Origin of the sequence: Enterovibrio coralii, from assembly GCF_001559595.1 — a bacterium.
Classification (GTDB): Bacteria; Pseudomonadota; Gammaproteobacteria; order Enterobacterales; family Vibrionaceae; genus Enterovibrio; species Enterovibrio coralii.
In genome coordinates this window covers 1-57,671 of the sequence record NZ_LNTY01000017.1, presented here as the reverse complement: position 1 = coordinate 57,671, position 57,671 = coordinate 1, and the positions used below count along the sequence as shown (strand labels likewise).

The window sequence follows — 57,671 nt, the reverse complement described above, 5'->3', positions numbered from 1 at the left end:
GCTTCCGCTGCTAGACGGGTTTTTTCCGCCTGCTGCTCATCTTCTTTCTTGCGGCCGAAACCCAGCCAGGACATAAATCCGCGTTTCTTTTTTTCTGCCATTGGCAAATCCTAAAGCATGATTGGTACAATCGGCGCGATAACAGCGAGCTGATCTAAAACTGTGGCCACTGCGCCTTATAAATGCAGTGTGGTAACGATGCTATTTCTGCGTTGCTTGCGGCGCAGCGATATTGGCGAAAGAGCATAAATGCCCTTACGTCACTACCCTTAATTAACTTGGGGAAAATGCAGTCCAGTTACCGAACTCGCATAGTCTAACACCTTCTTGGCGGTCAAAAAATCTATGGTACGACGTAACCCAAAAAACCCTGTGAAGCAAAGTGGCGGTCGGGGTCATCAATCTTCCGCAAATACCGGAGGCGGTTCTGGCTTTGTTCGCATCATTTCCGGCAAATGGCGTGGCCGTAAATTGCCAGTGAAAAACGTAGAAGGGCTACGCCCAACCACCGACCGCGTGAAAGAAACCGTGTTTAACTGGTTAGCGGCCGATCTCTACGATGCCAAGTGCCTCGACGTTTTCGCAGGAAGCGGCGGCCTGGGTCTGGAAGCCTTGTCGCGCCAAGCTGAACATGTCACTCTTTTAGAGCTGGACAAGGGCGCAGCCGCGCAGATTAATCTAAATCTTGCTGCACTGAAGGCCGATAATGCGACGGTAAAAAACGTCGATGCGCTTCAGTTTCTAGGCCAACCCGGTCAAGCGTTTGATGTGGTGTTCATTGACCCACCCTTTCGTAAAGACTTGCTGAATGACGTTATCGACAAGCTGGAAAATAACGGCTGGTTGAGTGCCAACGCGATTATCTATATCGAGGCAGAAAAAGAATTTGGCTTACCTGTGGTGCCTAACCACTGGGACATGATTAAGGAAAAACATGCCGGACAAGTGAGTTTCCGGTTGTATCAAAGAGAGGAAAAATGAAAGCACTAATCTTGCTGGCGAAAGCGCCATCGGCTTTGTTTGGTTTGTGTTGATTGCCAATATTGTTCACCCGTTTCCGGGCGTTGCCGCGATGGCACTCTACATCATGACCGCTTTCCTGTTCTGTATGCACAGTCTGCAGATGCTGATTTTCATCGGAGCCTTCGGCGATAAGATCACCATGTCGCGCTGGGAGAAATGGTCAATTTTGATCTTTGGTATCTTTGCGCTGCTCGACATTCGCCGTAAGCACATGATCGGAAAAGAGTAATATTTGCTAGATGCAATAAAGGCCTCAGTTGAGGCCTTTTTTAATGCGATGTTAGCTGTGGTTGCAAACTCGCGCTTGGTTCACAGCCAGCGTGCCCGCGCTTTCGAGGATTTTCTTACGACGGCGAAGAAACACCAACACTTCACTGAACAGCATATTTTCTTGGCTGCAGGTATGAAATCTCGCGGCGTCACCCCACTGCTTGTCGACCCACTGCGTCAGCGCACTTTCTGACATAGGCTCGGTTTTGAGGTGGTTGAGAATTTGGTGAACGTGAATCGAGGTTTGCATATCTTAGTCCGCTTGCTGTGTATTTCTGTTGACAGTCAAACACAGCCACGCAGCGAAAAATTTGATATGCCGCAATCCTCATTCGATTTCAGCGCGCGGGGTCCCGCATTGCCAACATATCTCGAAATTACCGCCGTTTTCTTCCTGACATGCCCCGCATAACCACACTGTACTTGATTGCGCTTCGTACGTATCAAGGGCTTTTCTGGCAACCGCCTCGCGTTCTGATGCGACCCACAAGGTCACAGCCATTACATCGGCTGGTAACTCGCCTGTTGCACTGGAAAGCGACTCGCCTTTGAGTATCACCTCGATTCCTTCTGACTCCAGCATGCCTTTCAGACTGTGGGCTTCCAGTGAATTACTGGCACTATACACTTGAACCAGCGACATGACGGCTCCTTAATGGGCGAACAGCACGGAGGCAGTGATCAGCCCCTGCGCGGAGAAATAGGTGCTCATGATAAGCAGCACCGAGGTGCGAAATGGCCCTTTGAAACGGTCAAAGGCCAGCACGGTATCAGACAACATAAAGAGCAAAGCACCACCAAACGCGTATGCGGCCATTTGGCTATGCTCTGCCATCCAAAATTCGCCCGCCCCCCACGCCATTTGAGCGATCACCGCAATGTAGAGGCCAACGGGTATCAAGAGTTGTCCGAGGTTTGGCAATAACAGCAGGAAGATGAGCACGCTCGCAGCACCAATCAATGATGGTAGCCACCAAATCATAGGGCCATCAAATTGCTGCCAAAACGCCACACTGTAGAGAATGTGCGCCACCAAGAAACTGAGCAAGCCGGGAATAAAGCGGTCTTTCGGCAACATCAAGAAAACATCACCCACCAGCGAAAACGCCAAGCCCGCGACAATCCAGTAGGTGTAACTGCTCTCTTGTCCCCCCATCAAGGCAATCACAATCAAGATTGCGATGGTCAGGGGTTTAAACAAATAAAACTGCCAACGCGGTCCTTTGTAGGCAGCATTGATATGTAGAAGCCCTGAGCAACAGACAGCAAACCAACTCAACATGACTTAATCCCTTACATTTCGAGCCAACCAAGTCTAGAGATGCCATACATAAAATCCACCTCATAGGTCTCAGAAAGCGAAACACACATCAAAAGTGATATATCCAAACAGCCGACACGCAAATTGATGCGCTGAGATTGCGCCAATAGCCACAATAAGACTAAGTGTTTGCGTCGTCTTTTGTGTCTCTTTAGAGCGACTTAGGCGAGATTTATTCAGAAAAGAAAAAGCACCCAAATGGGTGCTCTTGATAGACAGACTGAAAAGCTTGCGCGTTTAATGCCCGACGATGTGTCGCCAGTTTTCGATATAAAACCAAACTGCGCCTGCGGTGACGGCAAAAATAAGGAATAGCGCGACGCGCCAGATCATCCTGCTGCTTCGTGGCTGCAGTTCTTTTTCGCATTGTTTGCATGCACTCAAAAAGCCACGCATGTCGTCGACTTCATAGCCATCTTCATGCACCGCCTTGTTTCTGATGGTGGCGATAAAACGCAGTTTCGAGATCACCTCATGCGGCAGTCGCTCTTGGCAACTGCTCACCAGCTCATGCAATCCGCGGCCTTGAGCATGGTAGTGCTCCTTAAGAAGCTTCTCCAGACGCCGACTTTGTCTAACTACTTTGCCAATGTCATCCATGTAGACCTCCGTAACGCCTTTAACGTCTCTTATTAAATTATAAAGGCTTACAAAAGAGAAATGTCTTTAAATTTGTTTACATTAGCGTCATTTCTGACGCCGATAAGTGCTATCGATCACGAATTCACCGGGGCGCAGGTTTGCCAAATTCCGCTCTGAAGTAGTATTGGCGTCGATAGTCCGTGGCCGGAACAAGGAGAACCCCGTGCCTATTTCGCTGTTTTTACTTGTGATTGCACTCGCCGTTATCGCCGGGGTGTATTTTTTCTTTATTTTTCAGAAGCACACTCTCGGCAAGGGTGCAGAAGAGCGCACCATCGACATTCGAATCCTCGACAAACAATCTGTTGCCATCCCAAACCCTGGCATGCACGAAGAACCAGAAGAGTACTGGATTTACGTAGAGCCTGTTGACGGTGGACCGAAGCGCGAATTCCAAGTTGGCGTGCACTACTACCATGCTCTGCAACCGGGCGACTGCGGCACTATGAGCTACCGCGGTTCGAACTTTATTCATTTCGCCAAATGGCAGCGCGCGCAGTAATCACGGCACCAACCACGCCGTCACGCGCGATTTTGCCAACAGTTTGCTTGTCCAATAGGACAAAACAAACACCACAATTGTCACCGCGGGAATCGTCAGCCATGCCCATGGCAAGATGATTCCCGACTCCCGAATAGGCCACAAAAACACTGGATGTATCAGATAGATACCCAGTGAGTGTCGCGCAATGCCCGCGATTTGCTTTTGCCTTTTTTCAGACACACGATCCGCCCAGTGCTGACAAAGCGCGAAGATCATCGCTGCAATCAGCACTGTGTTGATGGTTTTGTAAGAAAACCAGCCTGCACTTGTGTATGTGCCCGTTGAGACACTTTGGGAAATGGCCGTGTATTCCGTAAACACCAATGCCATCACACCAACAAACAACAAATAGCGAAGCGGCAAAGTGCGGTTGTGTAATCCCCATCCCAACAGCAGATAGCCACCGTACAACACCAAATCTTCAATCCAACCCAGTGACATCCCCATCAATCTTGCCGCACACAACACCAGCCAAGATGTCAGCAAGGCATAAAAGAGGTTGTGATCCTCTTTTTGCACCACGGGGCGAAAAACAGGAATAAGCAGATACAACGGAATGAAGTAGTAAAAAAAGCCGAGGTGGTAGTAAGTTTCTTCAACGGGAAAGTGCGTTAAACGCTGTACAGTTTCCGTCCAATTTACATTTTGTAACGAAATGGCCGCCAACACTGCATAGAAAATCGACCACACAACAAACGGAACCAAGACTTTCATCACCCGACGGCGAAGAAAGAGCGACGCCGAAAAAGGACGCGTGTCTGAAAGCAATAATGCACCCGTTATCATGATAAAGACCGGCACAGCCCACCGACTTGCTCCATTGATCGAGATAGCAGAGATCCAATCAAAGTCAGGTATGGTGCCGGGCAGATGGCGATAAGGCCCCAAGACATGAATCGCGATAACGGCAAACGCGGCCACGACTCGAAGCAATTCAATATAGAAGATTTTTTTCTGCATACCCTCCTGATCACTGGCGAAATTCGCGTCCTATTGTCCGATATTATCCTTGATAGCAGCCTAACCAAATCGAATACAAAACAAACAATATTTAACTTCAATTGTTAATTTATTATTAAGTTTTACGTCTAATTTAGGCTCACTTAGTAGTTCATTGTGTTGCAAATTATCATTTAATTCGCCTAGCATGCTTGGGAAACGAAATGGATACGTTGTAATACATGGAGGAAGTGATGCAGTCAGCCGCTTCGAAATACCAACCTGGCGGGAAGCCGAACAAGACGTTTTTTTCCCGTTTTCTCGATACCGTTGAATTCCTCGGTAACCTTCTCCCGCACCCGGTCACTCTGTTTGCCATGCTTTGTGTGTTTATCTTCTTTGCATCGGGCATTGCGGGATACTTTGGCCTTTCTGTTGCCGACCCACGCCCAGAAGGCGCACCGGGACGCGCTGCCGATGGCATGATTTACGTGCAAAGCTTGCTTAACGCCGAAGGCGTGCAGCTGATTGTCACCAACTTGGTGAAAAACTTCACTGGCTTCGCGCCGCTCGGCACCGTATTGGTTGCATGATGGGTGTGGCGGTTGCTGAACACTCAGGCCTGCTCTCTGCCACCATGCGTTCGATGGTGATGGGGGCTTCTCGCCGCATGGTGACACTGACCGTGGTGTTTGCCGGTATCGTCTCTAACACCGCGTCTGAGCTTGGCTATGTGGTGCTTATCCCACTGGCAGCGATGATCTTCCACTCCTTAGGTCGTCACCCGCTCGCGGGTCTCGCGGCAGCCTTTGCGGGTGTGTCCGGTGGTTATTCCGCAAACCTTCTGCTGGGCACGGTTGACCCACTGCTGTCAGGTATCACTGAAACCTCGGCGCAGATGATTGACCCAAGCTACACGGTGGGCCCCGAAGCTAACTGGTACTTCATGTTTGCCTCGACCTTCCTGATCACTTTCTTGGGTGCGTGGGTTACTGAGAGAATCGTTGAGCCAAAGCTGGGTAAATACGACCAATCAATGGCGGCCGAAGATTTTGAAGCCAAAGAAGCGGGTCGCGTAACAGCGCTGGAAAAACGCGGTATGCGTAACGCAGGTATTGCTGCACTGGCAGTTGCGGGTGTGTTGGCGCTGACCATCGTTCCTGAGTGGGGCATCCTGCGTCACCCTGAAACGGGCGAAGTGGCAGGTTCACCGTTCCTGAAAGGCATCGTCGCATTCATTCTGGTGTTCTTTGCTATCCCTGGCTTCGTGTACGGCAAAACCGTCGGCACGATGAAAAACGACCGTGACGTGATTGATGCGATGGCGAAATCCATCAGTGCTATGGGTCTGTACATTGTTCTGGTGTTCTTTGCTGCGCAATTCGTTGCCCTGTTTAAATGGACCAACTTTGGTCAGGTTATTGCAGTTGGCGGTGCTGACTTCCTACAAAGCATCGGTCTAACTGGCCCAATGCTGTTCTTCGCCTTCATCATCATGTGTGGCGTGATCAACCTGACGCTGGGTTCGGCATCGGCGCAATGGGCAGTGACGGCACCTATCTTCGTACCAATGCTGATGCTGGTTGGCTACGCGCCAGAGACCATTCAAGCAGCTTATCGAATCGGTGATTCTGTGACGAACCTGATCACCCCAATGATGAGCTACTTTGGCCTTATCCTTGCGGTTGCCGCACGATACAAACGCGACCTTGGCATCGGTACGCTGATTGCCACCATGCTGCCATATACACTGGTGTTCCTGGCGGGCTGGAGCGTGTTCTTCTACCTCTGGGTATTCGTCGCAGGCTTCCCTGTGGGACCAGGCGCAGAAACCTACTTCAACTTCAGTCAATAACACCCAAGACTAAGTGATGAACCCAACAGCCAGCCTCGTGCTGGCTGTTTTTGTTTACGTGCAATGTGACATTCTCGCCAAGTGCGAAATCATCAACTAACACTAGCTCGTCACATGACTGTGGTATGCTAAATAAAAACCCCGAGCCGGATTACACATGTCAATTGAACGCCCTTTTTTATTTTCGAGTGAGAAATCATTGGCTTCGACCATGGTCGAGCAGGTTTCCCCATTTTGGGCATCGCGACAGCAAGGCCAAGTTATCGGCCAAGACGGATTGCGCCTGAACTGGTGCGCATTTACTAAGCCTGAGCACACCAAAGCCATTGTGGTCGTTAATGGCCGCATCGAGGCAACCGCAAAATATCAGGAAGTGTTTTTTGATTTGTTCCGTCAGGGATACGACGTTTACAGCTACGATCACCGCGGTCAGGGTCACAGCCATCGACTGGTTACTGGCAGTGATATTGGTCATGTAGTTGATTTCGAACACTATGTGGACGACCTCGACACCTTCATTAATGACGTCGTCGCGCAGAAGAACCACCAGCAACGCATGATTTTGGCGCACTCCATGGGCGGTGCCATTTCCGTGCTGTATGCCGCGCGCAAACCAAACGCCATTGATGCAATTGCTCTGAGTGCACCAATGCTTGGCATCAACCTGTCCCCCTTGTTACAGAAAACGGCTGAGCCACTTTGTAAGGTGTTGTCCAAACTCCAGCACCCTGCAGGCTTTGCGCCGGGTCAGGTGCCGTACTGGGCAAAACCGTTCAAGCACAACCTACTGACGCAATCAGAAGCGCGTTATCAGTGGTTCAGAGAGCTGTATGAATCTGACGAGACACTGAAAGTAGGTGGGCCAAGTGCACAGTGGATATGGCAAAGCCTAAGTGCGTGTGAGTGCATGATGCAAGCCGCGACCCAAATCGAGATGCCTGTTCTTTTGATGCAAGCTGCGCGCGATCAGATTGTTTGTAATGAGGCCATGTTCCAGTTCTATCGCGATCGCCAAAGTGCAGGATTACCCGTCCAATTCGACATCATTGCTGAGTCTCGTCATGAGCTATTGTTTGAGCGTGATGACATTCGAAATCAAGCACTTGAAAAGGCGTTAACCTTCTTCGCCGCGCAGGCAAACGAGGTCCCGCTCGAGCAAACCGCCTGAGTTTGCGCGGCACAAAAAAGGGAAAAAGCTGACCGTCACTTATTCCCTTTTCTTTCCCCTTTTGTTGGATACACTTAGGGTGGTTCAGACGCAAGTCTGACCATCTGCTACGCGAAACAACTATAGAAATTCTGCCCCTACAGAGGTATCCATGTACAAAATCGTTGCGTCCGATCTCGACGGCACCTTGTTGACCCCAGATCACAGCATTGCGCCTTACACCAAAGACGTGCTTCAGCGTCTGCACCAAAAAGGCGAGCATTTTGTGTTTGCAACAGGTCGTCACCACATCGACGTTGCTCATATCCGTAAAAACGTGGGTATCCCAGCGTTCATGATCACCTCGAACGGTGCGCGTGTGCATGATGAAAACGATAACCTGATTTTCAGCCGCAACGTTGAGCCTGAGATTTTGGCTGAGCTGGTCAAAATGGTGAAAGATGACGAGAGCATCACGATTCACATCTACCGTGAAGACGACTGGCTGCTGAACCGCGTTGACGAAGACTTGGCGAAATACCACCAAGAGTCAGGCTTTAGCTACGCAGAATTCGACCCAGAAAATCCACCACTGGAAAACGTGGCGAAGATTTTCTTTATCCGTCACGACCACGATTATCTGGCGGAATACGAAAAGAAATTCATTGAGACCTTCGGTGACAAAGTCAGCGTCGCATTCTCTACTCCATTCTGTCTGGAGGTGATGGCTGCTGGCGTATCAAAAGGCGAAGCCCTGAAAGCGGTTGCTGAACTAAAAGGCTTTAGCTTGGAAGAATGTATCGCGTTTGGCGATGGTATGAACGACGTAGAAATGCTGAGTGCGGCGAAAAAAGGCCTGATCATGGAAACGGCACACCCACGCGTAAAAGCGACCTTGCCGAACAACGAAGTGATTGGCAGCCACGCCGATGAAGCAGTTGCTCGCTACCTAGAGAAGCACCTGCTGTAACCGTTGGATTTAGGTTTATGTCTAAAAGGCAGCGTTCCCCCCGCTGCCTTTTTTGTTTTTAACGCCCGCGTTTTTCCGACATAGCGAGAATCTCATTCCACTGCATCTCAGTGACCGGCATGATGCTGAGTCGACTGCCCTTTTTCACCAGTGGCATATCTTCTAACGCAGGGTTAGCTTTAATCCGCGCCAGCGACACATAATTCACATGCTGCTTGTAACCCACATCAACCATGATCCAGCGTGGATTCTCTGGCGTGCTTTTCGGGTCAAAGTAGTGACTTTCTGGGTCGAACTGAAAATGGTCGGGATACGCTTCTTTCACCACTTCGGCAATGCCAACTACGCCCACATCCTTGCACGATGAGTGGTAGATAAACACCAGATCGCCGACTTTCATCTCATCACGCATCATGTTTCGTGCCTGATAATTGCGGACACCTTCCCAGCAAGAGACCTTTTGCTGTTTTAAGGTGTCTATAGAAAAAGTGTCAGGCTCGGTTTTCATTAGCCAATACGCCATAATTTCCCCGTTTCAGCGATATCCTGTAAAAGGTTTTAACGCGAACGCTACTGAAAGAGAAGAGGAATCTCATTTGTTTAGTTTGAATCATCGCCTTCCACAAACGCTGGCCGCCTTGTCCGTCGCCGCTTTATTGTCAGCGTGTAGCACCTCGCCATCTGGCCCGGTTGAGCTAGGAAACTCTGACGATCTGCTTGGCGAATCATCAGCACCTGTTGCCGAAACTGTGGACGCACCACAACGCTTTATGCTGCGCGGCGATGTCACCTTGGGTCATGAGGTGCGCACCATCACCCCCTGTGGCAGCAACACCCAGTATTGGTTACAGCTTCCCGCGAACCTTGACCAAGAAGGCATGGCATTATCTTCGAGCCCTTACAGTGCCATTTATGGCGAAGTGATTGGTGAGTTCGTTCCCCCTGCCGTTGATGGTTTTGCGGCCGACTACCCAGCGACCTTCAAAGTGACGCAACTGAATTTGATGTCTGCAGAGATCAGCGGCTGTAAGCAAGCGCGCGACAAAACCGTCGCATCGGGTAATGAGCCATTTTGGTCAGTGTCTGTCTCTGGCAATACACTGAAATATCAACAAATGGGCGAACAGGCGCAAAGCTATACCCTGACCAAGCGTGCGATTACGCCAACTGCGCGTACATATTCCGCAGACGGGGCTTCCCTCACGCTCACACCTGCGCTTTGCAACGACACCATGAGTGACAGCATTTACGGCTGGAAATCGACCTTTGTACGAGACGGGGAAACGCTGGAAGGCTGTGCGACACTGTCTGCCGACGATCCAACCCAACCTTGGGTGGCGCAATATCGTGGTCAAACAAGCCTTGGCGGCACCACATTGACGACCACACTAACGCTAAACGCGGATCATTCGGCGACCACGGTTTACGAACAAGCAGACAGTGCACCACTGACAGAAACGGGTGTGTGGCAGCAAATCAGTGATAACAAAGTACACGTGATGATGACGCGTCACCAAGGCCAGTACCTCATCAGCGAGCGTGAATTTACCCGCAATGGTTTTGTGCTCAAGGCAGACAGTGAAATCGTCAATGGCAGCAAGTACAACCTGGGTCCTGACGGCCTATCTTTAAACTTGGTGGTCGGCACCGAGAAACACCAAACCTCTCCGGGTACAGCGGTAGAGAGTCGTGCTGATTTCAATGCCAACGTCGATGCGGCACTGAAAGCCTACCTAGGCGATACCATCGACGAGGTGCCGGACACAAAATACCGCTGGCTAACGCAAGATCTAAACGGTGATGGCAACAAGGAACTGTTAGTACTTACTGACAGGTGTGGCAGCGGTGGTTGTACCGTGTTGGTTTTCGCTAACCAACAAGGCAACTGGCAATTTAACAGCCGTATTACGCTGCACATGTGCCGTTTCAGATGAGCAATGCCACCACCAAGTTGGCACGATCTTATCTTCCCTGTCGGTGGCGGCGGTGCAAAAGCGGCCAGTCATGTACTGCAATTTAACGGTCAGCGTTATCCGGGCAATCCTTCCGTTGCACCCAAGGTCTCAATCCCAGATACTTCGGATACCCTGCTGTTTGCTGATGGCACCTACCCTCAGCGAGAAGGCGTGACGCTAAATTAAAGAAAGGAGAGCCACATTGCGCACTAAACCTGAACCTTGTCCTCAATGTGGCTTTCACTACAACTGTCTCTGCAACCTTGTCCCTTCGCTCTCCAGCGACGTGCGTATTGAGCTATTAATGCACGAAACAGAAGTCGACCGTGCCACCAACACAGGGCAACTTCTGGAAAATACCCTGCCGCACTGCCGTCGCCATATCTGGCAACGCAAAACGCCACCGACAGAACTGCTAACACTGCTTGCCGACCCAGCGGCGGAGCCGTATCTGGTGTTCCCCGGCGAGACGGCCATTTCGCTAGAAAACGTGGTGAAAAGAACCACCTCAAAGCCGGAAGCTAAGCCAATTCACTTCATCATTATTGATGCAACATGGCAGCAGGCGCGCAAGATGCTGAGAAAAAGTCCATGGCTTGAAGATGTACCCACCGTTTGCCTGCCAGAGAATCTGTCTACGGCCTACCAACTTAGGCGTAATCAGCCTGAAGGCGGCCTTTGTACCTGCGAAGTGGGCATTGTGCTGCTTGAGGCAATGAACGAGGCGGACAACGCACAGGCGCTGACCCAATACTTCCAAACCTTTATGCAGGTGTTTGAAGCAGACAGACAACATCAATCCCTGTCACAGTAAGGATTCACACTCTTTTCGAGAGCTTGCCTTTGCGCTGGTCTGACCTTATTTTTAATAAGAATAAGTGCACATAGGAAGCGCGCCCATGACCGTGGTATCCATGACAGCCAATGTCCCTCTCGAACAGCAGATCAGCACTTTGGAAACGCAATTCGCGCGGATGTACGAATTGAGTAACCAAACGCCGGACATCGCTTACGACGAGCGTATTGACGACCTCAACAAGCTTCAAAAATCCCTGAAGAAACACTACAACGCGATTGTGACGGCCCTGTCGCAAGACTACGGACACCGTAGCGAAACAGACTCGCTGATGGCAGATATCCTGCCGTGCTTTCAAACCCTGCATTACACCAAACGCAAGCTCAAGCGGTGGATGAAGCCGTCACGCCGCTCAGCGGGCTTGTTGCTCGCACCAGCCAAAGTGGAAGTGCATTATCAGGCTCTCGGTGTGGTGGGTATCATTGTGCCGTGGAATTTCCCGATCACGCTAAGCCTCATCCCCATGATCATTGCCTTAGCGGCAGGTAACCGTGTGATGATAAAAATGAGCGAGTTCACCCCGCTCACCAATCAGGCGGTCAGAACCTTATTGGCGGACGCATTTTCTGAAGACAAAGTCTGCGTGATTGAAGGCGACGTGGCGGTGGCGACTGCATTTACCAAGCTGCCGTTTGACCACCTGCTGTTCACAGGCTCAACCGAGGTTGGTAAAAAAGTGATGGAGGCGGCATCTGCCAATCTCACCCCCGTGACGTTGGAGCTTGGCGGTAAGTCACCGGTAATTGTCGCGCCCGATGTCGACCTTACCTTGGCGGCAGAGCGTGTGGTGTTTGGTAAGAACCTCAATGCGGGACAGATTTGTGTCGCCCCAGATTATGCCTTTGTGCATGAAGACAACTTGGATGACTTCGTCGAAGCCGTGCGTGTGCAATGGCAAAAAGCTTATCCGAAAGGGCTGCAAAGCGACGATCGCACCGCCATTATCAACGACAGGCAATTTACGCGCCTCACCGATATCATCAAAGACACCGAGCAGCGCGGACTGACGGTGATCCCGTTAGCTGACCCAGCCGTGTTGCCGACACAACGAAAACTCGCCTTACACTTGGTGGTAAACCCACCAGCAGACAGCAGCATCATGCAGCAGGAAATTTTTGGCCCTTTGCTGCCGATCATCACCTACAAAGATGTGCATGATGTGGTGCATACACTGCATCATCAGCCGCGTCCGCTGGCACTTTACCTGATGAGCTTTGACAAAGAGTTCATTCAACATGTGGTTCGCAACACCCATTCAGGCTCCATTGCGGTCAACGAAACCATCATGCAGGTCGCGGTTGATGACGCTCCGTTTGGCGGCGTAGGAGCTTCTGGCCTTGGCCATTACCATGCATTGAAGGCTTCCGTACCTTCAGTCATGCCAAAACTGTGTTCCAGCGTGGAAAATTCAACCCCGGCAAATTGTTTGCCCCACCCTACGGCAAATGGTGGCAAAAACTCACGCTAAAACTGTTTTTGCGGTAACCCTCGTTGGGTCATCATGAGCAAGGAAAAAGGAGGTGAGCACACCTCCTTTTTTATTGGCTATTGCATTCACACAAAATCGCTCTGCAGCACGTAAAAATTGCCACCCCCCTTCCATTTACGCAGGGCAATAATAAGCCGAACAAACGTTTCACCTCACATTTATTCGCTCGACTTTTTTCTTCCAACGGCGGCATAACGAGATGTCGAAAGCTGGGTCGAAAATTTCCTGACTGAGCTTCAAATAAGCGGAAACAGCCTCGTTAACAGGCGGCGAGTAATCGCCCAACTCACGCGGTGTAATTTCAGGTAACGAAGCGTTTCTGCGTGATCTCTATTTCAAATCCAATCGCCCATTCCACCTATGATTGCGCCGAAGTGATTACTGGCATTTTTCAGTCATCTTTGACGTGTAGTAGGTATAACAATGACGTTTAAATTCGCTCCGCTTTCTGCGTGTATCATGCTTTCTCTGACGTTGGCAGGTTGTAACAGTGACGATGCTGTCGTCGAACCGGGTGCATCATTAAAACAATACACAAATGTGCTCGACCGCCAAGGTAACCCTCAGTTCCTTCACGACTACGACAGCTATAAAAACCTTAAGTACAACGCCTTTGTCGACAACGGTGCGTGGCATGGCCATCTGTTACCTGCAGACGCCGAAGGCTATGGTGCTGTTGGCGGCATCATGCAAGTGACGCAAGAATATGCCCATTACATGTCAGACCAAACCTTCGACAAACTCTTACTGACTGACGTGTCTACGGGCGAGAGCATCGACCTATCTTCTGCGGATGCCAACATCTACAGCACGCCGGATGCTTTGGTGCAAGAGCTCACCACCCCAACATTGAAGGTGACAATGACGCTGCGCTTTGTCACCAACCGCACATCATTGCTGGAAACCACACTGACCGATTTGTCAGGCCAAAGCCGAGAATTGCGTCTGCAATGGCAAGGTGCCCTGCTAACCCATGCTATGTCCAATCAACCAACGCTGACGGTCGATCAAAAGTATGCCAACTATGGCCGAGGGATCCGTAAATCTGATGTTGGTCTTGAGTTCACCAGCAATGACATGAAAGACAACTGGGCGATCCGTAGTGATGCGGACGCGACCTTTATCATCAAACGCTCGTTGGCGACGCAAACAGAAATCAACGATCTGACATACGCAGAAACCGCAACCCTTCGCGTAAACGCCAATCAAGATGCTCGTATCCACACTACGTACTCTTACCTGCACAATAACCAAGAAGTTAACGCAGAAAGAAGCAAGATTGACGATGTTCTCACCAAACCAGACGCGTACATGCAAGCAGCGACTGCACGTTGGACGGGTTATCTAGAGAAAGGCCTGGCCAACACAGACGCATCGGAAGCGCAAGCGCGTGTTGGCGTCAAAGCCATGATGACGCTGAACACCAACTGGCGCTCTGCGGCGGGCGATATCCACCACGATACTGTCACCCCATCTGTCACGGGTCGTTGGTTCTCAGGCAACCTCACCTGGCCTTGGGATACATGGAAACAAGCGTATGCCATGGCCCACTTTAACCCTGACATCGCGATGGAAAACATTCGAACTGTGTTCGAATATCAGGTTCAAGCCGGCGATGCTGTGCGCCCACAAGACGAAGGCTATCTCTTGGATGTGGTGAGCTACACCAAACCAACATCGCGCGGCGGTGCAGGCTCGGAAAACTGGAACGAGCGAAACACCAAACCGTCGTTGGCAGCTTGGGCGGTAATGGAAATCTATCATGCCTTGAGCGACGAGTTTGATCGCCCGCAAGATGCGCAAGCGTGGATTGATGAGATGTATCCAAAGCTGGTTGCTTACCACGACTGGTGGCTGCGTAACCGCGACCATAACAACAACGGCGTACCTGAGTATGGTGCCGCAGTCGACCCTACTCACAACACCGACGATGGCCGCATGTATGTGAAGGTCACCACCGATGAAGACCTGACGTTGAAATTTGGCGCTGATGCAACCTATGTCATTGAACAAAATGAGGAGTACTACAAAGTCGTTGGCGTTGATAACTACAACCGCGTGCTCGACGAAGTGAACTATTCCAAGTTGTATGTCGGCGCACAAGAGGCGGCAGGTTGGGAGTCTGGCATGGACAATGCGGCGCGCTTTGGTTTCATTTCAGATGCACAGCGCCAGGCTTACGCTGACACCCACTACGCAGGCAACTTGGCGCAAGGTAACAAGGACTGGCAAGTTCGCTTTGGCGAAAACCGAGATGCGGACACGAACGAACTGCTTGGCTTCTCTATGCTGCAAGAGTCGGTCGATCAGGCCTCTTACATGTACTCTGATAACTTCTACCTTGCAGACATGGCTGAACGCGTTTCCGCGGGCGTAGAAGGCAAAACGCGCGCAGAAGAGTTCCGCCAAGGTGCTGAAGCCATCAAAGACTACATCAACACCTGTATGTTTGATGAGGCGACTGGCTTCTACTACGACATTCGCATGGTCGATGTGAATGGCGCACCCACCACGTACGAGAAGAACGGCATTCAATGTGCTGGCGAACCGCTGGTAGAGCGCGGCCGTGGACCAGAAGGTTGGGGACCACTGTTTAACGGCGCAGCGACACAAGCTCACGCCGATGCGGTCATTCAAACCATGCTCAACCCGAACGAGTTTGCCACTTCCGACAAGTTTCAGGGTCAAGGCGTATCACTGCCAACAGCAAGCCAAACCAACCCTGCGTACGGCCAAGACATTTACTGGCGCGGCCGCGTTTGGCTGGATCAGTTCTACTTTGGCGTGAAAGCAATGGAAGATTACGGCTACGGCCCAGAAGCGGTTCAAATGGCGCACCAACTGTTTGAGAACGCAGAAGGCATGACAGCTGACGGAGCGATTCGCGAAAACTACAACCCAGAAACGGGTGCCGTTCAAGGTGCCTCTAACTTCTCGTGGAGTGCTGCGCACCTTTACATGCTCTACCGCGACTTTTTCTAAGCGGTCAGTGCGATAAACAAAAAACGCTCCCTAGAGGAGCGTTTTTTAACGAGAGAAGCCCCCTACTATCCCGTGCCAAACTGGCCCACATTTCGGTTCAGGATGCGCATTCTTTCCCTCAATTCCATCAAGCTGCGTTCAATTTCCAACGACCCCTCGCTCGACTCAGAGGATATCGATACTAAAACCTCAAGTTCGGAGGAAACGCTCGACACTGTCTGTGCCTGTTGACGCGCTGAATCAGCAATCAAGGCATTTTGATCTGCCATGTTGCTAATATTATCCCCCAATACTTCCAGTGAGCCTTTTGCCGTTTCAACAGATTGTTGAGATTCGTAGCTAACATCTCGGCTTCTTTCCATGTTACTGAACGAGCTCTCCGTATTCATACGGATCTCATCCAGCATATTGCCTATCTCTTCCGTGGATTGTTTGCTGCGCTGCGCGAGGTTTCGCACTTCATCGGCCACCACAGCAAAGCCCCGCCCCATTTCGCCAGCTCGTGCCGCTTCAATTGCTGCATTGAGTGCGAGTAAGTTAGTTTGTTCTGAGATACCTGTGATGTTATCGAGGATCTCCTTAACATTCGCAGTCTGGCTTTGCAGCTCTTTCATTTTGGCAAACGTGGTATCGATACTCGAAATAAGGGAGTCCATCGTTTTGGCTGACTGGTCACCGGAAGACACCGCCTTAGAGGTAACATCCTTTGCCATCGCAGTCGCCTCCTCAACAGTTTGCGCGTAAGAAGCAACTTCACTGCTACTGGTTGACATTTGCGTCATGGCGGCAGCCAACGTTTCACATCGCGTAGAGGTTTCTTTTGCCGACTCAACGTCTTTTGACGCCAGTTTAGTGAGGCGAGAGATGGCATCGTCCGTTTCTTGCGTCAGATCTTTGGTGTCTCTCAGTATTTCGCGAATATTAGCCACAAAACCATCAATATACCCTTCAACGTCACCGATCTCGTCGGTACTGCCATTGTTGAGCTTATGGGTCATGTCTTTATTCGATATCATGTTCTGCAGCTGAGACCCCAGACTGGCAATCCTTCTCCGAATGGAATTTATCGTCCATACCGCGATGATAGAAACAAACACGATGATCAGACCCAAACCAACAATCAGGTACATACTCGCATTGGCCGCATTTTCTGCGCGTTGATGCATCGCTTCTTTAAGCTGCTCTAGATACGCATTTTTGTACTTATTTAAAGCAACAATGCGTTTGGTTGCCAAAGGGAACCACTCTTGAGGCGATGGCCCCTCCACCTTATTCAATGATGACTTTTGAGCCAAAAATGACTCCTCAATGGCATTCACCTCGGCCCAGACAGGCTCGGCTTCAATTGTTTTTAAGGCTTTGAGATCCGCGTTGTGCAACGACGCTTCAGCGGCAAGGGTCGCGAAGTTGAATTCTTCGATGTAATTTTGAATACGCGCATAGGCATCAAGCGTGGTGCTTCCTCGCGCAAAAATGCCGTTCAACGCGCCACGCGATTGGCCCGCCTTCTCTTTCATCGTGATGATAGATAGGAGCGCATTTAATTTTTCAGTCACGATAGGATCTGACGACTGAGACGCGACTGCGCCAGCGGCAATAATGGCATGCTTGTTTATCGTGGAGTAGTAAACAAAAGGGGAATCGGTAGGCTTCAATGAATCGACTTGTTCACGCATCGTCGTCTTATTGCCGAGCAGTGCATTCAGCCCATCGGTAGCTTGCTGCCAAAGTTCTTTGTCGATAAGTTCAGGAGAGAAATTAGCGAGTGCCTGTTGCGCTTGATTGGCTTTAAGCTTTGGGCATCTAGCTTTTCCTTGATGCCAGCATCACCACCAGACCCTAGAAAGCCTGCCGTTAAACCGCGCTCAACCGCAAAGTTATGTGCGATTCCATCAAGCAAACCAAATGCCTGCGTTGCTTCTTCGGTACGTAAACTGTCTTTCGCAATAGTGCGGCTGTTTAAAATTTCGTCCCAGCCTAAACCTGCGATGACCAGTAAGGTAATGCCCGTTAAAGCAGCAAGTTTGTGGCTAATTTTTGCGTTTGTAAAAATATTTGCCATTACAATGCCTCCAACAACCTTCGTCTCAAAGTTTAGACAATGGTCATTGGAAACGGTGAAAAATCAGCCAACACCCTGCAGGGATTTTGCCTTTATCGAGTCTTCGGTGAGAGCCAATCAGACGTTTTGACCCGCAACCCAGCCTGAGCTCCACGCCCACTGGAAGTTGTAGCCGCCCAGCCAGCCTGACACATCCATCACTTCACCAACAAAGTACAGACCCGGCACTTTCTTCGCTTCCATGGTTTTGGAAGAAAGCTCGTCGGTGTCCACACCACCCAAGGTCACTTCCGCAGTGCGGTAGCCTTCGGTGCCGTTTGGCGCGATGTTCCAGTTGTGCAGGTAATCGGCGAGTGCCTCAATGTCTTTCGGGTTGAGCTGCTTAAGCGGTTTGTCTTGCATGTCACCACGCTCCATCATGGCTTCAATCAAACGTCTTGGCAGCAAACGCGCCAAGCTGTTTTTCAAGCTCTGCAGCGGGTGCTTGTCGCGCATGGCATTCAGCGTTTCCACTACGTCCAAATCCGGCAGTAGGTTAACCGCGACTTTCTCGCCTGGTTTCCAGTAAGAACTGACTTGCAGTACCACAGGGCCCGACAGGCCACGGTGGGTAAACAGCAGGTTTTCTTTAAACAGCACACCGCTTTCTGTGGTGATGGTCACTGGGAATGCAATGCCAGACAAATCTGCAAACGCCGCTTTGTCTTTGTCATGCAAGGTAAATGGCACCAAACCTGCGGTGGTCGGAATTCGGGCCAGACCAAACTGCTCGGCGATGTGGTAACCAAACGGTGTAGCACCCAGTTTTGGCATCGACAGACCGCCTGTTGCCACGACCAGCGACTGGCACGCCACGGTGTCAGTATCCAGCTTCAGGGTAAAGCCGTCGTCTGTTTTCTCGATATCGTGGACATCACAACGGTAGCGTTGTTCTACGTTTGGCAAGTCACACTCTTTTAGCAGCATTTCGACGATATCTTTTGCCGAATCGATGCAGAACAGCTGACCGTGCTCACGCTCTTCCCACGCGATACCGTATTCATTCACCATGGAGAAAAAATCCCACTGGCTGTATTGCGCCAATGCAGATTTAGCAAAGTGCGGGTTACGACAAACATAGTTCGCCGCCGTCACGTCGTAGTTAGTGAAGTTGCAGCGGCCACCACCGGAGATCAGAATTTTGCGTCCCGGCTTTTTACCATTGTCGACCACCAGCACAGAGCGGCCACGCTTGCCCGCTTGGGCTGCGCACATCAGGCCTGCAGCACCTGCACCAATGATCACTACATCAACTTGCTTCATTTTTCTAACTCACGACATCGAAAACGGGCGGCATTGTAGCCGCCCGACAGGTTTTGAACCAGTATGAAACCTGTTTAGTTTTTATTCTGCGAAAATTCCGCTTCCGCATTCACGGGTATCGCGGCTTCTACCGCATCATCACGCTCAAAGGCAATGGTGCGGGTTGGGAAGGCGAAATCTGCGCCGTGCGCATGCACAATATCGACAATTTGCAGCATCACATCCTGCTTCACTTCATGGTATCGCGCCCAGTTCACTGTTTTAGTGAAGGTATAGATAAAGAAGTTTAGCGAGGAACCGGCAAAGGCGTCGAAGTTCACCATCAGCGTTGCGCTGTGTTCGATATCTGGGTGCTGCTCCAGCATGGTTTTGACGTCCGCGACAATGCCCGCCATTTTGTCCGCATCTTTGTAGCGAATACCGATGGTTTCGTTGATGCGGCGGTTTCGCATCCGTGATGGGTTTTGTACCACTATGCTGCTAAACACCGAGTTAGGCACATAGAGCGGACGGCTCTCAAACGTACGTATCATGGTCATGCGCATGCCGATACGCTCAACCGTGCCTTCGATATTTCTGTCTGGTGAACTTATCCAGTCGCCCACTTTGAACGGGCGGTCGAAGTAAATCATCAAGCCGCCAAAGAAGTTGGAAAGCAGATCTTTTGCCGCCAGACCGACAATCAAACCACCCACACCACCGAAGGTCAGAAGACCCGTCAGGCTGATGCCAAATTCTTGCAAGGCAGTCAGCACACCGATCACCGCCAGCATGAGACGCATGATATGTCCCATCGCGGCAACCGTCGTTTGGTCGCGTTTGTCTGATTTCATCAGATAGGCTTCGATGCCGTTCACCAAGCGAAGCATTGCCCACAAAACGACAGCGAAAACCAGCACACGACGGGAAACGACAAACCAATCTGTGGTGACCTTTGTGACGGCCTCCACCAAGCTGTCAATGGCATACGTTGATGGCCATAGCCAGATCAACACACTCATTGGCGAGCTCACCGCATGGATAAGGATGGTGTCCCATTCTGTTTTTGTTTTTTGGGCGATAGCGAGCAGCTTACCAATCACGACATGCCAAACCACCCAAGCCACGGCTGCCGCGCCGAGCAACAGCCCAATGTGCTCAAGCCAGTTCCAATTCAAGTCCGGTGAACTGCTGTGCCACCAAGCAAGAAACTTGTCCACATGATCCCCTTACGTCCGATTTCATTTTGCTGCGTCGAGAGTAACAAAAAAAACGCTGGCTCAAGCCAGCGTTTTTGAAAAATAGGATTGTCCGCAAAGTCTGTCACGGCAATGTGACGCCTTTATGCTGCCAATCAAAGTCCTGCAAATGCCACAAAAAAGAGGGAGACAACAAGCGCAACGACCAGTGCTGTCGAAAGAATGAAGAGGTGGCGGACTTTATTACACTTGGCGATAAACGCTTCATCGTGATGATGCAGGTATTCTTGGCTGCGAATGTAGTGAAACAAACGCTTTTGCCGACTGATATCGCCTTGTGGCGAAAAGAAGTTGTTATTGCCACGGTTCACCTGCTGATACAGCAGCGGGTTAGCCTCTCGCATCATGCACAGCAAGGCTCTGAGTGAACTCATGTAACGCATGATGTTCACCAGCATGACAAAAAATATCGCAATTATTAACGCGTCTCCGCTCATGGTCTCTTCTCCCATAGTTGCCGATGGGGAACCCAGCGATGAGTGATCATCGTTGTCATCTCTTTCTGGGTCGTCCATTACAGAAGTAGATGCCGCCTTGGCGATACTCGCCAAACCTTTATCTTCGAATAACAGGGCTTTCCGTCGTCCCCGACCTGATGATTTACCCCTCAATGCCCTAAGACGGTCTTCTTCTCAGCGCGTGTCACTTAATACGTTGAGATTTGTATTTAGCTTACTCTTGGTGAGTAAAGATAACGTGTGCGAATTCACTTCTTTTCTTTGTCGCGGGCGAGATACCCTGACCCTATTCGCAAAACACGCGCTTGATGAAGAAATCCTAGCTCTTAAATGGTGGCAACATACGTTGCCGATCCGAGAAGCTTTCACTTTAAGTATAGAGTTGATGGCGAAAACGCCAAGTGGATCTGAGGGAGATTTCATGTTGCAGCCTATTTTTAACCTGAGAATCTTCCCTTTTTTATCAATCCCATAGGCTTTCGCTCTACTATAATTTAACAAAATCACCAACAAAAATTAACCACAATGTACTGGGTTTAAAATCGACATCAGCAGTGGGATCTGCTCGACAGTCTTAATGCGGAGACAGTGCTACTTTTTGCTCATCTTTCTCGGTATCTTCATATCATCCACACCGAGCATTTTTAGGGAGTTTGGTTATGGGCTATAAACATATTCTTGTCGCCGTGGACTTATCTGCCGACAGCGAAAAACTGATCCAAAAAGGGGCTGCGCTCGCCGCGCCATTGGGTGCGAAACTCTCGCTGATCCACATTGATGTTAACTATGCCCAGCTCTACACCGGCCTGATTGACATCAACATGGTCGAAACCCGCAATCAAATCATTGAAGAGGCACAATCTCAGCTTAACAAGTTAGCGAAACTGAGCGACACGCCGGTGACCCACACCTTGGTTGCAAGTGGCGATCTCGCCGATGAAATCACAGAGTCCATCGGTCATTTCGGGATTGATCTGGTGATTTGTGGCCACCACCAAGATTTCTGGAGCACCCTGATTTCTTCAGCCAAGCAACTTATCAACAAGACCCCGGTCGACATGCTGATGGTGCCGCTGCCAAGCTGATCGCAGGAACTTTCTAAGCTCCTCCGTCCAGAAGAACGATAGCTACACGTTGCCGCCAAATGCAGTACACTTGGCGGCAATTTTGTGGTTTTTAGAGATTCGAGATGGGCTATCTTTCTTTTGTTACCTTTCTTTGGGCGTTCTCGTTCAGCTTGATTGGCGTGTACTTGGCAGGACAAGTGGACTCTTGGTTTTCTGTGGTCACGCGTGTTGCACTGGCAGGCTTGGTTTTCTTACCGTTTCTGCGTTTAAAAGGCATTCCCCGCCCACTGATGCTAAAGCTGATGGCCATAGGTGGCATTCAACTTGGCTTGATGTACTGCTTCTACTATCAGTCTTTCCTTTACCTTTCCGTACCGGAAGTCCTGCTGTTTACCGTGTTTACGCCGGTGTATGTCACCCTGACCTATGATTTGATGCACCGTCGTTTTTCACCTTGGTACCTGATGACAGCGGCACTGGCCGTGCTTGGCGCTGTGGTGATCAAGTTCGCCTCAGTGAACCCGAATTTTATGCTGGGTTTTCTGATTGTTCAGGGCGCAAACCTCTGTTTTGCAATCGGTCAGGTCAGTTATAAAGTTGTGATGGAGCGTGCAGATAAAGCGATTCCGCAGCACACTGTCTTCGGCCTGTTTTATCTCGGGGCGCTGTGTGTTGCTCTGCCCGCATTTTTGCTGCTGGGCAACCCAGACAAACTGCCGACCACCCACCTTCAGTGGGGCATTTTGATTTACTTAGGCACCATCGCGTCCGGTGTGGGCTACTTCCTTTGGAACAAAGGCGCGACGCTGGTGAATGCAGGAGCATTGGCCGTGATGAACAACGTGCTTGTACCTGCGGGTATTGTGGTGAACGTACTTATCTGGAACCGTAACGCCGATTTGGTCACGCTCGCCATTGGCGGCGCGGTGATTTTGGCCTCACTGTGGGTCAACGAAACCTGGGTGAAAAAGAAAATCGAGGCGCAAACCGCGAACGCCTAATGTACAGATAAAAAAACACCGCCAACTGGCGGTGTTTTTATTTGTCTATCTTGCTCATTACAAGAAGGCGTAAGCGTCGGCAAACAGGTGGTCGCGCTCTGCACCACGCTCGTTACAGAACATCTCACGTGCTGCACCCGCCATTTCGAAGCGACCTGCAATGTAGATATCGTAAGCAGACAAGGACACGAAATCTTCCATCACCGCTTCTAGCACGTTACCGACTTTGCCGCTCCAACCTTCAGGCGCATTTTCAACAACCGGAATGTACGTTAACTGGCTGTTTTTCAGTGCCAGTGCTTCCATTTCCTCATTGGCGTAAAGCTGGCTTAGGTCGCGGCCACCCCAGTAAAGAAAGATTGGCTGGTCAAAACCTTGGCTCAAACAGTGGTCCAGCATGCTGCGCACGTAAGAAAAACCTGTGCCACCTGCAATCAACACCAGTGGACGCTGACGTTCATCACGCAGCCATGCGTTGCCGTGCGGCGCTTCGATAAGGAAAGAATTATCTCCCTTCTCGTAGGTTGCTTGCGCCGCTTTCACCACTTCCGATGCATAGGCGTTTTCATCCGCCGCACCGATATGCAGCTCCAGCTCGTGGCCGTTTTGGCGACAAGGGCTGCTCGCAATCGAGAACGGACGCTTGTCTTTCTCGCCCATTACAGCCAGCAGGTATTGACCTGCCTTGTAATCCACCGGCTGAGCAGGTTTTAGTAAAATTCGGTAGGTGTTGTTCGTCAGTGATGACACTGACAGGACTTCACAATTAATAGTCATCGCTTTCCTCAAAACTAACCACCAGATCGCTGCATGGGATCGCCTGACAGGCAAATATCCAGCCTTGTTCTTTTTCTTGCTCCGTGAGCATTGGCTCTAAGTGATATCGCACATCACCTTCAACCAGCCTGCATAAACAGGACGCACATGCCCCGATCTGACAACGGTTAGGAAATGGGACATCTGCTTCCAGTGCGCCTTGTAAGACAGTCTGGTGTGCCGACACTTCAAACGCTGCGCCTGATGGCATCAGATGTACCCGATACATCATTTATAAACCCAGTTTGTTCCACATGTCGTCTACTTTGGCGACGATCGCGGGATCTTTGGTGATAGGTGTGCCCCACTCTCGTGTTGACTCACCTGGCCATTTATTTGTGGCATCTAATCCCATTTTAGACCCCACAGCCGCGATGGGCGATTCTTGCCCTTTCGCCTCGTGACCGCGCACAAGGGTATCACGAGCCGGATCCATTCGGGTGGTAATTGCCCAAATAACGTCGTTCCAATCGCGCAGGTTCACATCTTCATCGTCAAAGAGCATGACAAATTTTATGTCGATATGCTGACCCAATGTATCCCAAATAGCATTGATGATACGCGACCCGTCACCCTCGGCTTGCTTGTTGATACTCGCCAACACCATGGTGTTCGCCACGGCTTCCTTGGGTAAGTAAACCTCAACCAGTGCTGGGTGCGCCTCTTTCAGGGCGTCAATGCTGGCACTGAGCGCGGCGTCGGCAATGCGTGGCGCAGGAATGTCATAACCGACATTTTCTGCGTCCCATTTTCGCGTTGCGTCCAAGCCCATTTTAGAGCCTAAACCCGCAACCGGAGAGGCAAAGTCCAAAGAATCAATCGGCGTGTGCTCAATGAACAAGGTATCGCGCTTTGGCTCCATGTGAGTGGTCACTGCCTGCATCACACTGTGCCAATCGCGGGCATTCACGTCGTCATCACACACCAACACATATTTGGTGTACATAAACTGGCGCAAGAAAGACCACACACCCATCATCACGCGTTTGGCGTGTCCTGGGTATTGCTTCTTCATTGTCACCACCGCCATGCGGTATGAGCACCCTTCTGGCGGTAAGTAAAAGTCCTCAATCTCTGGGAACTGCTTTTGCAAAATCGGCACGAACACTTCATTCAACGCCACACCCAGTACCGCAGGTTCGTCCGGTGGACGCCCGGTGTAAGTGCTGTGGTAAATCGGTTTTTGGCGCATGGTCACGTGAGTAACGGTGAACACATGGTGACGCTCAACTTCGTTATAGTAGCCCGTGTGGTCGCCATACGGCCCTTCATCGGCATACTCGGTTGGGTCGATGTAACCTTCCATCACGATCTCCGCGCTGGCCGGTACATCTAGCTCATTGCTGATGCTTTTCACGACTTCGGTTTTACTGCCTCGCAGCAATCCGGCAAAGGCATATTCCGACAAGGTATCAGGCACTGGCGTCACCGCGCCCAAAATGGTCGCAGGATCGGCACCAAAGGCCACGGACAAAGGAAATGGTTTACCCGGGTGGGTTTCCATCCAATCACGCAAATCCAGCGCACCACCACGGTGGGCTAGCCAGCGCATAATGACCTTGTTCTTACCGATTTTTTGCTGACGATAAATTCCAAGGTTCTGACGCTTTTTGGTTGGCCCTTTGGTGATGGTTAAACCCCATGTCAAAAGCGGTGCCACATCCCCCGGCCAGCAGCTCATCACTGGGATTTTATCTAAGTCTACGTCCTCGCCCTGCCAGATAATCTCCTGACACGGTGCTTTGCGAAGACGCTTTGCTGGCATGTTCAGCACTTGGCGGAACACAGGCAGTTTTTCTAATGCGTCTTTGAAGCCTTTTGGTGGCTCAGGCTCTTTTAGGTAAGCCAATAGCTTTCCAACTTCACGAAGCTCCTTGACCTCGCTGCGTCCCATGCCAATCGCCACTCGCTTTGGTGTACCAAACAAGTTGGCTAGCACTGGCATGTCATACCCAACCGGATTTTCAAACAGCAAAGCCGGACCACCCGCACGAAGTGTACGGTCAGCAATTTCTGTGATTTCTTGATCAGGGTCGACGGGATGTGAGATGCGCTTTAGTTCGCCAATGGATTCCAAGTGGTCGAGGAACACGCGTAAATCAGTAAATTTCATAACCTTCCTGGGTAGATTTATCGGCTTAGGGATATACCCACACAATGGGATACGTGCGAAGGAACACGAAAGCCTCAATACAATGAGGCTATCACGCTTAACGGGTTAGCGTCTCGAGTCCGTTTTCAATATTTCGGTATGTGACGCCAGAGGTTGTTTCCAGCAAAGACTCCAACCACGGCGTGTGCCCTTGTTGCGCGAGCATGATGGCCACGTCTTTACCGAAATTGCGGTTACCCAGTTGTTTCACCATAAAGGCTTTCACCGACTCAGGCATCGGGTGAATGCTTGCCAACTGACGGTTTGCCGTGTCGGTCAACACTGGGTTGATGGTGGCCGCCATCATCTGCTCAATCGCCTCTGGTTTGACAGGTGGCACGCCTAACTTCTGTAGCGCATCCAAACTGTAAGAGTCGGTGCGTCGAAGCCATAGAAGCTCATACAAGGCGTCACTTTGGGTTTGTTCGACCAAGGCGACCAAAATGGCATTGTCTGGTACCCACACCATGTTTTTATCAGCCAAATAGATATTTTCTAGCTTTTTGCATGCGGAAGGCTCGAGATGCGGAATAGCATCCAAAATGGCCTGACGACGCAATGGGTAGTCTTTTGAAGAGAATTCTAGCCAACTTGCCAACGATAACTGGTCTGCGGCGAGCAGTTGCAGAGCTTCAGCCTGCAATTGATGAATTTTCCAATGGTTAAGCACCCACTTGGCTTCACCTGCATAGTTAAACGCTGGCATGGTCGCCCAAAACCCATCGCCTTGGCTTCTTACCATGTATTTGGGCTGCTCTTGGCTGATGCGTTTTAAGAAGGCTTCGCGCTCAGGGGTCATACGAGAAAAATCAAATGAGCGCCGAGCAAGGATCATCAGAAGCTCTTCTTGTAAAAGCTCTGGCTGCGCCTCGAGATAGGTTTGGAGTGACTCGAAGTCATTGAGGTCGAAAAGCTGACGGGCATGCAACACAATCCCGACGTGTCCCGGTTCAGACATATGAGCGGCAACATCATTGGGTGTTAGCGTGATCGCGCGGGTAACGGCACTGAAAGCACCTGTACCCAACAACAAAAATATAACCAGAAACCGTTTCATCCTAGAAATCCTAAGTCAGCTCGCCCCTTGAGCCAACGGTGTCGCTGTAAGTCATAATTTTGCTGCGCGCTGGTCGCTTTAGCAACTCACAGAATCGTTAGCAGATGTTGCTATCTTCATCTGACCACAAGAGAAATGGCCGCGCGAAGGATAACAACATGTGGTTTTGTCTTCCATAAATATGAAAAAAGCACCGTAAATACGGTGCTTTTTTGTCGAAATCAGCGTCGTTATGATTTTTGACGGCGCATCGCTTCGAAGAATTCGTCGTTGGTTTTGGTCATCGCCAACTTGTCGATCAGGAATTCCATGCCTTCGATTTCGCCCATTGGGTGAACAATCTTACGCAGGATCCACATCTTCTGCAGCTCATCAGGCTTGGTCAGAAGCTCTTCACGACGGGTACCTGAGCGGGTGAAGTCAATCGCTGGGAAGACACGCTTCTCGGCAATCTTACGAGACAGGTGCAGTTCCATGTTACCTGTACCTTTAAATTCTTCGTAGATAACTTCATCCATCTTAGAACCGGTATCAACCAGTGCTGTCGCGATGATAGTCAGGCTACCGCCTTCCTCAACGTTACGTGCCGCACCGAAGAAACGCTTCGGACGGTGCAATGCATTTGCGTCCACACCACCTGTCAGTACTTTACCTGAGCTTGGTACCACGGTGTTGTATGCACGCGCCAGACGCGTGATAGAGTCAAGCAGGATAACCACATCTTTCTTGTGCTCAACCAGGCGCTTCGCCTTCTCGATCACCATTTCCGCAACTTGTACGTGACGGCTTGCTGGCTCATCAAAGGTAGATGCAATTACTTCGCCTTTAACCAGACGCTGCATCTCGGTCACTTCCTCTGGACGTTCGTCAATCAGAAGAACCATCAACTCACACTCTGGGTGGTTGTATGCAATGCTCTGTGCAATGTTTTGCAGCAGCATGGTTTTACCCGCTTTTGGCGGAGCAACAATCAGACCACGCTGGCCCTTACCGATTGGCGAAGCCAAATCCAGCACACGTGCCGTGATGTCTTCAGTAGAACCGTTACCACGCTCCATCACCATACGCTCATTCGCGTGCAGTGGCGTCAAGTTTTCAAACAGGATCTTGTTGCGGGCATTGTCAGGCTTGTCGTGGTTAACTTCGTTTACTTTCAGCAGGGCGAAGTAACGCTCACCGTCTTTTGGTGGACGAATTTTGCCTGAAATGGTGTCACCAGTGCGCAAGTTAAAGCGGCGGATCTGGCTTGGTGATACGTAGATATCATCCGGGCCGGCAAGGTAAGAACTGTCTGCGCTACGCAGGAAGCCAAAACCGTCCTGAAGAATTTCCAGCACACCGTTACCAAAGATGTCTTCGCCACCTTTTGCGTGTTGCTTAAGGATTGCGAAAATGATGTCTTGTTTACGGAGCGGGCAAGGTTTTCGAGGCCCATGCTTTCGCCCAAAGCGACCAGCTCAGAAACGGCCTGATTCTTCAGTTCGGTAAGATTCATAGTGGTAGGTGTCTTGTCAGTCAAAGTTGAGATCTGATGTTAGTTAAGAGTTGAGTAATCACGGATGTGATCAAGAAATGAACAGATGAACAATTTACGTGCAATAAATTAGCACCAGATCGGGAATGTGTCTAGTTGGCGGGAACAAATAAGCCGTGTCTGGGTAGTACACGGCTTATCGATCACATTACAGGTTTGCGTCTAGGAACTCTTTCAGTTGAGTCTTAGACAGAGCACCAACCTTGGTTGCTGCTACGCCGCCGTCTTTGAACAGAAGCAGCGTTGGAATACCGCGGATACCAAACTTAGGTGGTGTACCTGCGTTTTGGTCGATATTCAGTTTACCGATAGTGACTTTGCCTTCGTATTCTTCAGCGATTTCGTCAAGATAGGGGCGATCATTTTACATGGACCACACCATTCAGCCCAGAAATCTACCAGTACAGGGCCTGCGGCATTAATTACATCTGCGTCGAAGCTGGCGTCGGTCAGCTGCAAAATCTTGTCGCTCATCTTTCACTCCAATGATTATTTTTTGTCACTGGTGATATACCAACCAGCAAATCATCGCACTATTTGAATGTATTCACTTTCGTATTGCAAGCCTAAGCTGATATTCTATGCAGATGAAAATGACGCATCTCACAGAGCAGAAATTTGCCGACTTCGGTCTTCACGCCGATGTTATCAAGGGTTTGGAAGAAAAAGGGTTTCATAATTGTACCCCTATCCAAGCCTTGGCATTGCCGGTCCTGCTCACCGGCCAAGACATTGCAGGACAGGCCCAAACGGGTACCGGTAAAACACTGGCATTCCTGACTGCGACTTTCCACCATCTGCTGACGACGGAGGCACCTGCCGACCGCAAGAAAAACTGTCCGCGCGCCATCATTATGGCACCAACACGCGAACTTGCGATCCAGATCTACAATGATGCTGCTCCGTTGCTGGCCTCTACCACGCTAAAAGCGGGTCTAGCGTATGGCGGTGAAGCCTATGAGAAGCAACAGAAAGTACTGGAAGAGGGTGTCGACATCCTGATCGGTACCACTGGCCGCATCATCGACTTCTACAAGCAACGCGTGATTGACTTGCGTAGCATCCAAGCTGTTGTGCTTGATGAAGCAGACCGTATGTTCGATCTGGGCTTCATTAAAGACATCCGCTTCTTGTTCCGTCGTATGCCTGCTCCTGCCGATCGTCTAAATATGCTGTTCTCTGCCACGCTGTCATACCGCGTACAAGAGTTGGCGTTTGAACACATGACCAATCCTGAACATGTGGTTGTTGAGCCAGAGCAGAAAACCGGTCACCGCATCAAAGAAGAACTGTTCTACCCATCGAACAACGACAAGATGCAACTGCTTCAAACGTTGATTGAAGAAGAATGGCCAGAGCGCGCGATCGTGTTTGCAAACACCAAGCACCGCTGTGAAGAGATTTGGGGCCACCTGGCTGCTGATGACCTTCGTGCAGGTCTGCTGACCGGTGATGTACCGCAGAAAAAGCGTGTGAAAATTCTGGAAGAGTTCACCAAGGGTAACTTGGACATCCTAGTTGCAACCGACGTTGCGGCACGTGGTCTGCACATCCCGCAAGTAACACACGTGTTCAACTACGATCTGCCTGATGATTGCGAAGATTACGTTCACCGTATTGGCCGTACTGGCCGTGCAGGTGCGAGCGGCTCATCGATCAGCTTTGCGTGTGAAGAGTACGCGGTAAACCTGCCAGCGATCGAAGAATACATCGAGCACGCGATCCCAGTGTCTGAGTACAACCACGATGCACTGATGACTGACCTGCCTGCTCCATTGAAGGTTCAGCGTCCACGTCAAGTTAACAGCCGTCGTAACACAACGGGTAAAACGTCAGGCTCTCAACCACGTAGCCGTGGTCGCCGTCGCCCATCGACACAAAAAGCGTAATTAAATCAGGGGTAACCAAGCATGGATAACGCGCGTTCGCCCCTGTTCGCTGCCATTGATCTCGGCTCGAACAGCTTCCACATGTTGGTCGTGAGAGAAGTTCAAGGCAGCGTACAAACGCTGGCAAAGATCAAACGCAAAGTTCGTCTCGCCTCCGGTCTGGACGAAAACCTCATTCTGTCTCATGAAGCCATGCAACGCGGTTGGGACTGCCTTTCTCTTTTTGCAGAGCGCCTGCAAGACATTCCTTCATCCAACATCCGTATCGTCGCTACCGCGGCACTTCGCAGTGCGAAAAACGCCGATGTGTTTATTGCAAACGCCAATCAGATCTTAGGCCACCCTATCACCGTGATTTCCGGTGAAGAGGAAGCCTGCACCATTTATCAGGGCGTGGCACATACCTCAGGCGGCAAAGGCAAGCGACTGGTGGTCGATATTGGCGGCGCGAGTACGGAAATCATCATCGGTGAAGGGTTTGAAGCAGCGGCTCTCACCAGCCTCGAAATGGGCTGCGTGACTTGGCTTGAGAAACACTTCAAAGACCGCTCACTGACCGAGGCAAGCTTCAAACGCGCTATCGACGGTGCTAAAACCGTGTTGGCACCTATGGTGCAACGCTATCGCGAGCTTGGCTGGAATATGTGTGTCGGCGCAAGCGGCACCGTTCAGGCATTGCAGGAAATTATGGTCACCCAAGGGATGGATGAAACCATTACCTTGGCGAAACTACACCGTCTTCGCAAACAAGCCATCGGCTTTGGTCAGGTGGAAGAGTTGGACATCGATGGTCTCACGCTGGAACGTGCTCTCGTGTTCCCAAGTGGCCTGTCTATTCTTATTGCCGTGTTCGAAGAGCTTGGCATTGAATCGATGACACTGGCAGGCGGCGCGCTACGTGAAGGCTTGGTGTATGGCATGATGGATACAATGCAAGAGCATGACATCCGAAAGCGTACCATTCAAAGCATACAGTCCCGTTTTCAACTCGATGCGGTTCACGCGGACAACGTGGCAAAGACAGCACTGTCTTTATTGGCTCAATGCGGCGAGAACTGGGTCAAAGAGTCTGTCGGCCCTACCCTGCTCGAAGCGGCAGCCTCGTTCCACGAAATCGGCATGACGCTTGGCTTTAAGCGTGCTGGTGAACATGCAGCATACTTTCTCAGCAACTTAGATCTGCCCGGCTATACCGGCGCACAGAAACAACTGCTGGCTGAAATGCTTCATCATCACAGAGAACAATTAGTACCGATCAGCGGCCAAAACGCCCTGTCCGCCACCAGCGCAAACCGTCTGTTGCGCCTTCTAAGACTGGCTGTGATCTTGTGTCACCGCCGTGAGGCAACGGCCATTCCGCCCTTCACACTCAATGCGAATGACGATGCGCTGACGCTCTCATTGGAAAAAGGCTGGCTTGAAAGCAACGCACTGATGGCCAACGAGTTGATGCTCGAAGAGCAACGCCAAAGTGACAACTACTGGCCGTTGATCGTCGAGGCATAACACCTTTGCGTTAACGCAGACACAAAAAAGCACGCCATTTGGCGTGCTTTTTTATTTGGATAAGCGAGTTAAACACCAATGCCGCTGTGGCGCAGCAGTGCATCAGGTGAAGGCTCGCGGCCACGGAAACGTTTGAACAGCTCCATCGGCTCCTCACTGCCACCACGTTCCAGAATGTTCTCTAGGAACGAGTTACCCGTTTCAGTGTTGAAGATACCTTCTTCTTCAAAGCGGCTGAACGCATCTGAAGACAGCACCTCTGCCCACAGGTAGCTGTAATAGCCTGCGCTGTAGCCACCCGCAAAGATATGGCTGAAAGAATGCGGGAAGCGGTTCCACTCTGGCGACGGCACAACCGCCACACGGTTTTTCACGTCTGCCAGTGTTTCCAGCACTTTCGCACCTTCTTCAGGATCAAAGCGTGTGAACAAGGTGAAATCGAACAGGCCGAATTCCAACTGACGCAGCATACCCATCGCAGAGTTGTAATTCTTCGCTGCCAGCATCTTATCTAGCATCTCTTTTGGCAGTGGCTCGCCAGTCTCGTAATGACCAGAGATAAACGCCAATGCCTCTTCCTGCCAGCACCAGTTTTCGAGGAACTGACTTGGCAGCTCAACCGCATCCCATGGCACGCCATTGATACCAGACACAGACGAGATATCTACTTTGGTCAGCATGTGGTGAATACCGTGGCCGAACTCGTGGAACAAGGTCACCACTTCGTCATGGGTAAACAGTGCAGGTTTACCGCCCACAGGCTTGTTGAAGTTACAGGTCAAGTAAGCCACTGGCGTTTGAACGTCACCAGATTCGGTCACTCGGCGCACACGGCACTCATCCATCCACGCACCGCCACGTTTGTGTTCGCGTGTATACAGGTCAAGGTAGAAACTGCCGCGCAGATCGCCATTGGCATCGAAGATGTCGTAGAAAGAAACCGACTCGTGCCACACGTCGACGCCTTCGCGACGTTTCACGTCCATGCCAAACACACGCTTGAGCACTTCAAACAGACCAGACACCGCACGTGACTCTGGGAAGTATGGGCGCAGCTCTTCATCTGAAATGCTGAACTGGTGTTGCTTGAGCTTTTCGGCGTAGTAGCCAACATCCCAAGGCTCCAGTGCGTCAACACCGTAAGTGTCCTTGGCGAACTGATTCAACGCCGCGAACTCTTTTTCACCTTGTGGGCGCGCTTTTTCAGCCAGTTCATTTAAGAAGGTCATCACCTGATCGGTGGTCGCTGCCATCTTGGTTGCCAAAGACAGCTCGCTGTATGTGCCAAAGCCCAGCAGACGTGCGATTTCGTTTTTCAGCAGCAGGGTTTCATTGATTAGGTCAGTGTTATCCCACTCCCCAGCGTTTGGCCCGCGATCAGAGGCGCGCGTGGTGTACGCTTCGTACATCTCACGGCGAAGTTCTCGGTTGTCGCAGTAGGTCATAACAGGCAGGTAAGAAGGAATATCCAACGTCAGCAGGTAGCCTTCTAGCTCTTTCGCTTCCGCCTGGGCTTGCGCTGCTGCCAGTGCTGATTCTGGCATGCCTGCCAGCTCTGCAACGTCAGCCACTTGCTTGGTCCAACCCATGGTGGCATCAAGGACATTATTGGAGAAGGTTGAGGAAAGCTCAGACAGGCGCTTGCTGATTTCGCCAAAACGGTGCTGCTCGTTCGGTGGCAGACCAATACCTGACAGTTCAAAATCGCGCAGAGAATCTGTGATGGTCTTTTGCTGCGCCAGCGTCAGCGAGTCAAAGTCATCACGCGCTTTAATGGCTTTGTAAGCATCGTAAAGCGGCTTGTGTTGACCAACCCAAGTGGAGTAATCAGACAATAGCGGCAGACAGGCTTCATAGGCTTCACGAAGTGCTTTGCTATTCACCACGGCATTCATATGGCCGATGGGTGACCAAATGCGACTTAGGTGGTCGTCGCTCTCGGCCAATGGCTCACAAATGGTATCCCAGCTTGGGTCTGTGTTGTTTTCCAGCACGGCGTCAATCGCCGCGCGGCAATCCGCAATTGCCTGCTCAACCGCAGGCTGAACGTGCTCCGGTTTGATTTCAGAAAAGGGAGGCAAATCAGTAAACGTTAACAGCGGGTTGGACATCGTCAATTCCTTAAAAATCTCACACCTTGTATTTATGGCGGCAAATGGAGGCGTTTTCAATGCTGTTGCTGCATCTGGTCTCTCAATAAGCGATAATGCTCGCTACTTTCTTATTTGTTTTTCTGCAGGTCTCACCATGCTCAGTTACCGCCACAGCTTTCACGCTGGCAACCATGCGGATGTGGTAAAGCACATCGTACAAAGCCTTATCATTGAATCGCTAAAGCAAAAGGATAAAGCGTTTGTATACCACGACACCCACAGCGGTGCGGGTCGCTACGATCTGTCTGATGAGCGTGCAGCGAAAACGGGCGAGTACAAAGAAGGCATTGGCCTGATTTGGGACCGTGACGATATCCCAGAAGATATCGCACCTTACATCCAAACCATTAAATCGCTGAATCAGGGCAACAAGCTTCGCTACTACCCTGGCTCACCACGCGTAGGTCGCAGCCTGCTTCGCGAACAAGACCGTGCGATTTTCACCGAGCTTCACCCAAGCGATTTCCCGCTGTTGCTGCAAGAGTTTCGCGGCGACCGTCAGGTAAAAATGCACAAAGAAGACGGCTACGCGCGTTTGAAAGCCAGCTTGCCGCCAAAAGAGCGTCGTGGCGTGGTGTTGATTGACCCACCTTACGAGCTAAAACACGAATATCAGGATGTGGTAGATGCAATTGACGAAAGCGTGAAGCGCTGGGCAACAGGCACCTATGCGATTTGGTATCCAGTGGTTTATCGTAAGAACATTGACCTTATTACCAAAGGGCTTGAGAAACAGGGGATTCGCAAAATCCTACAAATTGAGTTGGGTGTCGCACCGGATTCCGAAGAACGTGGAATGACAGCATCAGGCATGATTGTTATCAACCCACCTTGGAAGCTTGAGCAGCAGATGAAAGACATCCTGCCATGGCTGCAGTCGGTTATCGCCCCTGATACCGGCCACCACTTTGTTAATTGGGTCGTGCCTGAATAAGAGGCAGAATCAAATAGGTCTGATAACATGAGGGAAAGTCAGCATTCCCTCATTCATCGGGAATAAAAAATTAAAAACATGGAGAAAATCATGGCCAAGCATTTTGATTATATTTGTATCGGCGGCGGCAGCGGCGGTATTGCATCGGCAAACCGTGCAGCCATGTACGGTGCAAAAGTTGCGCTGATTGAAGCGCGCCACCTTGGCGGTACCTGTGTCAACGTCGGCTGTGTGCCGAAAAAAGTCATGTGGCACGGTGCACAAGTTGCCGAAGCTATCAAAATGTACGGCCCTGATTACGGCTTCGACACCACCATCAACAACTTTGATTGGGCGAAGCTGGTTGAAAACCGTGAGGCTTATATCAGCCGCATCCACACTGCGTACGAAAACGTACTGGGCAAAAACAACATCGAAGTGATTGAAGGCTTCGGTCAATTTGTTGATGCCAAAACCGTGGAAGTAAACGGTGAGCAATACACAGCGGACAACATCCTGATCGCTGTGGGCGGCGCGCCAACCATTCCAAACATTCCAGGCGCAGAACACGGTATCGACTCCAACGGTTTCTTCGAACTGAACGAGCAGCCTAAACGCGTTGCTGTTGTCGGCGCAGGCTACATCGCGGTAGAAATCGCGGGTGTACTGAATGCACTAGGTACAGACACTCATCTGTTTGTCCGCAAAGAAACCCCGCTTCGCACCTTCGACCCGATGATTGTCGATACGCTGGTTGAAGTGATGGAAAAAGAAGGCCCAAGCCTTCACAACCATTCAGTACCAAAAGAAGTGGTCAAAGAAGCCGACGGCACACTGACGCTGTACTTTGAAAGCGGCGCAAGCCACAACACCGATGTGTTGATCTGGCAATCGGCCGTCATCCAACCACAGACAAGATCAATCTGGCAGCCGCTGGCGTTGAAACTAACGACTACGGCTACATCAAAGTGGATGAGTACCAGAACACGAACGTGTCTGGCATCTACTGTGTGGGCGACATCATGGAAGGCGGCATCGAGCTGACACCTGTGGCAGTGAAAGCCGGTCGTCAGCTGTCTGAGCGTCTGTTCAACGGCAAAACCGACGCCAAGATGGATTACAACTTGGTACCGACCGTTGTCTTTAGCCACCCGCCAATCGGCACCATCGGCCTGACCGAGCAAGACGCGAAAGCACAATATGGCGAAGACAACGTGAAGGTTTACACCTCAAGCTTCACCGCGATGTACACCGCCGTCACCCAACACCGTCAGCCTTGCAAAATGAAGCTGGTGTGTGCAGGCGAAGAAGAAACCGTTGTCGGTCTACACGGTATTGGCTTCGCTGTGGATGAGATGATCCAAGGCTTTGGCGTGGCAATGAAGATGGGCGCAACCAAAGCTGACTTTGACAGCGTGGTGGCGATCCACCCTACGGGTTCGGAAGAATTCGTTACTATGCGTTAAGCATCATACAGGTAAAGAGAAAGCGGCCAATCGGCCGCTTTTTTTATTCGTCATTTTTGAATATAAACACATAAGAAATAAGGAAAAGTTAACAACCCTCTTCATACAAGAAAAACCTGTTTCACCACTAAATACTTGGACTAAGTGCGTCAGCTCACAATACAAAAATTCAAACACTCAAAAAGCAACAAAAAGTACTCTCACAAAAAGAAGGCGTATTGAATTCGCCATTTCTTTCAAATATTTAGACATGCATTCCAAAAATCTCAGATCTTTTAGTGATTTGGCGATAACACGCATTTACATAAATATTCGTTTAGGGTGAGAAATGAACTTTAAAGCTTCAATCTTGGCAGCGTCTGTTGCACTGGTTCTGGCTGGCTGTAATGACGATGAATCAACAACATCAGTTAATCCAACGACACCAACATACGGAGAAGCCTTTACAGGTAAATTCGTTGATGCTGCAGTTGAAGGGTTATTCTATAAAACTAGCTCAGGTACCACTGGCATTACTGATGCAGAAGGCTCATTTAATGCTCGTGAAGGTGAAACCGTAACCTTCTTTATTGGTGGCGAAAATGGCATCAAGATTGGTGCAGCATCTGGTCGCGGTATCATCACGCCATTTGAAGGTGCCGGCAAATATAACAGCGCACTAAACACTGCTATTTTGCTGCAAACACTCGATAAAATGGCGGGTGGTGATGCAACGGGAATGTTGACCGTTCCAGAAGAGCTTCGTTCTATGAACGATCCAAGAATTGCCAAACTACTAAGCAATGTTGTACTCAGCAGCAAAGACAGTGTTGAAAACTTTTTGACCGCAATGGGTGCTTCAGAAATTGTTGATGAAGAGACAGCATTGGCGCACATGACAAGCGTTTTGGATTCTAGTGAATACAAACGTGGTGACGACAAAGCTATTTCTGATTTCGCACTAGACAACGGTAAGGTAGTTCGTTTCATCTCCTCATCACTGACAGTTGCTAACACACCAGACGGTGCTGAGAGCCTGTTTATCCACGCAGATAAAACCCTGACTGAAGAGGAGTTCAACGATACTCGCGGCATGACGACTATGCTTTTCAAGTTCGAGTCTGATGGCGTAACTACGTTGGCAGGAACAAATGACTACTACAGCTCCTCTGATGTGAATGCGCACTTTAAAACGATTTTGTTGGATAAATCGAAAGAGCTTCAGACCGATGAGAAAGATACGTGGGAAAGCATTCCTGATTTCGGCCCACTAGCATGTGCTGACACCGCAACAGGTTGTACGTCACTAACGCTAAACGCCCTTACCGACGACATGCGTGACGACAATACTGACAACAGTGGTTCAGAAGACTGGCAGCGTGAAATCCAATCAGGCTTCTACGACCCAATTACCGGTGTTCACACTGTTGCTCGCAAGAAAATCAAGTGTACATCGGCAGACGAAACCAGCTGTAATGGTCGTACTACCACTTACATGGACTTCTACTACACAACCAACTCTAAGAGCGAAGACCGTTACGTCGACTTTGTTGGTGATTGGGTAGAGACATCTGTATGTGAAAATGGCGACATCGCGAAACTAAATTTTGCTTTTGATAGCAAAGGCCTAACGATGAGTGGCACTGAGTGTAGCAGTGACGGCGGTGATACCTCTGCGGAGCCAATTGAGACAGAAGCTCATGACTATGCAGCACTGGCTTCAATTGATTACTGGTGGTTCAACCAAGCCGGCCGTGAATCTAAGGCAACATTGACCGAGCTTAACTCTGGTGTTCTGTTCTGTGATGATAATAACTACATTCCAGGCAGCTCATGCTCTAAGCAGTTTGTGATCAAATGGGAATACCAACCTGCTGGTAAAGCTTGGGACGAAGGTATCTTGACGCGTTACAAATACAAAATGGATGGCACATTAGACAGCCGCCAAGTAATGCAAAAAGTGAAAAGCTAATCATTTAAAAAAGCGGCCAATCGGCCGCTTTTTTTATTCTTCACACATCACGTGTATCAGCGAGCTTCCTCTAAGTGGCATCGGCACCATCATGACGACATCGAATGCTCTGTTCTCCTTCACCCAATAGGGCAAGCGTTTGGGAAACGCGTCCCGGGTTTCCGCTTGTCGTGACAAGGTTTTTAGCGTGTTGAGAGATACCAGCGACATACCGTCTTTTTCACAGGCTCTGCGCGCTTCGTCATAAGTCGCGCGCCACCATGCGATTCCGCCGTCGGTGTAACGCTGCTCATCCCCTCTTGGCTTGGGAGATTGCAGCCCTGCGACATCTACATAGGACCGACTTCGCTTGTTGCGTGGCACCCTCTTCACGACCGCTTTAGGCTTTTCTTCTTTCACTTCAGGAACTGGCTCAGGTTCTGGCGTAGGAATGTCAGCGACGGCCAGTACTTCAGGCTCGACTGTCTCTGCGACCTCCATTACCTTAGTGTCCATCACCGCCGTATCCAACACCTCGGGTACCACTTCAACAGGCGCAACGACAGGCTCTGCCACCACTACGGGTGCAGCCAGTGCCACTGCCGCAACCGCAACTGGCTCAGTGCTTTCCATTGCCTCAGAAGGGGCAACTTCACGGACAAATGCAGTTTTGAGTGACGCTTGCTTGCGCATGGCATCTCTTACTTTCTGAGCAATGGAATAGCGATCGTAAGGGCCCGCTAGACAGCGGTATTCACTACCTTCTTCAAGAAGCACGATTTGGTCTTGTAAGACCGCGCGGTGAAGATCGGTAGCAAACCAGTTTTTCGGCAGGCTTTTGAGCATGCCGCATTGAACCCAGAATTGCCCTTTATCAGACACTGGATCTCTGCCCCAAAGGCCATCGCCGATAGGACAAGAACCATCAGAAACCACCTTCCATCCGGATTGGATGTCAGGCACACACCCTTTTTCCTCTGCGTGCAAAGGTGCAAGAAGCATAAAAGGTGCGAACAAAACACACAGAAACGTAAGGCGCGTTGCGTCCATGTTGCCTCTCCCCAAAATGGCGTGTTTTTTTCGAGTTGTTAGATAGTTAGCTTAGTTCTAAATTGGGGAGAATACGCGTAAGTTCACAAAAAAAGACAAGAAAAAAGGACAGCCTTGGCTGCCCTTTTGGTGTTTATCCCTTGTACACCTTGGGATTGAAGACATCTCGTAACCAGTCACCCAGAAGGTTAATCACCAGCACTAACAGCACCAGAATGATCCCTGGGAAGGCGGTTATCCACCAAGACCCTGAAAAAATATAGGTAAAACCGATACTTATCAGCGAGCCCAGCGATGGCATGTCAACTGGCATACCCAGTCCAAGGAAGGACAGTGCCGCTTCCGACATGATGGCATTTGCCACTTGCACGGTTGAGATAACCAAAATCGGTGACAGACAGTTCGGCAAGATATGGTGGAACATGATACGAGGAGATTTCAGTCCCATCACCTGCGCTGCTTCCACGTACTCTTTCTTTTTCTCAGCCAGCACGGTTGCACGTACGGTACGCGCATACTGCGGCCATTCGGCGACACCGATGATCACCACCAGCATCAAAATGGCGTACTTGCTGTAAAACTCACTGCCAAAGCTCGCTTTAAATATCGCAGAGACGATGATTGCCACCATCATGGTCGAGAAAGACAGCTGCACATCTGCAATACGCATCAGAACGCTATCTACACGGCCACCGAAGTAACCGGCACTCAAACCAATCACGATACCCAAGAAAAGCTGCAGTGCGACGGCCCCCAAACCAATGATGAGCGAGATACGCAGGCCATACATGATGGTTGACAGAATATCGCGCCCTTGGTTGTCGGTACCAAACAGAAAACGTTCGTCCCCCCACTCCATCCAGCTTGGCGGAAGCTCAGAGTCCATGATGTCGATGGTGGTTAAATCATAGGGGTTAGCCGGAGCCAGCATAGGCGCAAAAATCGCGACCAGTGCAAAGAAGACAAAGGCGGCGAAGCTTGCCATCGCCACTTTGTCGCGTTTGAAATAGTAAAAGAAGTCCGACTCAAGGAAGCTTTGCCAACGAGACGGTGCTTTTGACGATACAGTGCTCATGGTTATGCTCCTTTACCAGTCAGATTAACCGTTGGGTTGATCAGGCCATAAAGCAGGTCAACCAAGGTATTGGTCACCACAAACAGAAGGCCAACGAAGATGACATACGCCGTAATCAAAGGCGTGTCGACGCGGTTAATCGCTTCAAGGAACAAGAACCCCGTGCCCGGCCATTGGAAGACCGTCTCGGTCAAAATGGTGTAGGCCACCATGGTACCTATCTGAACACCGCCGACGGTAACAACCGGCAGCATGGTGTTTTTCAGTGCGTGTTGATACTGCACCTTTTTCTCTGGCAGGCCTTTCGCACGGGCAAATTTCACGTATTCCGTTCCCAGCGCTTCAAGCATTTCCGAGCGAACCAGACGGATGAAAAGCGGCAACATGATAGAAGAAAGGGAAATTGCTGGAAGCACCAAGTGCGCAAGGCCATCAAGAGTAAAGAAGCCAGAGTCCCAGCCAAACCAGTTGGCCGTATCGCCTCGCCCGTATGACGGCAGCCAGTTCAGCTCAATCGCGAACACGTACATCAACATAATGGCCGTCAAAAAGACTGGAACCGAAATACCGACGATACTCACCCCCATAATGACCTTGGTCAGTATGCTGTTTGGGTGAATTGCGGAGTACACCCCAAGTGGGATGGACACAAGAATAATGATGATAGAAGCAGCAACCACCAGCTCTAAAGTGGCAACTAGCTTATCAAGAATAACGTCGACAACTGGGCGTTTATAGAAGTAAGACGTCCCAAGATCACCCTCTATCGCATTCGAAATAAAACGCCCGTATTTCACCAAGAAGGGATCGTTCAACCCCATCTCATCGCGCAGGGCATTACGCTCGGCTTCAGACACAGACTGTCCGACCAGCTCGCGCAAGGGATCGCCAAGATTGTCCTGGATGGAAAACGCCACCAGACTGATCACAAACATCACTATCAGTGCCTGAAACAGGCGCTTAACAAAAAACGTAAACATTCATCGCCTCACTAACCGCAAACTGCTCCGGCAAATACCGGAGCCAGAACCGCACACTTACTTCTCAGTCACGACCAGATCGCCAAAGTATGGGAAGTCCATAGCGTTAACGATTGGTTGAATGTCTACGTTAGATTTCGCCGCCCACGCCAGGTTTTGCCAATGCAGTGGCAAGAACGCAGCGTCGTTGTACAGCATGGCTTCTACGTCTTTCAGCATCTGCGCACGTTTCGCTGGATCGGTCTCTACGTTTGCCGCTTCCACCAGCTTGTCGACTTCTGCATTCGAGTAGTGACCACAGTTGTATTGGCCTTTACCTGTGTCTGCATTGCGGGTCATGGTCAGGAACTCAGTAAAGTTCGCTGAGTCTTCGGTATCAGAGTGCCAGCCAATCATCTGCATGCCAGCGGCACACTTGTCGAACTCCGGCCAGTATTGCGCTTTAGGCATGGTTTGCAGGTCAACTTTGATGCCGATTTTCGACAGCATTGCGGATACCGCTTGCGCGATTTTCTCATCGTTCACATAACGGTTATTTGGCGCAATCATGGTCAAGGCAAAGCCGTCACCGTAACCCGCTTCTTCCATCAGCGATTTGGCTTTTTTCAGATCGTAACGTGGTGCCAAGTCTTCATTGTGGCCAGCGTAGCCAGCAGGACTTTGTTGAGAAGCCGTGGTACCGAAGCCTTTCATGATTTTCTTCACGATGCCGTCATTGTTAACCGCGTAAGCAATAGCTTGACGAACACGTGGGTCTTTCAGCGGCTCAGACACGCTTTGGTTCAATTGGAAAGTGATGATACGGGTACCTGGCAGTGTCACCAGATCGATACCGTCCGCACGCTCGATACGCTTGTGATCGTTCGGCGATACCGGCGCAATCATGTCAACGTCGCCAGACAGCAGTGCCGCTACGCGGGTCGCATCTTCCTTGATAGGTACCAGCGTCAGGTTGTCTACGTTACCTGGGCTTTCGGTATCCCAGTAATCGTCAAAGCGGTCGAATTCCACTTTCACGCCCTGCTCACGAGATTTCACCGTGAAAGGCCCCGTGCCTGATACATTGGTTGATGCGAAGGTTGAACCGCTTTTCTGAATTTCGGCTTTGTCTTTACCATCCGCAGTGGTGCCAGAGTAGTATTCTGCATCCATTGGGAAGACATAGGTCATGGTTTGCAGCACCAGCGGGTATGGCCCATCAGTGACGAAATCGACGGTGTAATCATCGACTTTTTTCACTGACGCGATTGGGGTGAAGATACCTTTAAAGTCCGGAGAGGCTTTCAGACGCTCAACGGTCCACACAACGTCATCAGCATTGAAGTCGTTACCTGAGTGGAATTTAACGTCTTTACGGAGATTGAAACGGACAGTGGTATCGTCGATACGCTCCCAGCTTGTTGCCAGACGTGGCTCGAATTGCAGGTCTTGCGTCCAGCGCACCAGCGGGTCGAAGACCATGTGAGACATTTGCAGCGTACCGCCAGACAGTTGCTCATGCGGGTCCAGTGATACTGGGTCCGCATCATACGCAACGGTAATATCAGCAGCAGAAGCTGCGAAACTCAGGCCTGCAGCCATCATGCAAGTGCGATTTTGCTCTTAAAGGTTTTCATTGCATGACTCCTTATGCAGGGAGCGTGGCTCCCGAGATGTTGTGTTTTGCAAATTGAAGCCGTGGATGAACACAACCATCCTTCCACCCACGGCATGTTTGGATTTTTAACTCACGGTTTCCGCAGAAGATGCGGCACTCATTCCCTTAAACTCAGGCATCAGTGAAATCAGCTTCTTGCTGTATTCATGCTGAGGATCACGGAACAAGGCTTCCGTGGGGGCGACTTCCAGCAGAGTGCCGTGCTGCATCACGCCGATGCGGTCACACATCTGGCGGATAACAGGCAAGTCATGGCTGATAAACAGCATGGTGAGATTGAGCTCTTGCTGCAGGTCTTTCAGCAGATTCAGAATTTGCGCCTGTACGGACACATCCAGTGCCGACGTTGGCTCATCACAGATCAGAAGACGAGGACGCGTCGCAAGTGCACGGGCAATCGAAATGCGCTGACGCTGACCACCCGAAAACTCATGCGGGTACTTAATACCACTGGCACGCCCCAACCCGACGTGATCCAAAAGATCGCCGACGATTTGGCGGATCTGGCTCTCGTTATCTGCAAGCTTATGGAAACGAATAGGTTCAGCGATGATGTCCTGCACTTTCATGCGCGGGTTCATCGACGAATACGGGTTTTGGAACACCATCTGCATCTGACGACGCATAGGGCGACGCTGTGCTTCGCTCTTCATGGCGGTGAGATCAACGCCTTCAAACCACACCTGACCCGAGTTAGGTGGATAAAGGCCGGCAATTACACGCGCAATGGTCGATTTACCCGACCCCGACTCACCCACCAGCCCGAAGGTTTCCCCTTCGTTGACTTCAAAGCTAACATTGTTGGATGCCTGCACATACTCACGGCGGTTTTCGAAGAAAGAGTCTTTGGTGATAAAGCGAAGATTGACGTTCTCAACACGCAGCAGCGAGCCTTGGTATTGGCGCTGATCTTGACTCTGTCCTAACCAGTGGGTTTTCACATCCAGCGGCTTCATTTCTACCGCTTCTTCGATATAGCTCACCAAAGGGAAGCGATCGAGTTTGATGTCCGAGCGTGGTACCGCTGAAATGAGGCTGCGGGTGTAAGGATGCTCTGGGGTATTCAATACCTTGGCCGTTTCGCCAAATTCCACCAGATCGCCACGATACATCACGGCAATTTTGTCCGTGACATTCGACACCACACCCATGTCGTGGGTGACTAGCATACAGCCCACGTTTTTTTGCACACACAAAGAGCGAATCAGATTCAGGATTTGATCCTGAATCGACACGTCGAGTGCCGTCGTCGGCTCATCGGCAATAATAAGATCGGGTTCGCCAGCTAGCGCGATGGCAATCACCACACGCTGACGCATACCGCCAGAGAACTGATGCGGATACTGTTTAATACGAAGATTCGGCTCAGGAATCCCTACTTGCTCCATCAGGGCAACGGCGCGAGTTTTCGCTTCGTCTTCACTGACCTTCAAGTTAGTGGTGATCGTCTCAACCAGTTGCTGCTCCACCGTAAACAGTGGATTGAGGGATGTCATTGGGTCTTGGAAGATAAACCCAATGCGCGCGCCACGGTAGTGACGCATTTTTTCCGCAGACAACCCCGAGATTTTCTCGCCATCGAGAAACACTTCGCCGCTGGCAACATGGCCAGGAGGACTTAAAAGGTCAATAACGGCGTTACCCACCGTAGATTTACCTGCACCCGACTCACCGACCACACCAACAATCTCTCCTCTCTCAATAGAGAAAGAAAGATTTTTCACTGCGGCAAACACACCGTGACGAGACGGATATTCAATACGAAGGTTTTTTACTTCCAGTAATGCCATTGACCAGACCCTTGATACTGCACAATTCCGTGCCTGTCTGAAAACAAATCCCTGTTTAGATCAAAAACAAGACCAAATTTCGACCTACAATCTGGCAAATGTTTTACGAGAAATCAACAATCTAAAACTATTTGCCATAATTTTGTGTTCCAGTCGAATAAATATTCACCATATTTACTATTAGCAACATGTTAAAAGAAGCAAATTCTCTTTCTGGCACACTGATTTCCCTCGCATCACAATGTAACGGGAGAAAAAACAGCACTCAAACAAGGAAATGGTTATCTATTCAGTAACACGTAAAGTTTTCATAACAAATGACTTCATATGAGCCATTAACACGACATTTTTTGCTGAATTATGTGAACAAAAACCACAATTGCTGCCCTTATCTTCGCCATTTCTGTTTGAGTCTGCCGTATCAAGTCTACGAAGCGAGGTGAAAAAAGCGCAAAGCCCCTCGCCGTCGATTCGAACGGGCATTCCAAACAGACGGATTGTCGGTAAAAACGGATATATAAAGAGGAAAGACAAAATAAGCACAAAAAGACAGAAGCCCTGTAGATGTACTTCGTAGCAATACTGCTTACTAACTCACTGAAATAAAAGCGCGTACGAAAAACTGGAGATGTCAGAGGGTATATAAGAGGAGCGTGTATCCGACGCTACAGCAAATGCGCAAACGCCAGAGACGAAAAAGCCCGCTCAGTAGAGCGGGCTTTTTCTGAATGTGGTCGGTGAAGAGGGATTCGAACCCCCGACCCTCTGGTCCCAAACCAGATGCGCTACCAAACTGCGCTATTCACCGAGTGGGGTGGCTGACGGGACTTGAACCCGCGACAACCGGAATCACAATCCGGGACTCTACCAACTGAGCTACAGCCACCACAATATTTTGCCGAGTTTCTTGTCCGGGCTGGCTCCCCGTCTGACTTCATGAGTAAAGACTCAAAAACTCAGTCTAAAACGACGAAAGCCCGCTTAGCTTAGCGGGCTCTCTAAATGTGGTCGGTGAAGAGGGATTCGAACCCCCGACCCTCTGGTCCCAAACCAGATGCGCTACCAAACTGCGCTATTCACCGAGTGGGGTGGCTGACGGGACTTGAACCCGCGACAACCGGAATCACAATCCGGGACTCTACCAACTGAGCTACAGCCACCACAAATATTTCGCCAAAATTTCTTTTCCGGATTGGCGCACCCGACAGGATTCGAACCTGCGACCTTTGGCTCCGGAGGCCAACGCTCTATCCAGCTGAGCTACGGGCGCTTGCCCCTGTCGGCGGAGTCGAATATTACGGAGATCGCTCCTTGCCGTCTAGCACTTTTTTTAATTTTTTTCCTGAATGGTTTAATTTTACCCAATAAGGCTAAAAACAGTGCGGGGAGTGGCCATCATAACGGTTCCCTGCAACAATCTAAAGAGCTATAATCACGTAATGTTTACACGGAGTTAACGTAATTTGTGATTAACTTCGACGTTTACTTCATCACAATTACGAAAAAGGTCGCCCTATTTTGCCGATCACTCAAAATGAATTGTGATAAAAATAGCTAACCGCATAAAAAACGCCCGATCCGTCGGAGCGATAAATGAAATTGGGAGTGCAATCGTGAGCGCAAAGGGAATTTTTTTACGTCGTCTAGCCATGTCGGCCGTTACAGCTCTGTCTCTGATAACTGCAGCACATGCTGCTGATATGTCTGAAGAAGCCATTGCTGAACGTATCGCCCCGGTTGGTTCTGTTTATCTTGACGGTGAAGCACCGGTCGTTGAAACCGCCGCGGCACCATCAGGCCCACGTACAGGCGAAACCATTTACAACACCTTCTGTATGGCCTGTCACACCACTGGCGTAGCTGGCGCACCGAAAATTGGTGACGCTGCGGCTTGGGAACCACGTATTGCTCAGGGTCGTGACATCCTGAACAATCACGCAATCAACGGTTTCAACGGCATGCCAGCGAAAGGCACCTGTATGGACTGTTCGGATGACGAGATCATCGCGACCATTGACTACATGCTCGAGCAGTAACACCCCAAGACATGAAAAAAGCGACCAGATGGTCGCTTTTTTGTTTTAGTCTTTTTTCAGCATGGCGCGAAGGTTAGCAATCGCAGCCTGCCCTTTTGCCATTCGCTCTTCTTGCGTTTGCGGTTTTCTGTTCTCTTCCCACTCCACATCGTCGTAAGGAAGCTCTTCAAGAAAACGGCTCGGCATTGGCTTGATCAGTTCGCCATACTGTCGGCGCTCTTTACACAAGGTAAAGGTCATTTCTTTTTGCGCGCGAGTGATCCCCACGTACGCCAAACGACGTTCTTCTTCGACATTGTCTTCATCGATACTCGATTGGTGCGGCAGCAAGCCTTCTTCCATGCCAATCAAATACACGTAAGGGAACTCCAGGCCTTTCGACGCATGCAGCGTCATTAGCTGCACTTGGTCAGCATCATCACTGTCTTCACCACGTTCCATCATGTCGCGAAGCGTCAAGCGCTGGACCACTTCTCTCAGTGTCTTTGGCTCATTGTCGTAGTTGTCCCCTTCCAGGTCAGCGACAATCCAGCCATACAGATCAGAGACGTTCTTCATCTGCATTTCTGCCGCTTTCGGACTCGATGCGGTCTCGTACAACCAATCTTCGTAATGTGAATCACGCACCAGTGAACGCACTGCATCGACCGCATCGCCACGCTCAAACTGATCCGACAGTTCCACAATCCAGCGTGTAAAGCGTTGTAACGACTCTAACCCGCGCCCCGTAAGATGCTGTTGTAAGCCCAGTTCCAAGCTCGCAGCAAACAAGCTTTTGCCACGCATGTTGGCGTAAGTGCCGAGCTTTTCCAGTGTCACAGGGCCAATCTCACGACGCGGCGTATTCACGATACGCAGAAATGCATTGTCATCATCTTGGTTTGTCAGCAAGCGAAGGTAAGCCATGATGTCTTTGATTTCCGCACGCGCAAAGAACGAGGTACCGCCAGAGATTTTGTACGGGATACGGTTTTGCATCAGGGCTTTTTCAAACAAGCGTGATTGGTGATTACCGCGATACAAGATGGCATAGTCTTTGTAATCTGAGCGATGCATATAGCGATGGGCAATGATTTCACCGACCACACGTTCAGCTTCGTGGTCTTCATTGTTGGCTTTAAGCACTTTCAGCATTTCGCCATCCGGCAGCGCAGAGAACAGGGTTTTCTCAAACACGTGCGGGTTGTTAGCAATCAAAATGTTGGCCGAGCGCAAAATACGGCTGGTCGAACGGTAATTCTGCTCAAGCTTGATCACTTTCAGGCTCGGGAAGTCCTGACTCAGCATCATCAGGTTCTTCGGCTGCGCGCCACGCCAGCTATAAATAGATTGGTCGTCATCCCCTACCACGGTAAAGCGCGCACGCTCACCCACCAGCAGTTTCACCAATTGGTATTGGCTGGTGTTGGTATCTTGGTATTCATCCACCAGCAAGTAGCGAATTTTGCTTTGCCAGCGTTCGCGCACTTCTTGGTTGGTTTTGAGCAAAATCACCGGCATCAAGATCAAGTCATCAAAATCCAGTGCGTTATAGGCTTTCATTTGCTTTTGATACAAGACGTAGCAATGAGCAAATAGCTGATCACGCTCTCCCACCGCCACACTCTGCGCCTGTTGCGGCGTCAGCATATCGTTCTTCCAGTTCGAGATGGTGTGCAACAGCTGTTTAAGCAGATCTTTGTCACCGTCGAGTTGCTCTTCCGTCAGCTCTTTTAACAGTGCCATTTGGTCTTGGTCATCGAACAAAGAGAAGCCCGCTTTCAAACCCAGGCTTTTGTACTCACGACGGATGATGTTCAGACCCAGCGTGTGGAAGGTCGAGACCATTAAGCCCCGTGCTTCCTGACGATTTAGCGTCTGACCAACGCGCTCTTTCATCTCACGCGCCGCTTTGTTGGTAAAGGTCACCGCCGCAATGTGGCGCGCCTTGTAGCCACACTGCTGGACTAAGTACGCGATTTTGTTGGTAATAACGCGCGTTTTACCCGATCCCGCTCCTGCCAATACTAAGCACGGGCCCGACACATGGTGCACAGCATCATTTTGGGCAGGGTTCAGTTTCATGGTGTCCTCATTCTCTCTTCACAGCGATTTGCCTCTCTATTGTAAACGGAAAGGTTCTTCACCTCATCACACAAAAAAAATGAACAAATTTTTTACAGTCTTGTCTTGAAGTGTGTATCAATATTAATACAATGAATGAACGTTCATTCACTTATCTCGTTTTATGTCGGATAAGAAAACTCAAATTCTAGAAGCAACGGAAAGATTGCTTGCAAAACATGGCTTTGATCGCCTGTCGATGCAGATGGTTGCCAAGGAAGCGGGCGTGGCCGCAGGAACGATTTATCGCTACTTCTCAGATAAAAACGACCTGCTGATACAACTGCGCGCACATGTTGTTGAGCATTGTGCAGAAAAGATGATGGTGGGCTATTCGGAGGAGCAATCTCTGAGAGAGCAATTTAACATCTTCTGGCGCAATGCGTGGGAGTTGACCATCAGCCGTGATGACAACGCCATCAACCGCGAGCAGTTCGACAGCTTGCCGTACGAGAACACGCACGAACAAAAAATGTCGGAACGCGAAGCCTTCGCCCCTATTCACCACTTTTTTCAACACGGCATCGCGAACGGAGAATTTAAACCCTTGGGCACTGACGTGCTATCCAGTATTGGCATTGAACCTGCCATCTGTTTAGCTCGCAAACAGGTTCGAGGGGTTATAAACCTTGACGCTTCTGCTTTAGAAGCGGTTATTAACGCTTGCTGGGACGCTATCAGCCTTCATACAGAATCGGAGTTATCTAAATAATGAAGAAATGGGTAATCATGCTCGCTATTGTTGCCGCAATGGCAGCACCTGTTCTCTACAAACTGAATGAGAACATGCAGAAGTATGAGCAGTTTAAGAACATGCCTGAGCCGGAGTTTCCGGTAACTGTTGCCACACTTGAAACGGCGCAATGGGTACCAACCATTGAAGCTATTGGCTTTGTTGAGCCAAACCAAGGTGTCACGTTAACAACGGAAGTAAGCGGTATCATTGATCGCATCAATTTCGAATCGGGCCAAACTGTGCGCACTGGTGATGTACTTCTTACCTTGGATTCAAAAGTAGAAGTTGCAAACCTAAAAAGTACACAAGCTCGCTTGCCTGCAGCGGAAGCCAAGTTCAAGCGCTACCAAGGTCTGTTCCGCCAAGGCTCAATTTCGAAAGAAGCATTGGATGAAGCCGAAGCAAACTTCCGTTCACTACAAGCTGATGTTGAAAGCCTGAAAGCTTCAATCGACCGCCGCACCATTGATGCCCCGTTTGACGGTATCGTGGGTCTGCGTAACGTTTATTTGGGTGAATACCTGCAACCAGGTAATGAAATCGTCCGCTTGGAAGATACCTCCGTGATGCGTCTTCGCTTCACCATTCCTCAAACTGACATCGCGAAAATTACTCTGGGTCAACAAGTCGATATCTCTGTGGATGCTTACCCGAACACTCCGTTTACTGGAAAAATCAGTGCTATTGAGCCTGCTGTTAACTTCCAAAGCGGTTTGATTCAGGTTCAAGCGAGCATTCCAAATAACCATGGCCAACTTCGTTCAGGAATGTTTGCTCGCGCAAACATCATTCTGCCGACAGTCGAAGACCAAATCGTCGTCGACCAAACAGCCATCAATTTTGCCCTGTATGGCGATAATGTGTTCGTACTGTACGAAGACGAAGAAGGTGAAACCCGCGCCAAACAGCAGGTTGTGAAGGTAGCAGAGCGTAAGGGGCACATCGCACACATTGTGGAAGGTCTGAAAGCAGGCGACCGTGTCGTGACATCCGGTCAAGTGCGTCTAAGTAACAAATCGAAAGTGCGAATGGTCGAGAGCGACGCACTGAACCCACCAGCCGAGCTGCCACAGCTGTAAGGGATCGCAATGAAATTTACCGATATATTTATAAAACGTCCGGTATTGGCGATCTCGATAAGCTTTCTTATCGCCCTGCTAGGCCTGCAGTCGATGTTTAAGATGCAGGTTCGGGAATACCCGGATATGACCAATACGGTGGTCACCATTAGCACAGGTTACTACGGTGCCAGTGCCGACCTTATTCAGGGGTTTATTACCACACCTCTGGAGCAAGCCGTTGCGCAAGCAGACAACATTGATTTCATGACGTCTGAATCCGTATTGGGTAAATCTACCATTACGGCATACATGAAGCTCAATACAGACCCAAATGCGGCTCTGGCAGATATTCTTGCCAAGGTTAACTCGGTGCGTGCACAGTTGCCGAGTGAGTCAGAAGACCCGTCAGTTTCGATGTCGACCGGTTCAACAACCGCTGTAATGTACATTGGTTTTACATCTAAAGACCTCGATTCCAGCCAAATTACTGACTACTTGGAGCGTGTGACTAAACCACAGCTATTTACCGTCAATGGCGTAGCCAGCATCGACCTGTACGGCGGTCTGAAATACGCGCTACGTGTATGGCTGGACCCTGCTAAAATGGCCGCGTTTAACCTCACCGCTACAGACGTCATGGGCGTGTTGAATGCAAACAACTTCCAGTCGGCGACAGGCCAAGCGGTTGGCACTTACATGGTCTACAACGGTGCGGCTGATACACAGGTTTCAAGCACTGAAGAGCTGAAGCGTCTGGTTGTGGCGACGCAGGAAGGACAGGTTATTCGACTCGGTGATATTGCCTCAGTATCTCTGGAGAAAAGCCATGATGTGTACCGAGCAACCGCAAACGGTTCTGAAGCTGTCGTTGCCGCAATCAATGCTGCGCCGACGGCCAACCCTATCAACATTGCCGCTGATATCCTGGCGAAATTGCCTGAGCTAGAAAGCAATATGCCAGAAAACATCACCATGAAGGTGATGTATGACTCCACTGTCGCTATCAATGAATCAATTCATGAGGTTGTTAAGACCATCATTGAAGCCGCTTTGATTGTACTTGTCGTGATCACCCTGTTTTTGGGTTCATTCCGTGCCGTCCTTATTCCAATCATTACTATTCCACTGTCTTTGATTGGCGTAGCGATGATGATGGAGTTATTCGGCTTCTCCTTGAATCTGATGACACTGCTCGCCATGGTGCTGGCCATCGGTCTGGTGGTGGACGATGCGATCGTTGTTCTAGAGAACGTTGACCGTCACATCAAGCTTGGCGAATCGCCTTTCAGGGCTGCCATCATTGGTACCCGTGAAATTGCAGTGCCCGTTATTTCGATGACGCTGACACTGGCAGCGGTATACGCCCCTATCGCCTTGATGGGTGGTATTACAGGCTCTCTATTCAAAGAGTTTGCCCTGACACTCGCGGGGGCTGTATTTGTCTCAGGCATTATCGCACTGACACTGTCTCCTATGATGTGTTCGAAGATGCTGAAAGCCAATGAGAAACCGAGCAAGTTCGAATCTAAAGTTCACCATTTCCTTGATGGTATGACTGAACGTTACGCGAAAATGCTGGGTACTATCATGAGTATGCGTCCAGTCGTGATTACCTTTGCAGTCATTATCTTCCTCAGCCTGCCAATGCTGTTCAAACTCATCCCGAGTGAACTGGCACCCGCAGAGGACAAAGGCGTACTGGTGATGATGGGTACGGCACCGTCGACAGCCAACCTTGATTACATCGAAAACACCATGGATGAAGTGAACAAGAAGCTTGCAGAGCAGCCAGAAGTTGCTTTTTCACAAGTCTTCTCCGGTGTACCAAAGTCAAATCAGGCATTTGGTATTGCCTCATTGGTTCCATGGAGTGAGCGTGAAGCTAGTCAGGCTGAAGTCGTTGCCCGTATGGCAGAAGAAGTGAAAGACATTCCTGGCATGGCGGTAACGACGTTCCAGATGCCAGAACTTCCAGGTGCTTCATCAGGTTTGCCAATTCAGTTCGTGATCACCACGCCGAATAACTTCGAGAGCCTGTTCCAAGTTGCCTCTGATGTGCTGGCAGAAGTGAAGAGCAATCCGCAGTTTGTTTATTCAGACATGGATTTGAACTTTGATTCTGCCACGATGAAAATCAACATCGATAAGGATAAAGCTGGCGCATATGGTGTGACCATGCAAGATATCGGTATCACTTTAGGTACCATGATGCAGACGGTTACGTAAACCGTATCGACCTTGATGGCCGCTCGTATGAAGTAATTCCACAGGTAGAGCGTAAATACCGCCTGAATCCTGAGTCGATTGAGGGTTATTACGTGCGCGCTGCCAATGGTGACGCCATTCCTCTGGGTTCATTGATCACTATTGATGTAATTGCAGAGCCTCGTGCACTGCCACACTTCAACCAGCTGAATTCTGCCACTATCAGTGTTGCGGCAGCCGGTATGCCAATGGGCGATGCCATTGCTTGGTTTGAAAACGTCGCCAAAGAGAAGCTACCCGCAGGCTACCAACATGACTATTTGGGTGAGTCCCGTCAGTATGTGACTGAAGGCAGTGCTCTGGTCGGTACCTTCATGTTGGCACTGGCAGTAATCTTCCTTGTTCTGGCTATCCAGTTCGAATCACTGCGTGACCCGCTCGTGATACTGGTTTCGGTTCCTCTGGCTATTTGTGGTGCGTTGATTGCGTTGGCTTCCGGTGCAGCAACGATGAACATTTACTCTCAGGTCGGCTTGATCACCTTGATTGGTCTTATCACCAAACACGGTATTTTGATCTGTGAGGTGGCCAAAGAAGAGCAATTGCTACGCGGCATGTCGAAGATGGAAGCGGTGATGGAGGCGGCGAAAGTGCGTCTACGTCCAATCCTGATGACGACAGCAGCCATGATTGCAGGTCTGATCCCACTGATGTACGCAACTGGTGCAGGTGCCGCTCAGCGCTTTAGTATCGGTATCGTTATCGTTTCAGGTCTGGCAATTGGTACGCTGTTCACCCTGTTCGTACTGCCAGTGATTTACACCTATCTGGCGAGCAAACACGAGCCACTGCCAGAGTTTGAAGAAGACAAAGAAATCGCTGCATTGGATAAACCTGCGCACTGATTTTATGTTTTGACCTAAAAGCCTCATTTGAGGCCTTTTTCATTTTCAAACGTATCGTTCTGTGTAGTGGGACGCCAAAAGGCATGCAAGACACTTTCGACAAAAGGTCGGGGGTTGCTTAGAATAACGACATCAAAATAAGGAGTAACGCATGTTCGACCCAAAGAAATTGGAACAGATTGCCAAGCAAATCCATGAGTCTATGCCTAAGCCTGTGCGCGATTTGGGTAACGATGTGGAGCAAAAAGTTCGTGAAGTTATCCAATCTCAGCTGGCGAAACTGGATGTCGTGAGCGTGAAGAGTTTGACGTCCAAACTCAGGTATTGCTTCGCACCCGTCAGAAGCTAACTGAAATGGAACAAAAGCTGGCAGAGTTCGAGCAAAAGCTAAACGAGAAAAGCGACGCGTAATCGACGTTTTAGCGAAAAGACAGACACAAAAAACCCGGCCTTTACCGGGTTTTTTTATTATTTACGTTGGGTGAAATTAGTCACCTACAGCAATGCGTTTCATGTCAGTCATGTAGCCACGCAGCTCTTGACCAATCCACTCTACTGGGTGGTTGCGCAGCGCGTCATTCACGTCAATCAGGGTTTGGTTGTCAACGTGGTTGCTGGTTTCACCCAGACCTTTACCAATCACATCAGTGCCTACCAATGGCATGAACTTCTCACGCAGCAGAGGTGTTGCAACGTTCGCGAACAGGTAGTTACCGTATTCCGCTGTGTCAGAGATAACCACGTTCATTTCGTACAGACGCTTACGTGCGATGGTGTTCGCAATCAGCGGCAGCTCGTGCAGTGACTCGTAGTATGCAGACTCTTCGATGATGCCTGATGCTGTCATCGCTTCGAACGCCAGCTCAACACCTGCGCGAACCATAGCCACCATCAAGATACCGTTGTCGAAGTACTCTTGCTCAGCAATCTTCACGTCAGTTTCTGGGTAGTTTTCAAATGCTGTTTCAGCAGTTTCTGCACGCCAGCCCAACAGGTTCACGTCGTCATTTGCCCAATCAGCCATCATGGTAGATGAGAAGTGGCCAGAGATGATGTCATCCATGTGCTTGTTGTACAGTGGACGCATCAAGTCTTTCAGATCTTCAGACAGCTCGAACGCTTTTACTTTCGCCGGGTTAGACAGGCGATCCATCATGTGCGTGATGCCGCCGAACTTCAGTGCTTCTGTGATGGTTTCCCAACCGAATTGCAGCAGTTTACCTGCGTAGCCAGCGTCGATACCGTCAGCAATCATCTTCTCGTAGCATACGATAGAGCCTGCTTGCAGCATGCCACACAGGATGGTTTGCTCACCCATCAGGTCAGATTTCACTTCCGCCACGAAAGATGACTCCAGAACACCTGCGCGGTGGCCGCCTGTTGCTGCCGCCCAAGCTTTCGCGATCTCGTGACCTTCACCTTTTGGATCGTTTTCTGGGTGAACCGCCATTAGCGTTGGAACACCAAAGCCACGCTTGTACTCTTCACGCACTTCAGTACCTGGACACTTAGGAGCCACCATCACGACTGTGATGTCGCTACGGATTTGCATGCCTTCTTCAACGATGTTGAAGCCATGTGAGTAACCCAGTGCTGCGCCTTCTTTCATCAGAGGCATAACCGCAGTTACAACCGCAGTGTGCTGTTTGTCTGGTGTCAGGTTTACAACCAGATCCGCTTGTGGGATCAGGTTTTCGTAGTTATCTACGTTGAAGCCATTTTCTTTGGCGTTTTTGTATGACTGACGCTGCTCGTCAATCGCTGCCTGACGCAGAGCATAAGACACGTCCAGACCTGAGTCGCGCATGTTAAGGCCTTGGTTCAGACCTTGTGCACCACAACCTACGATGACAACCTTTTTGCCTTTCAGAAAATCTGCTTCGTTCGCAAACTCTGCTTTGTCCATAAAGCGGCAAACACCCAGCTGAGCCAATTGCTCACGCAGGTTCAAGGTATTGAAATAGTTAGACATGTCGAATACTCCGTGAAGAAAATTTTATCCTTGAGCGATAACCACATGACAAGCTGTGTTATCGAATTGTCCCCATCATAGATCAGGCATTTAGTTGCTTAAAGTGATATATTCACAACAAGTAATTGCGTTTTTTGCAACATGGAAGTCTTGCGATGAACATTAAATATTTGCAGTTGTTCATACATTTATGCGACAGCAAAAGCTTTTCAAAAACGGCAGCGGCGATGCATGTCAGCCCCTCCGCATTAAGCCGCCAAATTCAAAAGCTGGAACAGGAAGCTGAGCAGCAGCTTTTTCAACGGGATAATCGCAGTGTGGAGCTCACATCTGCAGGCAAAAAGCTCCTGCCTATCGCACTCAAAATCTTGAATGAATGGCAACAATACCAAGCTCAATTCAACACATCAGAGAACGAACTGGTGGGTGAAATACGGCTATTTTGCTCTGTCACCGCAAGTTACAGCCATCTTCCAGAATTGCTTTCAGAGTTCAGGCTTCGTCATCCTCGCATAGAGTTAAAAGTCTCGACCGGTGACCCCGCCCAAGCAATTGATAAAGTCCTATCAGATGATGCCGATATCGCGATTTCTGCGCGCCCAGAGCAGTTACCTGCGAAGATCGCGTTCGAACCTATCAGCGACATCCCTTTATCGGTGATCGCCCCAGCAGGCGTTAGCAGCTTCGCTGACACCCTTCACAGTCCAACACCCAATTGGTCGTCAGTGCCGTTTATTGTCCCAGAGGCCGGAACAGCAAGAGAGCGAACCAACACTTGGTTTAAGAAAATGAAGATAAAACCAAGCATCTATGCACAAGTGTCGGGCCATGAAGCGATCGTCAGCATGGTGGCGCTCGGTTGCGGTGTGGGTATTGCGCCGGATGTGGTGATCAATAACAGTCCGGTTAGAGAAAAGATCGAACGCTTAAAGGTCGCGCCAATCAAGCCGTTTGAGCTTGGTGTTTGCTGCCTACGCTCACAAAAGGAAAACCCGCTGATTGCCGCGCTTTGGGAAGTGGCAGAGGAAAAGTCTATCTGACCTTTCGCTCATCTTCGATACTGTCTCAGCATCGCTATTCAATGCCTTACCCACACAAAGCCAAGATGACTATTCTCTCTGTATAACGATATATAAGAGAGGTAAGTCATGAGCGTTATAGAACGAATAGGGAAAGCGTTAGAGCCTTTGATGTTGGTTATGGGCCTCGTCAGCCCTATCGCCACACTGCCGCAAATCTACAAACTCTACTTCTCACACACCGAACACGCCGCAGGTTTGTCTCTCACAACCTGGGTGCTCTATTCCTTTATCGCCATGCTCTGGACCATTTACGGACTTTACCACAAGAACCCGACCATTTGGGTGGGCAACGGGCTGGGCTTTTTGATGTATCTCGCCATGGTGGCAGGGATCATAGTACGTGTGGGGATGACGTTTTAGGCAAGAGAGTGCCTTTAAAGCCAAGGATCTGCGTGAATTTGCCGACAAACGAAGAGAAATGACAGGCTGTTAAGACGAGGATGCGCAGTAAGGGGGTTCTGGTAGTGGGCAAAATCCCTTTA

41 protein-coding genes, 5 tRNA genes and 10 pseudogenes (1 of these 56 running past the window's edge) are annotated in these 57,671 nt (G+C 50.1%); 25 read left to right on the top strand and 31 right to left on the bottom strand.

Annotated features, from left to right (window positions below):
* A pseudogene (gene ftsY, locus ATN88_RS05390) lies at positions 1-101 on the bottom strand (signal recognition particle-docking protein FtsY); it reaches 1,134 nt to the left of the window's first position.
* Between the two features lie 244 nt (positions 102-345).
* On the opposite strand from ftsY, the gene rsmD reads away from it, so the two are divergent.
* Complete coding sequence (gene rsmD, locus ATN88_RS05385) at positions 346-981, top strand: 16S rRNA (guanine(966)-N(2))-methyltransferase RsmD (protein ID WP_067412523.1); 636 nt, start codon at positions 346-348, stop codon at positions 979-981.
* Positions 978-1,252 (top strand): annotated as a pseudogene (locus ATN88_RS05380) (DUF1145 domain-containing protein). The gene rsmD and the pseudogene ATN88_RS05380 overlap by 4 nt, the downstream one beginning before the upstream one ends.
* 51 nt (positions 1,253-1,303) lie before the next feature.
* On the opposite strand, the gene ATN88_RS05375 reads toward ATN88_RS05380, so the two are convergent.
* From ATN88_RS05375 to ATN88_RS05360, 4 genes are all read right to left on the bottom strand, one after another.
* On the bottom strand, positions 1,304-1,543 hold the full coding sequence (locus tag ATN88_RS05375) for a YecH family metal-binding protein (RefSeq protein ID WP_067412519.1): 240 nt from the start codon (positions 1,541-1,543) through the stop codon (positions 1,304-1,306).
* A gap of 78 nt (positions 1,544-1,621) precedes the next feature.
* On the bottom strand, positions 1,622-1,936 hold the full coding sequence (locus tag ATN88_RS05370) for a putative signal transducing protein (RefSeq protein WP_067412515.1): 315 nt from the start codon (positions 1,934-1,936) through the stop codon (positions 1,622-1,624).
* A 9-nt stretch (positions 1,937-1,945) separates the two neighbouring features.
* The gene (locus tag ATN88_RS05365) at positions 1,946-2,575 is read right to left on the bottom strand and encodes a lysoplasmalogenase (RefSeq protein ID WP_067412511.1); all 630 of its coding nucleotides are present in this window, start codon (positions 2,573-2,575) and stop codon (positions 1,946-1,948) included.
* A 276-nt stretch (positions 2,576-2,851) separates the two neighbouring features.
* The gene (locus tag ATN88_RS05360; RefSeq protein ID WP_067412506.1) at positions 2,852-3,214 is read right to left on the bottom strand and encodes a hypothetical protein; all 363 of its coding nucleotides are present in this window, start codon (positions 3,212-3,214) and stop codon (positions 2,852-2,854) included.
* Between the two features lie 205 nt (positions 3,215-3,419).
* On the opposite strand from ATN88_RS05360, the gene ATN88_RS05355 reads away from it, so the two are divergent.
* Positions 3,420-3,758 carry a DUF2500 domain-containing protein gene (locus ATN88_RS05355; protein ID WP_067412502.1) on the top strand — a complete coding sequence of 113 codons (339 nt, stop codon included), beginning with the start codon at positions 3,420-3,422 and terminating at the stop codon, positions 3,756-3,758.
* On the opposite strand, the gene ATN88_RS05350 is transcribed toward ATN88_RS05355, so the two are convergent.
* Positions 3,759-4,760: an acyltransferase gene (locus ATN88_RS05350; protein ID WP_067412498.1), complete on the bottom strand. Its 1,002-nt coding sequence runs from the start codon at positions 4,758-4,760 to the stop codon at positions 3,759-3,761.
* 233 nt (positions 4,761-4,993) lie between these two features.
* On the opposite strand from ATN88_RS05350, the pseudogene ATN88_RS05345 reads away from it, so the two are divergent.
* The 3 genes and pseudogenes from ATN88_RS05345 to ATN88_RS05335 all read left to right on the top strand — a co-directional run bounded on the left by ATN88_RS05345 (position 4,994) and on the right by ATN88_RS05335 (position 8,711).
* Positions 4,994-6,594 (top strand): annotated as a pseudogene (locus ATN88_RS05345) (AbgT family transporter).
* Between the two features lie 157 nt (positions 6,595-6,751).
* Positions 6,752-7,762 (top strand): alpha/beta fold hydrolase, encoded by a 1,011-nt coding sequence (locus ATN88_RS05340; protein ID WP_067412494.1) that lies wholly within the window; start codon positions 6,752-6,754, stop codon positions 7,760-7,762.
* A gap of 151 nt (positions 7,763-7,913) precedes the next feature.
* Positions 7,914-8,711 carry a Cof-type HAD-IIB family hydrolase gene (locus ATN88_RS05335; protein ID WP_067412490.1) on the top strand — a complete coding sequence of 266 codons (798 nt, stop codon included), beginning with the start codon at positions 7,914-7,916 and terminating at the stop codon, positions 8,709-8,711.
* Positions 8,712-8,769: 58 nt separating this feature from the next.
* On the opposite strand, the gene ATN88_RS05330 is transcribed toward ATN88_RS05335, so the two are convergent.
* On the bottom strand, positions 8,770-9,234 hold the full coding sequence (locus tag ATN88_RS05330) for an EVE domain-containing protein (RefSeq protein ID WP_067412486.1): 465 nt from the start codon (positions 9,232-9,234) through the stop codon (positions 8,770-8,772).
* Positions 9,235-9,307: 73 nt separating this feature from the next.
* Here ATN88_RS05330 and ATN88_RS05325 point away from each other — a divergent pair, with 73 nt between their 5' ends.
* From ATN88_RS05325 to ygjK, 5 genes and pseudogenes are all read left to right on the top strand, one after another.
* Positions 9,308-10,645, top strand: coding sequence for a COG3650 family protein (locus tag ATN88_RS05325; protein ID WP_232312829.1), 1,338 nt, complete (start codon positions 9,308-9,310; stop codon positions 10,643-10,645).
* A gap of 3 nt (positions 10,646-10,648) precedes the next feature.
* On the top strand, positions 10,649-10,852 hold the full coding sequence (locus ATN88_RS26805) for a hypothetical protein (RefSeq protein ID WP_232312827.1): 204 nt from the start codon (positions 10,649-10,651) through the stop codon (positions 10,850-10,852).
* 16 nt (positions 10,853-10,868) lie between these two features.
* Positions 10,869-11,480 carry a tRNA-uridine aminocarboxypropyltransferase gene (locus ATN88_RS05320; protein ID WP_157490659.1) on the top strand — a complete coding sequence of 204 codons (612 nt, stop codon included), beginning with the start codon at positions 10,869-10,871 and terminating at the stop codon, positions 11,478-11,480.
* 85 nt (positions 11,481-11,565) lie between these two features.
* A pseudogene (locus ATN88_RS05315) lies at positions 11,566-13,007 on the top strand (coniferyl aldehyde dehydrogenase).
* Between the two features lie 427 nt (positions 13,008-13,434).
* Positions 13,435-15,993: an alpha-glucosidase gene (ygjK, locus tag ATN88_RS05310; RefSeq protein ID WP_067412480.1), complete on the top strand. Its 2,559-nt coding sequence runs from the start codon at positions 13,435-13,437 to the stop codon at positions 15,991-15,993.
* A gap of 65 nt (positions 15,994-16,058) precedes the next feature.
* Here ygjK and ATN88_RS05305 read toward each other — a convergent pair whose 3' ends face one another.
* The 5 genes from ATN88_RS05305 to uspB all read right to left on the bottom strand — a co-directional run bounded on the left by ATN88_RS05305 (position 16,059) and on the right by uspB (position 21,032).
* Positions 16,059-17,735, bottom strand: coding sequence for a methyl-accepting chemotaxis protein (locus ATN88_RS05305; RefSeq protein ID WP_232312846.1), 1,677 nt, complete (start codon positions 17,733-17,735; stop codon positions 16,059-16,061).
* Positions 17,696-18,055, bottom strand: coding sequence for a hypothetical protein (locus tag ATN88_RS05300; protein WP_067412472.1), 360 nt, complete (start codon positions 18,053-18,055; stop codon positions 17,696-17,698). Before ATN88_RS05300 ends, ATN88_RS05305 begins: the two co-directional genes overlap by 40 nt.
* Positions 18,056-18,172: 117 nt before the next feature.
* Positions 18,173-19,357: a BaiN/RdsA family NAD(P)/FAD-dependent oxidoreductase gene (locus tag ATN88_RS05295; protein ID WP_067412469.1), complete on the bottom strand. Its 1,185-nt coding sequence runs from the start codon at positions 19,355-19,357 to the stop codon at positions 18,173-18,175.
* Positions 19,358-19,431: 74 nt separating this feature from the next.
* Positions 19,432-20,556 (bottom strand): mechanosensitive ion channel family protein, encoded by a 1,125-nt coding sequence (locus ATN88_RS05290; protein WP_067412465.1) that lies wholly within the window; start codon positions 20,554-20,556, stop codon positions 19,432-19,434.
* Between the two features lie 134 nt (positions 20,557-20,690).
* Entirely contained in the window at positions 20,691-21,032 is a 342-nt protein-coding gene (gene uspB, locus ATN88_RS05285; RefSeq protein WP_067412819.1) for a universal stress protein UspB, read from the bottom strand.
* Between the two features lie 680 nt (positions 21,033-21,712).
* Between uspB and ATN88_RS05280 the strand changes: the two genes are divergently transcribed.
* A complete protein-coding gene (locus tag ATN88_RS05280) occupies positions 21,713-22,138 on the top strand; it encodes a universal stress protein (RefSeq protein WP_067412461.1) in 426 nt (141 codons plus the stop codon).
* Positions 22,139-22,242: 104 nt separating this feature from the next.
* Positions 22,243-23,121 carry a carboxylate/amino acid/amine transporter gene (locus ATN88_RS05275; RefSeq protein ID WP_067412457.1) on the top strand — a complete coding sequence of 293 codons (879 nt, stop codon included), beginning with the start codon at positions 22,243-22,245 and terminating at the stop codon, positions 23,119-23,121.
* Positions 23,122-23,178: 57 nt separating this feature from the next.
* Here the strand turns inward: ATN88_RS05275 and fre are convergent, their stop codons facing one another.
* The 6 genes and pseudogenes from fre to trxA all read right to left on the bottom strand — a co-directional run bounded on the left by fre (position 23,179) and on the right by trxA (position 29,154).
* Positions 23,179-23,898, bottom strand: coding sequence for an NAD(P)H-flavin reductase (gene fre / locus ATN88_RS05270; protein ID WP_067412454.1), 720 nt, complete (start codon positions 23,896-23,898; stop codon positions 23,179-23,181).
* Positions 23,888-24,169, bottom strand: coding sequence for a 2Fe-2S iron-sulfur cluster-binding protein (locus ATN88_RS05265; RefSeq protein ID WP_198158333.1), 282 nt, complete (start codon positions 24,167-24,169; stop codon positions 23,888-23,890). The genes fre and ATN88_RS05265 overlap by 11 nt, the downstream gene beginning before the upstream one ends.
* Positions 24,170-26,050: a 4-hydroxy-3-polyprenylbenzoate decarboxylase gene (gene ubiD, locus ATN88_RS05260; RefSeq protein ID WP_067412451.1), complete on the bottom strand. Its 1,881-nt coding sequence runs from the start codon at positions 26,048-26,050 to the stop codon at positions 24,170-24,172.
* A 97-nt stretch (positions 26,051-26,147) separates the two neighbouring features.
* Positions 26,148-27,146 (bottom strand): hypothetical protein, encoded by a 999-nt coding sequence (locus tag ATN88_RS05255; RefSeq protein ID WP_067412446.1) that lies wholly within the window; start codon positions 27,144-27,146, stop codon positions 26,148-26,150.
* Between the two features lie 230 nt (positions 27,147-27,376).
* Positions 27,377-28,641: pseudogene (gene rho / locus ATN88_RS05250) on the bottom strand (transcription termination factor Rho).
* 187 nt (positions 28,642-28,828) lie between these two features.
* Positions 28,829-29,154: pseudogene (gene trxA / locus ATN88_RS05245) on the bottom strand (thioredoxin TrxA).
* A 113-nt stretch (positions 29,155-29,267) separates the two neighbouring features.
* Between trxA and rhlB the strand changes: the two are divergent.
* On the top strand, positions 29,268-30,569 hold the full coding sequence (gene rhlB, locus ATN88_RS05240) for an ATP-dependent RNA helicase RhlB (RefSeq protein ID WP_157490663.1): 1,302 nt from the start codon (positions 29,268-29,270) through the stop codon (positions 30,567-30,569).
* Positions 30,570-30,590: 21 nt separating this feature from the next.
* Positions 30,591-32,075, top strand: coding sequence for a guanosine-5'-triphosphate,3'-diphosphate diphosphatase (gene gppA / locus ATN88_RS05235; protein ID WP_067412439.1), 1,485 nt, complete (start codon positions 30,591-30,593; stop codon positions 32,073-32,075).
* A 68-nt stretch (positions 32,076-32,143) separates the two neighbouring features.
* Here the strand turns inward: gppA and prlC are convergent, their stop codons facing one another.
* A complete protein-coding gene (gene prlC, locus ATN88_RS05230) occupies positions 32,144-34,186 on the bottom strand; it encodes an oligopeptidase A (protein ID WP_067412435.1) in 2,043 nt (680 codons plus the stop codon).
* Between the two features lie 136 nt (positions 34,187-34,322).
* Between prlC and ATN88_RS05225 the strand changes: the two genes are divergently transcribed.
* The 3 genes and pseudogenes from ATN88_RS05225 to ATN88_RS05215 all read left to right on the top strand — a co-directional run bounded on the left by ATN88_RS05225 (position 34,323) and on the right by ATN88_RS05215 (position 38,558).
* Positions 34,323-35,162 carry a 23S rRNA (adenine(2030)-N(6))-methyltransferase RlmJ gene (locus ATN88_RS05225; protein ID WP_067412811.1) on the top strand — a complete coding sequence of 280 codons (840 nt, stop codon included), beginning with the start codon at positions 34,323-34,325 and terminating at the stop codon, positions 35,160-35,162.
* A gap of 90 nt (positions 35,163-35,252) precedes the next feature.
* Positions 35,253-36,607: pseudogene (gene gorA / locus ATN88_RS05220) on the top strand (glutathione-disulfide reductase).
* Positions 36,608-36,935: 328 nt separating this feature from the next.
* Entirely contained in the window at positions 36,936-38,558 is a 1,623-nt protein-coding gene (locus ATN88_RS05215) for a hypothetical protein (protein ID WP_067412432.1), read from the top strand.
* Between the two features lie 33 nt (positions 38,559-38,591).
* Here ATN88_RS05215 and ATN88_RS05210 read toward each other — a convergent pair whose 3' ends face one another.
* From ATN88_RS05210 to ATN88_RS05165, 10 genes and pseudogenes are all read right to left on the bottom strand, one after another.
* Positions 38,592-39,587, bottom strand: a complete 996-nt coding sequence (locus ATN88_RS05210) for a hypothetical protein (protein ID WP_067412428.1) — start codon at positions 39,585-39,587, stop codon at positions 38,592-38,594.
* 133 nt (positions 39,588-39,720) lie between these two features.
* Positions 39,721-40,662: an ABC transporter permease gene (locus tag ATN88_RS05205; protein WP_067412424.1), complete on the bottom strand. Its 942-nt coding sequence runs from the start codon at positions 40,660-40,662 to the stop codon at positions 39,721-39,723.
* Between the two features lie 2 nt (positions 40,663-40,664).
* Complete coding sequence (locus ATN88_RS05200) at positions 40,665-41,642, bottom strand: ABC transporter permease (RefSeq protein ID WP_067412421.1); 978 nt, start codon at positions 41,640-41,642, stop codon at positions 40,665-40,667.
* A 57-nt stretch (positions 41,643-41,699) separates the two neighbouring features.
* Positions 41,700-43,258, bottom strand: a pseudogene (locus ATN88_RS05195) (ABC transporter substrate-binding protein).
* A 106-nt stretch (positions 43,259-43,364) separates the two neighbouring features.
* Positions 43,365-45,089, bottom strand: coding sequence for a dipeptide ABC transporter ATP-binding protein (locus tag ATN88_RS05190; protein WP_067412418.1), 1,725 nt, complete (start codon positions 45,087-45,089; stop codon positions 43,365-43,367).
* 731 nt (positions 45,090-45,820) lie between these two features.
* Positions 45,821-45,897 (bottom strand) — tRNA-Pro (locus tag ATN88_RS05185).
* Positions 45,898-45,899: 2 nt separating this feature from the next.
* A tRNA-His gene (locus tag ATN88_RS05180) sits at positions 45,900-45,975 on the bottom strand.
* Between the two features lie 119 nt (positions 45,976-46,094).
* A tRNA-Pro gene (locus ATN88_RS05175) sits at positions 46,095-46,171 on the bottom strand.
* Between the two features lie 2 nt (positions 46,172-46,173).
* A tRNA-His gene (locus ATN88_RS05170) sits at positions 46,174-46,249 on the bottom strand.
* A 33-nt stretch (positions 46,250-46,282) separates the two neighbouring features.
* Positions 46,283-46,359: transfer RNA gene (locus ATN88_RS05165), tRNA-Arg, on the bottom strand.
* Between the two features lie 343 nt (positions 46,360-46,702).
* Here ATN88_RS05165 and ATN88_RS05160 point away from each other — a divergent pair.
* Positions 46,703-47,125 carry a c-type cytochrome gene (locus ATN88_RS05160; protein ID WP_067412415.1) on the top strand — a complete coding sequence of 141 codons (423 nt, stop codon included), beginning with the start codon at positions 46,703-46,705 and terminating at the stop codon, positions 47,123-47,125.
* Positions 47,126-47,170: 45 nt separating this feature from the next.
* On the opposite strand, the gene rep is transcribed toward ATN88_RS05160, so the two are convergent.
* Positions 47,171-49,189: a DNA helicase Rep gene (gene rep, locus ATN88_RS05155; protein ID WP_067412412.1), complete on the bottom strand. Its 2,019-nt coding sequence runs from the start codon at positions 49,187-49,189 to the stop codon at positions 47,171-47,173.
* A gap of 163 nt (positions 49,190-49,352) precedes the next feature.
* Between rep and ATN88_RS05150 the strand changes: the two genes are divergently transcribed.
* From ATN88_RS05150 to ubiK, 4 genes and pseudogenes are all read left to right on the top strand, one after another.
* A complete protein-coding gene (locus ATN88_RS05150; protein WP_067412408.1) occupies positions 49,353-49,940 on the top strand; it encodes a TetR/AcrR family transcriptional regulator in 588 nt (195 codons plus the stop codon).
* On the top strand, positions 49,940-51,043 hold the full coding sequence (locus ATN88_RS05145; RefSeq protein ID WP_067412404.1) for an efflux RND transporter periplasmic adaptor subunit: 1,104 nt from the start codon (positions 49,940-49,942) through the stop codon (positions 51,041-51,043). The genes ATN88_RS05150 and ATN88_RS05145 overlap by 1 nt, the downstream gene beginning before the upstream one ends.
* 9 nt (positions 51,044-51,052) lie before the next feature.
* Positions 51,053-54,135 (top strand): annotated as a pseudogene (locus tag ATN88_RS05140) (multidrug efflux RND transporter permease subunit).
* 151 nt (positions 54,136-54,286) lie between these two features.
* Positions 54,287-54,546 (top strand): annotated as a pseudogene (gene ubiK, locus ATN88_RS05135) (ubiquinone biosynthesis accessory factor UbiK).
* Positions 54,547-54,622: 76 nt separating this feature from the next.
* Here the strand turns inward: ubiK and ilvC are convergent.
* Positions 54,623-56,107, bottom strand: coding sequence for a ketol-acid reductoisomerase (ilvC, locus tag ATN88_RS05130; protein ID WP_067412400.1), 1,485 nt, complete (start codon positions 56,105-56,107; stop codon positions 54,623-54,625).
* A gap of 155 nt (positions 56,108-56,262) precedes the next feature.
* Here ilvC and ilvY point away from each other — a divergent pair, with 155 nt between their 5' ends.
* Positions 56,263-57,147, top strand: a complete 885-nt coding sequence (ilvY, locus tag ATN88_RS05125) for an HTH-type transcriptional activator IlvY (RefSeq protein WP_067412397.1) — start codon at positions 56,263-56,265, stop codon at positions 57,145-57,147.
* Positions 57,148-57,255: 108 nt separating this feature from the next.
* Positions 57,256-57,549, top strand: coding sequence for a SemiSWEET transporter (locus ATN88_RS05120; RefSeq protein WP_067412393.1), 294 nt, complete (start codon positions 57,256-57,258; stop codon positions 57,547-57,549).
* Positions 57,550-57,671 lie beyond the last annotated feature (122 nt).

Bases quoted from the DNA above. Each gene is read 5' to 3' on its own strand.
- rsmD (WP_067412523.1), top strand. From the start codon at position 346: ATGGTACGACGTAACCCAAAAAACCCTGTGAAGCAAAGTGGCGGTCGG.
- ATN88_RS05375 (WP_067412519.1), bottom strand. From the start codon at position 1,543: ATGCAAACCTCGATTCACGTTCACCAAATTCTCAACCACCTCAAAACC.
- ATN88_RS05370 (WP_067412515.1), bottom strand. From the start codon at position 1,936: ATGTCGCTGGTTCAAGTGTATAGTGCCAGTAATTCACTGGAAGCCCAC.
- ATN88_RS05365 (WP_067412511.1), bottom strand. From the start codon at position 2,575: ATGTTGAGTTGGTTTGCTGTCTGTTGCTCAGGGCTTCTACATATCAAT.
- ATN88_RS05360 (WP_067412506.1), bottom strand. From the start codon at position 3,214: ATGGATGACATTGGCAAAGTAGTTAGACAAAGTCGGCGTCTGGAGAAG.
- ATN88_RS05350 (WP_067412498.1), bottom strand. From the start codon at position 4,760: ATGCAGAAAAAAATCTTCTATATTGAATTGCTTCGAGTCGTGGCCGCG.
- ATN88_RS05340 (WP_067412494.1), top strand. From the start codon at position 6,752: ATGTCAATTGAACGCCCTTTTTTATTTTCGAGTGAGAAATCATTGGCT.
- ATN88_RS05335 (WP_067412490.1), top strand. From the start codon at position 7,914: ATGTACAAAATCGTTGCGTCCGATCTCGACGGCACCTTGTTGACCCCA.
- ATN88_RS05330 (WP_067412486.1), bottom strand. From the start codon at position 9,234: ATGGCGTATTGGCTAATGAAAACCGAGCCTGACACTTTTTCTATAGAC.
- ATN88_RS26805 (WP_232312827.1), top strand. From the start codon at position 10,649: ATGCCACCACCAAGTTGGCACGATCTTATCTTCCCTGTCGGTGGCGGC.
- ygjK (WP_067412480.1), top strand. From the start codon at position 13,435: ATGACGTTTAAATTCGCTCCGCTTTCTGCGTGTATCATGCTTTCTCTG.
- ATN88_RS05300 (WP_067412472.1), bottom strand. From the start codon at position 18,055: ATGGCAAATATTTTTACAAACGCAAAAATTAGCCACAAACTTGCTGCT.
- ATN88_RS05295 (WP_067412469.1), bottom strand. From the start codon at position 19,357: ATGAAGCAAGTTGATGTAGTGATCATTGGTGCAGGTGCTGCAGGCCTG.
- uspB (WP_067412819.1), bottom strand. From the start codon at position 21,032: ATGAGCGGAGACGCGTTAATAATTGCGATATTTTTTGTCATGCTGGTG.
- ATN88_RS05280 (WP_067412461.1), top strand. From the start codon at position 21,713: ATGGGCTATAAACATATTCTTGTCGCCGTGGACTTATCTGCCGACAGC.
- ATN88_RS05275 (WP_067412457.1), top strand. From the start codon at position 22,243: ATGGGCTATCTTTCTTTTGTTACCTTTCTTTGGGCGTTCTCGTTCAGC.
- fre (WP_067412454.1), bottom strand. From the start codon at position 23,898: ATGACTATTAATTGTGAAGTCCTGTCAGTGTCATCACTGACGAACAAC.
- ATN88_RS05265 (WP_198158333.1), bottom strand. From the start codon at position 24,169: ATGATGTATCGGGTACATCTGATGCCATCAGGCGCAGCGTTTGAAGTG.
- ubiD (WP_067412451.1), bottom strand. From the start codon at position 26,050: ATGAAATTTACTGATTTACGCGTGTTCCTCGACCACTTGGAATCCATT.
- ATN88_RS05255 (WP_067412446.1), bottom strand. From the start codon at position 27,146: ATGAAACGGTTTCTGGTTATATTTTTGTTGTTGGGTACAGGTGCTTTC.
- rhlB (WP_157490663.1), top strand. From the start codon at position 29,268: ATGAAAATGACGCATCTCACAGAGCAGAAATTTGCCGACTTCGGTCTT.
- gppA (WP_067412439.1), top strand. From the start codon at position 30,591: ATGGATAACGCGCGTTCGCCCCTGTTCGCTGCCATTGATCTCGGCTCG.
- prlC (WP_067412435.1), bottom strand. From the start codon at position 34,186: ATGTCCAACCCGCTGTTAACGTTTACTGATTTGCCTCCCTTTTCTGAA.
- ATN88_RS05225 (WP_067412811.1), top strand. From the start codon at position 34,323: ATGCTCAGTTACCGCCACAGCTTTCACGCTGGCAACCATGCGGATGTG.
- ATN88_RS05215 (WP_067412432.1), top strand. From the start codon at position 36,936: ATGAACTTTAAAGCTTCAATCTTGGCAGCGTCTGTTGCACTGGTTCTG.
- ATN88_RS05210 (WP_067412428.1), bottom strand. From the start codon at position 39,587: ATGGACGCAACGCGCCTTACGTTTCTGTGTGTTTTGTTCGCACCTTTT.
- ATN88_RS05205 (WP_067412424.1), bottom strand. From the start codon at position 40,662: ATGAGCACTGTATCGTCAAAAGCACCGTCTCGTTGGCAAAGCTTCCTT.
- ATN88_RS05200 (WP_067412421.1), bottom strand. From the start codon at position 41,642: ATGTTTACGTTTTTTGTTAAGCGCCTGTTTCAGGCACTGATAGTGATG.
- ATN88_RS05190 (WP_067412418.1), bottom strand. From the start codon at position 45,089: ATGGCATTACTGGAAGTAAAAAACCTTCGTATTGAATATCCGTCTCGT.
- rep (WP_067412412.1), bottom strand. From the start codon at position 49,189: ATGAAACTGAACCCTGCCCAAAATGATGCTGTGCACCATGTGTCGGGC.
- ATN88_RS05150 (WP_067412408.1), top strand. From the start codon at position 49,353: ATGTCGGATAAGAAAACTCAAATTCTAGAAGCAACGGAAAGATTGCTT.
- ATN88_RS05145 (WP_067412404.1), top strand. From the start codon at position 49,940: ATGAAGAAATGGGTAATCATGCTCGCTATTGTTGCCGCAATGGCAGCA.
- ilvC (WP_067412400.1), bottom strand. From the start codon at position 56,107: ATGTCTAACTATTTCAATACCTTGAACCTGCGTGAGCAATTGGCTCAG.
- ilvY (WP_067412397.1), top strand. From the start codon at position 56,263: ATGAACATTAAATATTTGCAGTTGTTCATACATTTATGCGACAGCAAA.
- ATN88_RS05120 (WP_067412393.1), top strand. From the start codon at position 57,256: ATGAGCGTTATAGAACGAATAGGGAAAGCGTTAGAGCCTTTGATGTTG.